The sequence below is a fragment of the Streptomyces sp. NPDC002643 genome (assembly GCF_053592555.1).
In genome coordinates, this window is record NZ_JBSFVY010000038.1 from 1 (window position 1) to 55288 (window position 55288).

Annotated in this window: 64 protein-coding genes and 2 pseudogenes; 27 read left to right on the forward strand and 39 right to left on the reverse strand. The window is 70.9% G+C overall.

The annotated features are described in order from the left end of the window. The 26 genes and pseudogenes from ACWD4G_RS38080 to ACWD4G_RS38205 all read right to left on the reverse strand — a co-directional run. Positions 1 to 269 (reverse strand): annotated as a pseudogene (locus tag ACWD4G_RS38080) (hypothetical protein); the annotation flags it as partial. Positions 270 to 279: 10 nt separating this feature from the next. Next, positions 280 to 1407: pseudogene (locus tag ACWD4G_RS38085) on the reverse strand (AAA family ATPase); the annotation flags it as partial. Between the two features lie 192 nt (positions 1408 to 1599). Further along, on the reverse strand, positions 1600 to 1821 hold the full coding sequence (locus tag ACWD4G_RS38090; protein WP_451302070.1) for a hypothetical protein: 222 nt from the start codon (positions 1819 to 1821) through the stop codon (positions 1600 to 1602). 291 nt (positions 1822 to 2112) lie between these two features. Further along, positions 2113 to 2454 (reverse strand): hypothetical protein, encoded by a 342-nt coding sequence (locus ACWD4G_RS38095; RefSeq protein WP_451301910.1) that lies wholly within the window; start codon positions 2452 to 2454, stop codon positions 2113 to 2115. A gap of 136 nt (positions 2455 to 2590) precedes the next feature. Beyond that, positions 2591 to 2935: a hypothetical protein gene (locus ACWD4G_RS38100; protein ID WP_451301912.1), complete on the reverse strand. Its 345-nt coding sequence runs from the start codon at positions 2933 to 2935 to the stop codon at positions 2591 to 2593. Positions 2936 to 3401: 466 nt separating this feature from the next. After that, positions 3402 to 4589 carry a hypothetical protein gene (locus ACWD4G_RS38105; RefSeq protein ID WP_451301914.1) on the reverse strand — a complete coding sequence of 396 codons (1188 nt, stop codon included), beginning with the start codon at positions 4587 to 4589 and terminating at the stop codon, positions 3402 to 3404. A gap of 23 nt (positions 4590 to 4612) precedes the next feature. Next, positions 4613 to 5128 carry a hypothetical protein gene (locus tag ACWD4G_RS38110; protein ID WP_451301916.1) on the reverse strand — a complete coding sequence of 172 codons (516 nt, stop codon included), beginning with the start codon at positions 5126 to 5128 and terminating at the stop codon, positions 4613 to 4615. Next, on the reverse strand, positions 5128 to 5871 hold the full coding sequence (locus ACWD4G_RS38115; protein WP_451302072.1) for a glycosyltransferase family 2 protein: 744 nt from the start codon (positions 5869 to 5871) through the stop codon (positions 5128 to 5130). The genes ACWD4G_RS38110 and ACWD4G_RS38115 overlap by 1 nt, the downstream gene beginning before the upstream one ends. A 75-nt stretch (positions 5872 to 5946) precedes the next feature. Further along, positions 5947 to 6468 (reverse strand): hypothetical protein, encoded by a 522-nt coding sequence (locus ACWD4G_RS38120; protein WP_451301918.1) that lies wholly within the window; start codon positions 6466 to 6468, stop codon positions 5947 to 5949. A gap of 75 nt (positions 6469 to 6543) precedes the next feature. After that, positions 6544 to 7050 (reverse strand): hypothetical protein, encoded by a 507-nt coding sequence (locus ACWD4G_RS38125; protein WP_451301920.1) that lies wholly within the window; start codon positions 7048 to 7050, stop codon positions 6544 to 6546. 84 nt (positions 7051 to 7134) lie between these two features. Next, positions 7135 to 7674, reverse strand: a complete 540-nt coding sequence (locus ACWD4G_RS38130) for a hypothetical protein (RefSeq protein ID WP_451301922.1) — start codon at positions 7672 to 7674, stop codon at positions 7135 to 7137. Next, positions 7671 to 8366: a hypothetical protein gene (locus ACWD4G_RS38135; protein WP_451301924.1), complete on the reverse strand. Its 696-nt coding sequence runs from the start codon at positions 8364 to 8366 to the stop codon at positions 7671 to 7673. Before ACWD4G_RS38135 ends, ACWD4G_RS38130 begins: the two co-directional genes overlap by 4 nt. Positions 8367 to 8418: 52 nt before the next feature. Beyond that, positions 8419 to 9510, reverse strand: coding sequence for a hypothetical protein (locus ACWD4G_RS38140; protein WP_451302074.1), 1092 nt, complete (start codon positions 9508 to 9510; stop codon positions 8419 to 8421). After that, positions 9479 to 9985, reverse strand: coding sequence for a hypothetical protein (locus ACWD4G_RS38145; protein WP_451301926.1), 507 nt, complete (start codon positions 9983 to 9985; stop codon positions 9479 to 9481). The genes ACWD4G_RS38140 and ACWD4G_RS38145 overlap by 32 nt, the downstream gene beginning before the upstream one ends. A 56-nt stretch (positions 9986 to 10041) precedes the next feature. Beyond that, positions 10042 to 10821: a hypothetical protein gene (locus ACWD4G_RS38150; RefSeq protein ID WP_451301927.1), complete on the reverse strand. Its 780-nt coding sequence runs from the start codon at positions 10819 to 10821 to the stop codon at positions 10042 to 10044. Between the two features lie 42 nt (positions 10822 to 10863). Continuing rightward, positions 10864 to 11247: a hypothetical protein gene (locus tag ACWD4G_RS38155; protein ID WP_451301929.1), complete on the reverse strand. Its 384-nt coding sequence runs from the start codon at positions 11245 to 11247 to the stop codon at positions 10864 to 10866. A gap of 180 nt (positions 11248 to 11427) precedes the next feature. Beyond that, positions 11428 to 12342: a hypothetical protein gene (locus ACWD4G_RS38160; RefSeq protein ID WP_451301931.1), complete on the reverse strand. Its 915-nt coding sequence runs from the start codon at positions 12340 to 12342 to the stop codon at positions 11428 to 11430. A gap of 556 nt (positions 12343 to 12898) precedes the next feature. Then, positions 12899 to 14413 carry an ATP-binding protein gene (locus ACWD4G_RS38165; RefSeq protein WP_451301933.1) on the reverse strand — a complete coding sequence of 505 codons (1515 nt, stop codon included), beginning with the start codon at positions 14411 to 14413 and terminating at the stop codon, positions 12899 to 12901. Positions 14414 to 14461: 48 nt separating this feature from the next. After that, positions 14462 to 15001 carry a hypothetical protein gene (locus ACWD4G_RS38170; RefSeq protein ID WP_451301935.1) on the reverse strand — a complete coding sequence of 180 codons (540 nt, stop codon included), beginning with the start codon at positions 14999 to 15001 and terminating at the stop codon, positions 14462 to 14464. A gap of 26 nt (positions 15002 to 15027) precedes the next feature. Beyond that, positions 15028 to 15498: a DUF6238 family protein gene (locus ACWD4G_RS38175; RefSeq protein ID WP_451301937.1), complete on the reverse strand. Its 471-nt coding sequence runs from the start codon at positions 15496 to 15498 to the stop codon at positions 15028 to 15030. A 58-nt stretch (positions 15499 to 15556) separates the two neighbouring features. Next, positions 15557 to 17029 (reverse strand): SCO6880 family protein, encoded by a 1473-nt coding sequence (locus tag ACWD4G_RS38180; RefSeq protein WP_451301939.1) that lies wholly within the window; start codon positions 17027 to 17029, stop codon positions 15557 to 15559. 90 nt (positions 17030 to 17119) lie between these two features. Further along, entirely contained in the window at positions 17120 to 18469 is a 1350-nt protein-coding gene (locus tag ACWD4G_RS38185; RefSeq protein WP_451301941.1) for an SCO6881 family protein, read from the reverse strand. 36 nt (positions 18470 to 18505) lie between these two features. Further along, on the reverse strand, positions 18506 to 19192 hold the full coding sequence (locus tag ACWD4G_RS38190; RefSeq protein WP_451301943.1) for a hypothetical protein: 687 nt from the start codon (positions 19190 to 19192) through the stop codon (positions 18506 to 18508). Continuing rightward, the gene (locus ACWD4G_RS38195; protein WP_451301945.1) at positions 19192 to 19500 is read right to left on the reverse strand and encodes a DUF6112 family protein; all 309 of its coding nucleotides are present in this window, start codon (positions 19498 to 19500) and stop codon (positions 19192 to 19194) included. Before ACWD4G_RS38195 ends, ACWD4G_RS38190 begins: the two co-directional genes overlap by 1 nt. Positions 19501 to 19722: 222 nt before the next feature. Beyond that, a complete protein-coding gene (locus ACWD4G_RS38200; RefSeq protein ID WP_451301947.1) occupies positions 19723 to 20016 on the reverse strand; it encodes a hypothetical protein in 294 nt (97 codons plus the stop codon). Positions 20017 to 20217: 201 nt separating this feature from the next. Beyond that, a complete protein-coding gene (locus tag ACWD4G_RS38205; protein WP_451301949.1) occupies positions 20218 to 21333 on the reverse strand; it encodes a C40 family peptidase in 1116 nt (371 codons plus the stop codon). A gap of 523 nt (positions 21334 to 21856) precedes the next feature. Here ACWD4G_RS38205 and ACWD4G_RS38210 point away from each other — a divergent pair. The 22 genes from ACWD4G_RS38210 (at position 21857) to ACWD4G_RS38315 (ending at position 38129) form a co-directional block, all read left to right on the forward strand. Next, on the forward strand, positions 21857 to 22612 hold the full coding sequence (locus tag ACWD4G_RS38210; RefSeq protein WP_451301951.1) for a DNA-methyltransferase: 756 nt from the start codon (positions 21857 to 21859) through the stop codon (positions 22610 to 22612). A 169-nt stretch (positions 22613 to 22781) separates the two neighbouring features. Continuing rightward, positions 22782 to 23450, forward strand: a complete 669-nt coding sequence (locus tag ACWD4G_RS38215) for a DUF4913 domain-containing protein (protein WP_451301953.1) — start codon at positions 22782 to 22784, stop codon at positions 23448 to 23450. Beyond that, on the forward strand, positions 23447 to 23932 hold the full coding sequence (locus ACWD4G_RS38220; RefSeq protein WP_451301955.1) for a hypothetical protein: 486 nt from the start codon (positions 23447 to 23449) through the stop codon (positions 23930 to 23932). Before ACWD4G_RS38215 ends, ACWD4G_RS38220 begins: the two co-directional genes overlap by 4 nt. Further along, entirely contained in the window at positions 23929 to 24696 is a 768-nt protein-coding gene (locus ACWD4G_RS38225) for a DUF3631 domain-containing protein (protein ID WP_451301957.1), read from the forward strand. Before ACWD4G_RS38220 ends, ACWD4G_RS38225 begins: the two co-directional genes overlap by 4 nt. A gap of 29 nt (positions 24697 to 24725) precedes the next feature. Then, a complete protein-coding gene (locus ACWD4G_RS38230) occupies positions 24726 to 25199 on the forward strand; it encodes an N-acetyltransferase family protein (protein ID WP_451301959.1) in 474 nt (157 codons plus the stop codon). Continuing rightward, a complete protein-coding gene (locus ACWD4G_RS38235; RefSeq protein ID WP_451301961.1) occupies positions 25196 to 25885 on the forward strand; it encodes a hypothetical protein in 690 nt (229 codons plus the stop codon). The genes ACWD4G_RS38230 and ACWD4G_RS38235 overlap by 4 nt, the downstream gene beginning before the upstream one ends. Positions 25886 to 25941: 56 nt before the next feature. Continuing rightward, positions 25942 to 26661 carry a hypothetical protein gene (locus ACWD4G_RS38240; protein ID WP_451301963.1) on the forward strand — a complete coding sequence of 240 codons (720 nt, stop codon included), beginning with the start codon at positions 25942 to 25944 and terminating at the stop codon, positions 26659 to 26661. Positions 26662 to 26862: 201 nt separating this feature from the next. After that, positions 26863 to 27207, forward strand: coding sequence for an SH3 domain-containing protein (locus ACWD4G_RS38245; protein ID WP_451301965.1), 345 nt, complete (start codon positions 26863 to 26865; stop codon positions 27205 to 27207). A 120-nt stretch (positions 27208 to 27327) separates the two neighbouring features. Further along, positions 27328 to 27783 carry a hypothetical protein gene (locus ACWD4G_RS38250; RefSeq protein ID WP_451301967.1) on the forward strand — a complete coding sequence of 152 codons (456 nt, stop codon included), beginning with the start codon at positions 27328 to 27330 and terminating at the stop codon, positions 27781 to 27783. Then, on the forward strand, positions 27780 to 28214 hold the full coding sequence (locus tag ACWD4G_RS38255; protein WP_451301969.1) for a hypothetical protein: 435 nt from the start codon (positions 27780 to 27782) through the stop codon (positions 28212 to 28214). Before ACWD4G_RS38250 ends, ACWD4G_RS38255 begins: the two co-directional genes overlap by 4 nt. An 11-nt stretch (positions 28215 to 28225) precedes the next feature. Continuing rightward, entirely contained in the window at positions 28226 to 28777 is a 552-nt protein-coding gene (locus tag ACWD4G_RS38260) for a hypothetical protein (RefSeq protein ID WP_451301971.1), read from the forward strand. Next, entirely contained in the window at positions 28678 to 29565 is an 888-nt protein-coding gene (locus ACWD4G_RS38265) for a winged helix-turn-helix transcriptional regulator (RefSeq protein WP_451301973.1), read from the forward strand. The genes ACWD4G_RS38260 and ACWD4G_RS38265 overlap by 100 nt, the downstream gene beginning before the upstream one ends. Next, positions 29562 to 30077 (forward strand): hypothetical protein, encoded by a 516-nt coding sequence (locus ACWD4G_RS38270; RefSeq protein ID WP_451301975.1) that lies wholly within the window; start codon positions 29562 to 29564, stop codon positions 30075 to 30077. Before ACWD4G_RS38265 ends, ACWD4G_RS38270 begins: the two co-directional genes overlap by 4 nt. Then, positions 30074 to 31306 (forward strand): MFS transporter, encoded by a 1233-nt coding sequence (locus ACWD4G_RS38275; RefSeq protein ID WP_451301977.1) that lies wholly within the window; start codon positions 30074 to 30076, stop codon positions 31304 to 31306. The genes ACWD4G_RS38270 and ACWD4G_RS38275 overlap by 4 nt, the downstream gene beginning before the upstream one ends. Before the next feature lie 51 nt (positions 31307 to 31357). Further along, positions 31358 to 31696 (forward strand): hypothetical protein, encoded by a 339-nt coding sequence (locus ACWD4G_RS38280; protein ID WP_451301979.1) that lies wholly within the window; start codon positions 31358 to 31360, stop codon positions 31694 to 31696. Positions 31697 to 31792: 96 nt separating this feature from the next. Continuing rightward, the gene (locus ACWD4G_RS38285; RefSeq protein ID WP_451302076.1) at positions 31793 to 33013 is read left to right on the forward strand and encodes an ATP-grasp domain-containing protein; all 1221 of its coding nucleotides are present in this window, start codon (positions 31793 to 31795) and stop codon (positions 33011 to 33013) included. Positions 33014 to 33087: 74 nt separating this feature from the next. Continuing rightward, positions 33088 to 34173 (forward strand): MFS transporter, encoded by a 1086-nt coding sequence (locus ACWD4G_RS38290; RefSeq protein WP_451302078.1) that lies wholly within the window; start codon positions 33088 to 33090, stop codon positions 34171 to 34173. Further along, complete coding sequence (locus tag ACWD4G_RS38295; RefSeq protein WP_451301981.1) at positions 34170 to 34805, forward strand: HAD family hydrolase; 636 nt, start codon at positions 34170 to 34172, stop codon at positions 34803 to 34805. Before ACWD4G_RS38290 ends, ACWD4G_RS38295 begins: the two co-directional genes overlap by 4 nt. A gap of 43 nt (positions 34806 to 34848) precedes the next feature. Next, positions 34849 to 35709, forward strand: a complete 861-nt coding sequence (locus tag ACWD4G_RS38300; protein WP_451301983.1) for a DUF317 domain-containing protein — start codon at positions 34849 to 34851, stop codon at positions 35707 to 35709. Between the two features lie 29 nt (positions 35710 to 35738). Beyond that, positions 35739 to 36227 carry a hypothetical protein gene (locus ACWD4G_RS38305; protein WP_451301985.1) on the forward strand — a complete coding sequence of 163 codons (489 nt, stop codon included), beginning with the start codon at positions 35739 to 35741 and terminating at the stop codon, positions 36225 to 36227. A gap of 67 nt (positions 36228 to 36294) precedes the next feature. Then, the gene (locus tag ACWD4G_RS38310; RefSeq protein WP_451301986.1) at positions 36295 to 37170 is read left to right on the forward strand and encodes a DUF317 domain-containing protein; all 876 of its coding nucleotides are present in this window, start codon (positions 36295 to 36297) and stop codon (positions 37168 to 37170) included. Next, a complete protein-coding gene (locus ACWD4G_RS38315; protein ID WP_451301988.1) occupies positions 37113 to 38129 on the forward strand; it encodes a SpaA isopeptide-forming pilin-related protein in 1017 nt (338 codons plus the stop codon). Before ACWD4G_RS38310 ends, ACWD4G_RS38315 begins: the two co-directional genes overlap by 58 nt. Positions 38130 to 38510: 381 nt before the next feature. Here ACWD4G_RS38315 and ACWD4G_RS38320 read toward each other — a convergent pair whose 3' ends face one another. Together ACWD4G_RS38320 and ACWD4G_RS38325 are read right to left on the reverse strand one after the other, a co-directional pair. Next, positions 38511 to 39872, reverse strand: a complete 1362-nt coding sequence (locus ACWD4G_RS38320) for a hypothetical protein (protein ID WP_451301990.1) — start codon at positions 39870 to 39872, stop codon at positions 38511 to 38513. A gap of 54 nt (positions 39873 to 39926) precedes the next feature. Next, complete coding sequence (locus ACWD4G_RS38325; RefSeq protein ID WP_451301992.1) at positions 39927 to 40265, reverse strand: hypothetical protein; 339 nt, start codon at positions 40263 to 40265, stop codon at positions 39927 to 39929. Positions 40266 to 40902: 637 nt separating this feature from the next. On the opposite strand from ACWD4G_RS38325, the gene ACWD4G_RS38330 reads away from it, so the two are divergent. The 4 genes from ACWD4G_RS38330 to ACWD4G_RS38345 all read left to right on the forward strand — a co-directional run bounded on the left by ACWD4G_RS38330 (position 40903) and on the right by ACWD4G_RS38345 (position 43364). Continuing rightward, on the forward strand, positions 40903 to 41274 hold the full coding sequence (locus ACWD4G_RS38330; RefSeq protein ID WP_451301994.1) for a DUF317 domain-containing protein: 372 nt from the start codon (positions 40903 to 40905) through the stop codon (positions 41272 to 41274). Between the two features lie 105 nt (positions 41275 to 41379). Further along, positions 41380 to 41661, forward strand: a complete 282-nt coding sequence (locus ACWD4G_RS38335) for a hypothetical protein (RefSeq protein ID WP_451302080.1) — start codon at positions 41380 to 41382, stop codon at positions 41659 to 41661. A 75-nt stretch (positions 41662 to 41736) separates the two neighbouring features. Next, positions 41737 to 42423: a DUF317 domain-containing protein gene (locus ACWD4G_RS38340; protein ID WP_451301996.1), complete on the forward strand. Its 687-nt coding sequence runs from the start codon at positions 41737 to 41739 to the stop codon at positions 42421 to 42423. 29 nt (positions 42424 to 42452) lie between these two features. Then, the gene (locus ACWD4G_RS38345; RefSeq protein WP_451301997.1) at positions 42453 to 43364 is read left to right on the forward strand and encodes a hypothetical protein; all 912 of its coding nucleotides are present in this window, start codon (positions 42453 to 42455) and stop codon (positions 43362 to 43364) included. 165 nt (positions 43365 to 43529) lie between these two features. On the opposite strand, the gene ACWD4G_RS38350 is transcribed toward ACWD4G_RS38345, so the two are convergent. The 5 genes from ACWD4G_RS38350 to ACWD4G_RS38370 form a co-directional block, all read right to left on the reverse strand. Beyond that, complete coding sequence (locus ACWD4G_RS38350) at positions 43530 to 43949, reverse strand: NUDIX domain-containing protein (protein ID WP_451301999.1); 420 nt, start codon at positions 43947 to 43949, stop codon at positions 43530 to 43532. Positions 43950 to 44123: 174 nt separating this feature from the next. Beyond that, positions 44124 to 44819 (reverse strand): hypothetical protein, encoded by a 696-nt coding sequence (locus ACWD4G_RS38355; RefSeq protein ID WP_451302001.1) that lies wholly within the window; start codon positions 44817 to 44819, stop codon positions 44124 to 44126. Between the two features lie 95 nt (positions 44820 to 44914). Further along, positions 44915 to 45337, reverse strand: coding sequence for a hypothetical protein (locus ACWD4G_RS38360; protein WP_451302003.1), 423 nt, complete (start codon positions 45335 to 45337; stop codon positions 44915 to 44917). Positions 45338 to 45419: 82 nt separating this feature from the next. Then, the gene (locus tag ACWD4G_RS38365) at positions 45420 to 47159 is read right to left on the reverse strand and encodes a relaxase/mobilization nuclease domain-containing protein (protein ID WP_451302005.1); all 1740 of its coding nucleotides are present in this window, start codon (positions 47157 to 47159) and stop codon (positions 45420 to 45422) included. Beyond that, complete coding sequence (locus ACWD4G_RS38370; protein WP_451302007.1) at positions 47156 to 47512, reverse strand: plasmid mobilization protein; 357 nt, start codon at positions 47510 to 47512, stop codon at positions 47156 to 47158. The genes ACWD4G_RS38365 and ACWD4G_RS38370 overlap by 4 nt, the downstream gene beginning before the upstream one ends. Before the next feature lie 950 nt (positions 47513 to 48462). Between ACWD4G_RS38370 and ltrA the strand changes: the two genes are divergently transcribed. Beyond that, a complete protein-coding gene (ltrA, locus tag ACWD4G_RS38375; protein WP_451302009.1) occupies positions 48463 to 50259 on the forward strand; it encodes a group II intron reverse transcriptase/maturase in 1797 nt (598 codons plus the stop codon). A gap of 137 nt (positions 50260 to 50396) precedes the next feature. Here ltrA and ACWD4G_RS38380 read toward each other — a convergent pair whose 3' ends face one another. The 6 genes from ACWD4G_RS38380 to ACWD4G_RS38405 form a co-directional block, all read right to left on the reverse strand. Then, entirely contained in the window at positions 50397 to 50669 is a 273-nt protein-coding gene (locus tag ACWD4G_RS38380; RefSeq protein ID WP_451302011.1) for a hypothetical protein, read from the reverse strand. A gap of 62 nt (positions 50670 to 50731) precedes the next feature. Beyond that, positions 50732 to 50905: a hypothetical protein gene (locus tag ACWD4G_RS38385; protein WP_451302013.1), complete on the reverse strand. Its 174-nt coding sequence runs from the start codon at positions 50903 to 50905 to the stop codon at positions 50732 to 50734. A 14-nt stretch (positions 50906 to 50919) separates the two neighbouring features. Next, positions 50920 to 52563, reverse strand: coding sequence for a hypothetical protein (locus ACWD4G_RS38390; protein WP_451302015.1), 1644 nt, complete (start codon positions 52561 to 52563; stop codon positions 50920 to 50922). Further along, positions 52560 to 53186 (reverse strand): WhiB family transcriptional regulator, encoded by a 627-nt coding sequence (locus ACWD4G_RS38395; RefSeq protein WP_451302017.1) that lies wholly within the window; start codon positions 53184 to 53186, stop codon positions 52560 to 52562. The genes ACWD4G_RS38390 and ACWD4G_RS38395 overlap by 4 nt, the downstream gene beginning before the upstream one ends. Positions 53187 to 53308: 122 nt before the next feature. Then, on the reverse strand, positions 53309 to 54064 hold the full coding sequence (locus ACWD4G_RS38400) for an ATP-binding protein (RefSeq protein ID WP_451302019.1): 756 nt from the start codon (positions 54062 to 54064) through the stop codon (positions 53309 to 53311). After that, positions 54061 to 55113: a hypothetical protein gene (locus tag ACWD4G_RS38405; protein ID WP_451302021.1), complete on the reverse strand. Its 1053-nt coding sequence runs from the start codon at positions 55111 to 55113 to the stop codon at positions 54061 to 54063. The genes ACWD4G_RS38400 and ACWD4G_RS38405 overlap by 4 nt, the downstream gene beginning before the upstream one ends. Positions 55114 to 55288 lie beyond the last annotated feature (175 nt).

Below are 55288 nucleotides of genomic sequence, written 5' to 3' on the forward strand. Positions count from 1 at the left end.
AACAGGCGGGCGTCGAACTCGACCTCGCCCAGAGTGGGGAAGAACGCGGCCGGTGCGCCGCTGCGCGTGCCGGGGCGGCAGGTGACGAGGAGGTCTGGGCGGCCGGAGAGGGCGACCAGCCGGTCGCCGAGTTCGGCTCCCACGCGCAGCCACGCGGCCGGGGAGGAACGGGGTTGCGCGGGCGGGGCGCCGTCGTCGTCCCATCGCGCGAGGTCGGCGTCGTCGTCCGGCGTGGTGGTCGGGGACTGGACGTGGTGGTGGGCGCTCATCGCGAGCGGCCCGGTGTGCGGAGCCGGTGCTGCCCGGGGGCTGCCGGGCGGCCGAGGCGGGGAGCTGTTTGCCGAGGGTGAGGGGCGCGATCTTCTTGACGCCGGCAGCCTTGATGACGGCGGCGGCGACGGCGTCGCGATCCTCCACAGGAGCGATGCCGACGAGGTTCGCGAGCGCGGCTTTGGTGCCGAGGACGGCCTCGGTCTTCTGGTAGTTGAGCAGTTCCCGCAGTTGGGGGGCCCAGCCCAGCTCGCCGAGTTCGACTTGGTGGGCGAGGTGTCGGGCGACGCGGACCACCCGGGCATCGATCCTCAAGGCCAGGGCGAGGTCATAGTCCGTGCCGATCTGGATTTGCACGCTGAACCGGCTCGCGAGCGCCTCCGTCAAGACCGCGCCGTGGACGCCGGGATTGTGGCCCGCCACGACGTAGAAGCCCGGCTCGGCCTTGATGGTCTCGCCCTTGTGGGCCTTGACCTGGATCTGCCTGCGCCCGTCCATCGCGGGGTACAGCGCCGCCAGGACCTTCGGTGAGATCAAGGTGGCATCGTCGATCAGCAGGGCGCGGCCCTCGGTCATCGCGGTGACCAGCGGACCGTACTGGAAGACGTAGGCTCCCGCGTCGTCCTGTGTGTACTCGCCGATCAAGTCGCCGACCGTGGTGTCGCCGTCACCGGCGACGGTGAGCAGGTCCTCGAACGCCGCCTCGACCAGACTCGTCTTGCCGGTGCCCGGAGGGCCGTAGAGCAGCACCGGCACGTCGGCGTCGCGCAGGCGATTCAACGCCTCGACGTCGGGCAGATCGGCCAGCTCCCGGGGGCGGTAGAGCTGGCCCCCCGCGCGGAGGATCGGGCCGGTCTGCCTGGGCGTGGCTGCTGCGGGAATGGTCGTGCGGGCCGTGGCCGCCTGGGCGCGGGGAGAGTGGGTGCCCGGTGGGCTGATCACAGCGGTCTGCGCGGCTGCGGCGGTTTTCGCGTTCGCCCGGAACTCCGGCTGTCCGGTTCCGCCTTGGTCGGCCTCGCCGCGTCGCACCAGGGTGAGGGCGGCGTTGCGGACGGCGCTGTGGGAGTGGCCCAGCTGCCTGGCCATGTCCCCGATGGTGAGCGTGTACGCCGGCCGGTCGGCCAGCAGTCGGGCCACTTTGGCCCGTAGTTCGCCGCCCTTGGTGCGCGCTGGACTGGTAGGCGGTCCGGGTGTGGTCAATGAGGGCCCTTCAACAGGTGTGGGTGCGGGTTGGGTTGGCGATGCGCTGGAGAGGCTGTCCGCTCTCGGAGCGCATCACGGACTGTGCCGACATCGGCGACCGGGCAGGCCGGGGCGTACCGTCGGCGCTCACCGGCCGACCGAGGGCTCGGTCCAGGTGCAGGGGATGGCCAGCGACGAGCAGCTCGCCGGCTGCCGAGCAGGCCCGTGCGTCCGCTCCGTACCGGGCTCCGTCGCTCGGCAGGCGCAGCCGGGCGTCTCTTCGAAGCCGTCCTTGAGCAGGATCCGCCGGGCGGCGGCGTTGTAGCCGGTGGTGGTGATCTCGCCGGTGACGGTGTGCCGGATCGTCATGAACGGCTCTGCTGGTGCTTCGGGCAAGGCGGAACTCCTATCGGTGGTGGCGGGAAAGCGGTGGGGTGTTGGGCGAAAGCGAGGCAGGCCCGGAGCTTCCAGCACATCAACGGTGCGTGGCTGGACCACGAACGATGAGCAATGACTGCCGACATGCTCCAGGGCGGGCCTCACCGCCCCGCAGCTACCTGACTCGCCTTTCCGCACGTTCTGATAGCCGGGTGTACCAACAACGGCCATGTACGGGGGAATCTCCTTGTGAGGGGGTGGTGGCGTGGGGTGCCGGTGGATTCAGGCGGCGCGGGGGCGTGTGTGGAGTTCAGTGAACTGCGCGGCGGCGCGGTCGAGGAGGTCGATCTGGCGCCGCGAGGTGCGGCGGGCGGCGGTGGCAAGGACGCGGTCGATGCGCGGGTCGAGGGTGCTGATGGCGTCCAGTCCGGCGGCGCGGGCGACGGTCAGGCGCAGCTCGGCCTCCAGCCAGGACCAGTGCTCGGCGGCGGGCGCAGGGACGTCATCGCCGGCAAAGCCGGTCAGGTAGCCGCTGCTGGCGGAGGACAGGATCTCGCGCAGGGGGATGTTGTCGGAGGCCATCCAGCGGCCGTGTTCCAACAGAGTGAGGATGGCGCAGCGCATCAGGGTCAGCTCGTCGCGCTGCGGCGCAGTGCAGACCGGGCAGGCGTAGTTGTGGCAGTTCCAGGCGGGTGCGGTCGAGCGGGTATGGCGGAAGGTCCGTTCTGGGAAGGTGAGTTGGCTGGAGGGGTATGCCGGGTCAGTGACGTGGCCGCCGCGCGGTGTCGGCGTGCGAAGGATGCGTGGTCATGGCGGTCTTCGCGCGCCGCGGCGGTCCTGATGCGTCGCCCGGGGTGGGGCGCAGGTCGGGGGCGAGGTCGACGCGGTACCGGGCGGCGGTGAGCATCTCGGCCGCCCAGGTGGCGTGTTCGTTCTCCCACCGGTGGCCCCGGTCGAACGGCATGCGGATCCAGACGCCGCGCAGCATGGGGTAGGTGTCGAATCCGGCGCGGGCCAGGACGCTGGCGGCGAACGTGTCGACGGGACCGTCGACTTCGACTTCACCGCCCGGGCCGCGGGTGATGCGGATCGCCGCGGCGCTCATCGGCTCCGCCTTCCTCCGGCTGCCCGGGCTCGGCTGCCCACGGGCAGGGAAGCGGTCCGCGGTACGGAGGCAGGGAGGGATGCTGCCGGGGCGGTGCGGGTCTGCGGGGAGCGGGTGGCCGCGGCCTGCGCGATGCGGGTACGGCGTTCCAACAGGCCGTAGCTCACGCCGGGTTGGGGTCGGCCGGGATCGTCGGCCGGGGTGAGGGTGGCAGCGGTGTGCACCGGGTAGCCGAGGCGGCGCAGATCCTGCACGGCCTGGCGGGCACGGCGCAGGCCGTCGTGTTCAGGATGGGTGAGCCGGTACCGGCCGACGGTGCCAGGGATGGGCTCGAACTGCTCGCGAGTGAGGAGCCAGTCGGCCAGATGGCCGGGGATCTGGGGACCGGCTTCGGCGACGTAGCCGTGTTCGGGGTGGGTGGTGAAGCGGAAGCGGTCGGACAGAGACGAATCCTTGATCTGTACGTTCAGCGGTGCGCTGGGGTGGCTGGGGGCGTGGGCGGCGGCGCCGGGCGGGTGGTGAGCAGCCGCGGGCTGGGCGCGGACAGGGCTGCCGGTCCGCCCGGCACGGCGGCGCGGGCCTGGCGCTCGAACGTTGCGCCGTCGGTGAGCCAGGTCTCGATCGCGGGCAGCACGGAGAGGCCGAGGCGGCCCCGGATCTGGCTCCAATCGTGGGCGGGCAGCATCCGGGGGATCGAGTACAGCTCGTTCCGTGTGTCGTTCCACTCGCCCCAGGCGTCCTGGCTGTCGGCGAGTGCTTCGCGCAGGCCGGTCAGCGCGGCGGCGTCCTGGGGCCACGGAGTGGCCGTGGGGCGGCACCGGGCCAGCAGGCGTGGAGCGTGTTCGAGAACATCAGTGAAGGAGAGCCAGGCCCAGTCGGCGAAGTCCCGTTCCATGCCGGCGACCAGGCGTGTGTCGCTGAGCGGGATCCCGTCGCTGTAGCGGCCGGAATCCTTGATCGCCTTCAGGGCCTGGTGTTCTTCCCGGATCCGCTCCACCGCTCTCAGGACGGTGTTCAGGTCCCGGTGGTGGACAGCGCTGCGGTAGGCGGGCAGGAACGTGTGCGTGACGGCGTGCGCGGCAAGGCCCGGATCGGCGGGCAGCACGATGCTGCGCGGGGTGGTGGGGTCGTCGTGCGGGTCCTCCTTCTCGTGGGCGGTGAGAGCCCCGAGGAGGTAGCCGCTGCGGTGACCGGGACGCTCGATCAGCAGCAGTTCGGTGCCGGCAGTGTTCTTCAGCACGGACGCGAACGGGATGCGGTACTCCACGAGGGCGTGGTGGATGTCGCCGGCGTCCCACAGCCCGTACCAGAGGTCCTCCTGCCACAGCGGGTGGCTGTAGATCTCCAGTGTCGCGCTCCACGCGCCGGGCAGCCGGGAGGCGATCTCGGTTCCGATGTCGCCGAGGTAGGGCCGGGGACTGGGGGTGATGGTGACGCCGTGCTGGTGGGCGTGGTGCACCAGGGCGCTGGCGGTGGACCGGGCGGCCTCGGGGTCGTTCAGCGGGGCGGCGAACACCCCGTTGGGCAGGCGGTTGAATCCGGCGTCTTCGAGGGCGTGGTGGGCTTGTTGGTACTCCTCGCCGGACGCGATGGCGACCAGGCCCAGGGCGCAGCTGGTGGTGAGGGTGATCTGAGCGGGAGGGTTCGGCGGCAACTCGGCTTTCCTTGGAGGGGAGTTCAGGGACGGACACGCTGCGGCGGCTGCGCGACGGCGGGCGGCCGGCTGGCGCGTGGCACGGCCGGACCAGCCGGGGGCGGGGCCGTGCGCAGGGCGGCGGCGGTATTGCGCAGCCGGGCACGGGCCGCGACATACTTCTCGGCCGTCAGCATCCGTAGAACCTGCGGGTCGTTGCGCAGATGAGAGTGGGCGAGGTCCGGCAACGCCTCGCGCTGGAAGCCGGTCGTGGTGTAGGTCAACGCCTCGGCCAGGGTGTCCAGAGCGTGCGCCATGCCCGCGGTGGCCCGGGCGAGCCGGACCAGGACGAGGCGTTCCGGCGCGTGGACCATGGCCGGGGCGGTGAACCGCTCCTGGGCACGTTCAACGGCGTGCTGCAGATGGTGGGACAGCATGGCGATGTCGTCGGCGAGTGTGACCGGGTCGACGGCCTCGGGCCTGGTGGGAAACTCGGCGGCCAGCTCGTCCAGACGCCGGGCCAGGTGATCGAGCGTGCTCTGGGAGACGGAGGAGTCCATCACACCACCCCGGCCGCATCGCTCGTCGCCGGGACCCGGAGGGCGGCTCGCAGGCTGCGCCCGTAGTTCCACGCATGGCGGCGGGCTGCCGGCTCCACGACGTCGTAGTTGTCCTGACGGGTCATCTGGCCTGGGTGCTTGCGGTAGCGGTAGACCGGCACGGGCAGCAGGACGCCGGGTGCGAGGCAGGTGACGCCGATCGCGGCCATGTAGTCCTCGCCCTGGACCAGGCCGCCCATCGGTGCAGCGCGCACCAGATCGGTGCGCGCGAGGATCGTGGTCGGCCCGATCGGGATGGTGTCGTCCGGTTCCTTCCAGTACGTCCACACGTCGCCGGCCGCGTGTCGGCCGGGCGGTGTCGGGCAGCGCCACAGCGTCGTGGTCCCGTCCGCATGGAGATCCTGGCTGTATCCGGCGCACCAGCCCACCCCGGAATCCTCCAGAACGCGCAGTCGCAGCGCCATGGCGTCGTCGGTGAACTCGTCATCGTCGTCAGCCAAGTTGACGTACTCGGTGCGCACCTCGTTGAGCGCCAGATTGCGGGCGCAGGCCGCACCGACCGGGCGCGGAAGGGCGAGCACACGGACGCGCGGGTCGCCGGCAAGGGCGGCGGGAAGCCGGGCCGGATCGGCGCCGTCGAGAGCGACAACGGCCTCCCAGGGAACACCCTGTCGGCACAGGCTGGCATGCATCGACACGAGGAACGCCAGCCGGTCCGGGCGGAGTTGAGTGGCGATGACCACGGTGATCTTCGGGCGGGGGCGCGGGGACAGAGCATTCTCCAGGCAGGCAGCGGATCGGTGCACGGCTGCCGTGGGCTAGCGGCGGGCGGCCCTGTTCGGGGCCGGCGCGGTGACGGGCACGGTGGTGGACAAGTGGGGCATGAACCGCGGCGGGACGACCGGGGCCGGGGAGTCCGGATACCAGGCACCCGGATCGGCACGGATGACGCTGCGCGGGTCGGTGTTCCATGCGACGACGGGACCGCGGTCGTACGCCCCGAGGGCGATCACTTCGATGCCGTGCGGCTGCAGGACGTAGGCCCAGTCCAGGTCGTCGGTGCCGTCCTGCGTGATGAGTTCACGCTCGGCCGGGGCGCCGACGGTGCTGTACACGTTGGCGAGCTGGCGGCTGGGATACTCCTGGCCCCCGGTCAGCGAGCGGCGCACGGGCGCGGGGGTGCCGTCGAGGAGGTCGGTGCCCAGCTCCTCCCAGCCGTGGTGGACCTCGTCGATCAGGTGCCGGGCCATCGCCTCCAGGTCACCGGCGAACCGGTACTGGTAGGCGGCCAGGAGCAGCGGGAGTTTGCTGTCGGGGTAGCCGTCGAAGTGGACGTACACGCCGGCATATCCCTCGGCGGTGGGGCGGGCGATGACCGCACGGGTGGACAGATCAGTCTCCAGGGATGGGGTGGGTCAGTGCGAACGGGTGCGCGGTGCCGGTGCCACGGCGGGGGCCGGTGCGGCGGTCCGCGCGGTGGCCGATGGCGGTGTGCTGGCCGGGATCGGCTGGCCGGGCTTCCACAGGCCCGGGGTGTCGCGGAGCCGGACGCGGGGGTCGGTGCTCCATGCGACGACGGGACCGCGCTCCACGCCGGGCGCGCTGATCACTTCGATGCCGTGCGGGTGCAGCACATATCCCCAGTTCAGACGGGACACCGTCCGCTCCGTGTAGAGCAGCGGCGGCTCGGCGGACCGGGCCGGGTAGCGCATGTCGGGCGCGTCGCGGCTGGCGGCGAGGCGCTCGCGCAGGGCGTCGGGCGCGCTGTCGAGGAGATCGGTGCCGAGGCAGGACCAGCCCTGTGGCGCGTCGTCGATGAGGTAGGCGGCCATCGCCTCGGTGTCGCTGACGAACCGGTGCCGGTGCGCGGCGAGCAGCAGCGGCAGCTGATGGCTGGGATAACCGTCCCAGTGGACGTACACCCCGGCGTAGCCGGTGGCGGTGGGACGGGCGATGAAGGAACGGGTGGCCAGAAGCGCTCCAGGCTCGTGGGGGCGATGCGTCGTTCAGCGGCGGCGCGCCGGCCGGGTGTCGTTGGCGACGGCCCGGCCGTGCTGCTCGGTCACCGTGGACGCCGGTGCGTACGCCGTGGTGGGCGGGGTGTCGGCGACGGGCGTGGTGACGGCGGCGAGCGCACGCTGGAGGCTGCGCAGGGCGGCGGCGTGGCCGAGCGTGACGGCCAGCTGGCTCTCGACGGGGGCGGCGGTGCCTGGGCGGGGTGCGAGCCGGTGGGCGTCGGCGAGGCCGGTCACCGTCGTACTCAGGTGGGTGGCGGCGCGGTTGCTGTGTGCGAGAGCGGCGGCCAGCCGGCCCAGGTACGCGCGTCCCGCGCTGGTTGCCGCGAGGGGGCTGTCGGCGGTCTGGCGCAGATCCGCGACGAGACCGGAGGACAGGTTGTACACGGTGACCAGCTGCTGCAGCACGGGCGCGAGTGCGGCCTGTGCGCTGCCGGTCTGCGGCGGGAGCAGGCTCGCGGAGGCCGTCTCGATGCGGCGCTGCCAGGTGGTCAGGTGGTCGCGGACGAAGTCGTCGTCGGTCGGGTTCATCGCACCTGCCCCCTGCGCGGTGCGGCGGGGCCGTGGGGCGGGTAGGTGCGCGGGCCGTTGGGTGAGGGGATGGTGATGTAGAACCCCTGGAGCCGGAGGCGGTGCACGCTGATGGTCAGCTGGCGCCGGGCCGCCGTGTCGGTGAGGGAGTCCGGCAAGTGGCATTCGCCGGTGGCGGGGTCGAGCAGGAATCCGCCGCGGGCGAGCAGTTCGATGACGGCGCCGAGGTAGCCGGTGCGGATCCGCGGACGGCGGCGTTCGTCGAGGGTGACGTGGACCTGGAGGTGGCCCAGGCTGCTGCGCCGGATCGGGGTGGGGGCGGAGAGGCGGTAGTCGGTCAGCAGCCGCCGGTGCAGGCGGGCCGCGGCGCGGACGGGGTCGGTGGGGACTGCGATCCCGCGCGGGGCGCGAAGGCCCGTCACGTGCTGGTGGCTGGTGTTGGCGGGCAGCATCGGCAGCGCCAGGTACTCGCCCAGGCGGTGGGGGCGGGGCATGACGTACAGCTGCAGGCCCCAGTGGTGGGTGAGCACGCTGCGCTGAATGTTGGCCGTTTCGAACGCGGCGTACGGCAGGGGGCCGCTGTCCCAGATCCTGGCGCTGGCCGGGTCGTTGGCGATGGGCACCGCGGTCGGGTCGTGCCGCCAGCCGGGCAGGCGGTCGGCGAGCGCGCGGGTGAACTCCGTTATGTGCAAGGGCGATTCCTCAACCGGCGAGGCGCCGGGCCGGCCGGTCGCGACGGGGCGGTCATGCATGGGCGTCGGTGCGCCGGCAGGTGTAGCCGATCAGTGTCGACTTGCCCGGTGTGGTCGGGACGGTGGCGGCGTCGGAGCAGGTGAACGTGTAGGTGAAGTAGGGGGAGTTGCTGGTGCCGAGCCATGCGCGGTCGTCCTTGCCGGGGATGATCTCCAGCCCCGGGGCGACGGCGTCGCGCTGGGTGTGCGTGTGGGAGAAGACGACGAGGGCCTGGCCGTCGGTGGTCTTGAGTGCGTAGCTGTCGGGGTACTCCGTGGCGGCCAGGGAGAAGCGGGTGGTGCCGCGGGTGCCGAACTTGGTGCCGGTCTTGTCGTGGACCTTGATCTGACGGGCCGATGCCTTGGAGGAGGTGAAGACCTTCTTGCCGGACATGCCGCCGCCGGTGGCGAAGTTGTCGCCGATGGCGGTGCGCAGTACGTCGACGGGGGCGGCCACGTTCTCGGTGGAGGTGGCGTCCACGGCGGTGGCGTAGCCCTGGGCGTCCAGGGCGATCTTCGGCAGCTTCTTGGGGTCGGTGAGGTCGACGGTGGCGACCATCTCCCACCGCTTCGTCTTCGCCTGCTCAGCCATCACCAGCACGCGGGTGTACTGCTTCTTCTTGCCGCTGAGGCTGACGGCCGCGAACCACTTCTGCTGGCCCGCGGCGATCCGGGGGATGTAGACGTCGGTGGCGTCCAGATCGTACGACCAGGGCTTGTACGTCTCGCGGTCGGCCTTGGGCAGACCCTCGTTCTCCTTGTAGTCCGCGACCGACTGCGCGTACAGCGGGCCGTCCTCGACGGTGTCGAGGACGCTGCGGCTGGAGTGCGCGTTGGCTTCATTGTTGATCTTGGAGTAGCGGGAGATCTGGGCGAGGGCCTCCTTCTTCGTCAGCGCCGGCTCGGCGGTCGGGGCCGGCGAGGCGGTGCGGGTGGCCTTGGCCGGGGTGCTCGTGTCGGAGGAGGTGGAGTTGCACGCGGACGCGGTGAGCGCGACGGACAGAGCGGTGAGCAGGAGTGCGGCCTGGCGGGCGGTGGTGTGCGACGGGATGTGAGTGCTCCGGGGTGCGGGATCAGCGGGAACGGGAAGGGGAAGCGGCTGCAGCGGGAGACGGCGCGGGCACGGTCGCGGCCGGTGGTGTGCGGGTGTCGGCGGCTGTGCGCAGTTGCTTGGCGGCGCGGGCGAGGTGGATGCGGCTGTCGCCGAGGCGGTCCACGAGCCGTTGCTGCTCGATGGCGAGAGCCCGGCTACGGGCGGGGCCGGGGGCCTGGTGGGCGAGGTCGGCGAGCTGGCCGAGGTGGTGGACGGCGGCACCGAGGGCGGCGAGCGCGAGACCGGCGGGGGCAGCGGCACTCGCGAGCGCGAGGGTCGTGCGGCGCACCGTGACCGTGGCCGGGTAGCTGGTGGCCCCCCGGTGACGGAACGCGCTCTCACCGGCCAGGAATGCCAGCAGGCGGGCCAGGTGGCGGACTTCGTCGTCCAGGATCTCGCTCAGTGCCGGATCCGGGCGGATCTGGTCGGGAAGCGGAAGCTGGTCGGAGACGGCGTTGAACTTGTCGGCCATGTCGTGCAGCAGCATCCGCTGGTCGGGATCGGACGCGGACAGCGGTAACTCCTTGATGCCGAGGCGGTGTTCTACCGCCGGGAGGCGGGCTTTGACGCCGCGGCCACCGGCGTCCTGCTCGCGGCTGCCGCTGCGGGAGGAGGAAGGGGTGCGGCACGGCGGAAGTTGACGCCGATGCCCTGGAGCGTGAGCTTCTGGGCGGCGAGCTGGACCAGCAGGGCGCGCTCCTTGGCGCTGTAGGAAGCCGGCAGCACGAAGGCGAACTCGTTCGGCCGGTACTGGAAGCGGCAGCCGAACAGCGTCATGCGCGCTTCCTCGGGCACCGCGTCGTACGGTGCGCCCACCACGCCGTCCGGGTACCAGATGAGGGTGAGGGTCTGGGCGGTCTCGGGCGCGGGCTGGCGGTGCGGCGGCTCGGGCTGGGCGAGGGCGTTGTCGCGGACCGCGGCCAGCGCGGCCCGGTAGCGGGGCAGGAGGCGGCGGGTGACGTGAGCGGCGGCCCGGACTGCGTTGCTGGGGACGGCGATGCCGTTCGGCTCGCGCACCGGGGAGATCTGATGCGTCGTGAAGCCCTCGGGCTCCAGTGGGGCCACCACGAACTGGCGGCGATACCGGGGCCGGTCGGTCACGTAGAGCTGCTGCCCGTCGGGGCCGTCCAGGACGGCGTCATGGCCCAGCGCGTACTGGCTGACGATGTAGTCGACGTGGCCGACGTCCCAGAGCCGTTCAATGGTGGGGAACTGGTCCTCGAAGGTGCGGTATCGGTGATACTCGCTTGTCCACATGCCGGGCAGACGCTCGGCGAGGGCGGTGGCGAAGAGGGACAACGAGGTCGGGCGAGGTGCGGACATCGGTTCCTGAGGTGCTGTGGAGGCCGGTTGGGCCATGGGTGGTCAGCGCCGTGGTGTTCCCGGCCCGGCTTGCGGGCCAGGCGGGGACGGAGGCACACCGGGCGAGGTAGGGGCCTTCTTCAGGAGCGCGTCGAGGTCCGGGGGCGGGTCGTAGTACGCGCGGAGGATCGTGAGATCGGCTTCGGTGGCCATGGCGAGCGCGGACGCGATGCTGCTGGCGGCACCGCGCAGCAGCGAGGATGGTGATCCGGGTTCGGCTCCGCGGTTTTGGCCCTTCCACTTGGCGGTGACGGCCAGCTGATCGATGACCTCGTTCAGGAACGGCCCGACCGCGTCCAGGAGGGTGTCGAGCACGGCGTGGAACTCGGCCGGGGTCTCGGCCGCCTCCAGGGCCGTGCGGTAAGGGCTCAGGTCCGGGGCGGGCAACGGCTCGGGCGGCAGAGGGTGTTGCGTACGGAAGACTTCGGCGTCGCGGTCCGCCCAGCGTCGCAGGTCGTCCCGTGTGGCGGATCGGGTGTGGTGCGCGCGGATCTGCTCGGCGGTGCGTCCGGCGTTGTCGTAGAGCTCGAAGTCGGCGTTGCGCAGGGGGACTTCCGATCGGGTGTGTCAGAGGCGCCGGCGGGCCCCGCGCGGTGGCGGGGGTGGGCTGATGGACGGCGCGGACGGTGGGGTGGGCAGCCGCGGTGCCGGTGCGAGCGGGGTGAGGGCCCGCATCCGGTCCTCGGCCACGTGCAGGACCTCTGCGAGGTTGCGGATCTCGGCCGCGGCGTCGGCGAGGTCGTAGGACAGGTCGAAGCCGTCGTCCTCCTCGGCTTCCTTGGCCTTCTCCCCGGCGGCTTCGAAGAACTCGCCGAGCTGTGCCAGCAGGCCGTGGGTGGGCTCCAGGATCTGGTGCAGCAGGGCAGCGGCATCCGCATACGACGCGGCTCCGTTGATCCGGTCGGTCAACGCGCGCAGCGCATCGCCGTAGACGTAGACGGCGACACGGTCTGGTGTGCCGGGGACGTCTCGCGCCTGGGGAGGGGGCGCTGGCTGGGGTGAACGCACGTGAGGGCTTTCGTGGGGCAAGACGGGGTGTGGTAGCAGCCCGAGCTGGCCAAGACGGTGGTCGATCGCCTCGATCAGCGGGGCGGTGCCGCCGTTTCGGACTTCGGGCCGCTGGGGAGCACCGGGGTCGCCGGAGGGGGCCGAGTCGTAGAGGACCTCGAACAGCGTCTGGTCGTCGGGGTGCTCGCGGGTCGCGATCCAGCCCTCCGGGTCTCCGGGAGGGCGCCCGGAAGGCGGCTCCTGTGGCGGACTGATGATCAGGCAGCTGTCGTCGGGGAGCTGGACGCGCACGATGTAGGCGCTGAGGCCGAACTCGACGTCGCACGGCAGCCCGCGCGCCCGCAACGGCGTGGTGATGTGCGCGTGGCGACGCCACAGCTCCTGCCACCACGCCGTGTTCACGTTGCGATGGTCGGGAAGCGGCGCGAGCGCAGCCGCGCGGGCGTCTGGGGTGTCCGGCCCGTCAGCGGCCACGGCTTCTCCCGTGGGACGCCGGTCGGTGTGGCGGAGGTGTCCGAGGAGGGACGCCAGCTTGCGGCTTCGGGACCGGACCGAAGTCGATTTCGTACTCGTCGTAGGTGGCGATCAGGCCGTGTTCCAGTTGGGCTTCACGGTCGGCGACCTGCGTCATGAGGTCGTCGTGCTCGGCCTGGCACTGCTGGTACTCGGCCCAGCCAGCTTCGCTGAGGTGAACGGGGCGGTTCAGAGCACTCCTTATGCGGGTGGGGGTGAAACGGGAGGCGCCAACCGTGCGTTGACTCGGCCGGGCCCGCGCTTGGACGGCGGGGATCCGTGGATCCTCAGCGGCCTGAGCCCCGTGCGGCGCGCGCTGTTAGCGGTGGAGACCGCCTGGCCGGGACCGGGGAAGTGCCGCCGGCCCTTCCCGCCGGGTGAGTGCGGGGAGGAAGTGTTGGAAGGCGAGGTGGTCGTCGAGTTCCTTGGCCGCGTCGCGAAGGGAATCCGAGGCGCGCCGCAGGAAGGCGCGCGCCGAGGCGTGGTCGATGACCATGCGCGCCGGGAACCCGTTGGATCACCGCAACCGGGCGTCGGTGTCGAAGAGCGACAGCTCGTGCGGATGGAGGAGGTGCTGGACGATGAAAGATCGTCCGGCGACCTTCCACAGGCCGCGCCCTCGGTTGAGATGGGCGAGCGCGTCGCTTTCCACCGAGGTGAGGCCCAGCAGGGCTGCTGCGGCATGGAGTTGGTCGGTCTCTTGCCGGTAGATGATGCGGGTGGAGCAGTCGGCGAGGAGCCCTTCGGCGAGGGCGCGTCCGCGTGATCCGGCGTCGCCTGCGGTGAGCAGGTCGGACAGCCGGTGGATGACCATGAGGTTGGCGATCCCCAGGCCGCGGCTGAGTTTCCACTGGGACTGCATGCGCTGCAGCAGGCCGGGGTGGCGCATCAGGCGCCACGCCTCGTCGTAGACGATCCATCTCCGGCCGCCGTTCGGGTCGGACAGGGCGGATTCCATCCAGGCGGACGCGCAGGTCATGGCGAGGACGAGTGCGGTGTCGTCGCCGGTTCCGCCCAGCCGGGACAGGTCGATGGTCAGCATCGGCGAGTTGGGATCGAACGCCACCGTGCTGGGAGCGTCGAACATCCCGGCGAGGTCTCCGTGGACGAGGCGGCGCATGGCGTGGGCGAGGTCGCGGGAGGCGTCGCCGAGGCGGCCGGACATGATGCCGCCGGCCGCGTCGAGTGCGTCGGGGTTGTTGAGGGTGGCGGCGATGTCACCGAGCAGCGGGGTACGTCCGGCCGAGGCGGCCCGGGTGACGACGGCGTCCAGCGCGACGTCCAGGCCGGTGTGCTCCATCGGCAGCAGCTCCCGCCCGAGCACGGTGCGGGCCAGCGAGCCGAGCAGCAACAGACGGCGCTTGCGGATCTCGCCCGCCCAGTCGGCCTCCGAGACACTGTTCGGCCGGGGAGCTGCGTCCAGCGGGTTCAGCTTTCCGGGCAGTCCCGGCCCGAGCGCGATCGAGGTGCCGCCCAGCGCCTGCGCCACCGGCGTCCATTCCCCCTTGGGATCGCACGGGACATAGACCCGGTAGCCGAAGGCGATCGACCGTAGCGCGAAGGACTTCGCGAGCGCCGACTTGCCCTGTCCGATCACCCCGGCCAGCAGCACATTCGGGTTGGTGAAGCCCTCGATCTTGCCGTACAGGGCGAACGGATCGAAGCAGAACGACGCCTCCGCGTGCACGTCGCGGCCGATGTAGATGCCCTCGGCCCCCAGCCCGCCCTCGGCAAGGAACGGATACGCCCCGGACGCGGTGGCGGTGGTCATCCGGTGGGCGGGCAGCTTGAGCCTGCTGTGGCGGGCGGACGCGGGTCCGGGCCGCCCGGCGGACGGGAAGAAGGCAGGGGGCATCTCCTGCTCCTCCGCGGCGGCGCCACCGGTGCGGGCAGCTGCTTCGGCGCGGGCCTTCACGGTGGCCTCGGCGAGCTGGCGGTGGGCGGTCTTACGGGAGGCGCGGTCGCTGCCGTGCGGGGTGAACAGGGGGCTGGCGCTGGCGCGGCGGGCACGGCGCGCGGGCCGGTGGCTCATGGCGGGGCGGCTTTCACGAAGGCGGCGGGTCTGGACGCGGTCCGGGGGTCAGACGACCGGTGAGGCGGTGAACAGAACCGGGCTGCGGTAGCTCTTGCCGTCGCCGGACCAGTCCAGCTGGATGTAGCCGTCGGCGAGGTAACGGCCCGTTCCCGCCGGGTACGTGAGGGTGCCGGTGGAGTAGGACCCGTTGCCGTTGCCGCTGCTGTGTTCGAGCGCGTGCTCAAGTCCGGTGTAGGCGCCGGACTTCACGATCGGGTCCGTGCCGCTGACACTGCGCTTGGTCTGGAGTTGGAACTTGGCCTTGTTGAAGGTGTAGGTGCTGTGCTGGCTGGCCGCGTAGGGGCCGTCCCAGTACACGGTGGCGGTGGTGTAGATGGTGCCGCCGGAGCGCATGGCGCACAGCGTCACGTCCAGGTCCCAGTTGTCGGAGTCGGGTCCGTTGTACGACGGGTCGTCGACGGAGTGGCTGCTGGTCGTGCAGTGGTAGCTGGCGGCGGACGCCGGAGTGGCGGTGGCCAGGGCTGCAGTGCTGGCGAGCGCGGTGAGAACGACGGCGGCGGAGGTGGAGCGCTTCAGGGCGCGCAATTTCGGGGCCTTTCGGTGGTGCGGGGTTACCGGCTGCACGTGGTGGTGTGGCCGTGCAGCGGGGTGTTGAGGTCGCTGGGGGTGGTTCTGCGGCGGACGATGTGACCGGCGGCGAGGTGGCGTCGGCAGATGGTCAGGACGGGTGGTCCTTCGGGCAGCCGCTCGGGGTGGCAGTCCGTGTCCGTCGGGGGCCCGTCCGCGACGGGCAGGAGGTGGTAGGCGTCGTGCACGGCGGCTGCGGCCTGGAACAGCCGGGTATGCGCGGTGGCCAGATGGCGACCGGCGGCGGGATGTGGCGGCCGGGAGGTCTCGGCGAGCTGGTCGAGCAGCTGGTGCAGTGCGGTCAGATGCGCGTGCAGGACGTCGAGGTGCACGCGGTCCGCAGGTGAGGAGACCGGCTCCGTGCGGGGGGTGAGGGTGCGGGCGTGGTGGCGGATGCCGGCGCTGGCGGCCCGCAGATACGGGTACGCGTCGCCGACCGGGAGGGCAGAGGTCAAAAGGGGAAGAGTTCCTTCCTGCCGTGGCGGCAGGACGTCGGCGGGTGCCGGAGCGGGACTACAGGGCCGTGCGGGCAAGGGGGAGGGCGCCGAGCGTGAAGGCGGCGGGCTGCTGGTAGAGGAGCCGGCGCAGGTCGACCTGGGCGGTGACGGCGGCGGTCTCGATCTGCGCACACGCGGCATCGAGCAGGGTGTCGGTCTCGGCGGACACGGTGAGCAGACCGGTCAGGGCCACATCGGCGTGCCCGGCGATCAGCTGGCGTTCGCGGACCTTCACGTCGGCGTACTCAACGGAATCGGCTTCGGAGTCGACCTGCCCACGGCGGGAACGCTCGGTGGCATCCGCGATGATCGCCGCCTTCGTGCGCTGCACGTCACGCAGCGCGGACTCGATCCCCTGCGGCACGTAGATGAGGGAGAGGGTGCGGCGGACCCCGGCGGTGAACATCACGGGGTGGAGGAACCCGGCGCTGGTTTCGGTGCGGGGCCAGTCCTCGACCCAGTAGGTGGCGTGCCGGGCGGTGTCGGTGGCGAGCCGGTCGTACTCCTCGACCTGGACCACGGGCCCGGCGGCGGCCGGATCGGCCTCGGCCCGACCGGAGGCGGACCACTGCTGCAGCGCGGACAGCGCGCTGGGGTCGTAGGCGGTGCGGATGACGGCGGCGATCTCGCGGGCCGTGAGCCAGCCGGTCACCATCAGTCCGGCACTGCGCGCGGCCTGTGCGACCGATGCCGTGGTCTGCTCCATCACGGTGAACGCGCCAGGCAGCCCGCCGCCGGCCTGGGAGATCAATCGCTTGGCGGCCTTGAGGTCGAGGGAGATCGCCAGGTACGTCTCGTGCGGAGCCGCAGCAGGGCCTGCGGAGGCGACCAGGTCGCCGTAGATCTGTCCGGCGACCGGGGCGTCGGGGCGGCCCCGTCGGGTCCAGTGGCGGGCGAGGGTGTCGCCGGAGTCCGGGACGGTGCGTTCCAGGACCTGCACGGTGGCGACATGCCCGGTCCGGGCGACACTGGCCAGGGCCCGGCCCCAGCTGCTCACGTTGTGGTTCTGGGCGGCTGGGTCAAGGAGCGCGAAGGCGCGTGAGGAGACGCGCGCTATGGCGGTCAGGCTCTGCTGATGCGGGTCATGCACGGCGGCGCCGCCGTTGGCGGAGTCGCCTGGGGTGACGACGCGCAGGGAGGCGGCGGTGCCCGGCAGGTGCAGGATGCCGTCCTGGCGGGGCCGGGTGACCGGCCGGGCCAGCCACAGACTCTGGCCGGTACGCCGCCGCTGGGCGAAGCGCCAGACGATCGGCGCCCAGTCGATCAGAGAGCGGCCGTGCCGGCGGACGGCGACCAGGGCGATGACCGAGGCCCACAGCGGGGCCAGGGCGAGGGCGCCGAGCAGCCCGGTGGACACCACGGTGACCAGGAGCAGCGCCAACGCGCCAGAGGTGAGGACCAGTTGGGGCAGGGACAGGCCGAGCAGGATGCCGCGCCTGGACCGGTGGGGGAATTTGACGGTGAGCGGGGTGACGGTGAGATCAGACAAGGGCCGCTTTCGGTGGTGCGCGGGGGCGGTGGCCAGGGCGGCACGCGGCGAGGACGTACGCGGCGTGTGCCGCCCCGGAGTCGGGCAAGGTCACAGACCGGTGGGCGGCAGCGTTCCGGTTGCGCTGGCGGTGCCGGTCGGGTTCGGCGGGGGCGGGGCACCCTGCGGCGGAGGAGCCGAGGTGCCGACGCCGGGCTGTGACATGAAGCCGCTGCCTCCGGAGGGCGATCCCGAAGGGCCGCCCTGTCCGTGGGCACCGCCGATCTGACCACTGGTGTCGTCACGGGGGCTGGTCGGCGGGGGCTGAACAGCCTTGTCCAGACTGCTCTTGATCCCCTCGTTGCCGGCTGACGGCGCGCTCGGGCTCACGCCTTCACTGCTGGTGTCCGGCGTGGGGTGGGCGGCGATGTCGCCGGGGAAGCCGCCCGGAACCGATTCCGGTCCCTGAGGAGCGGCGCCCGCTCCGGCCGCGGCTCCGCCGGTGGCGACCGCGGCGGCGGCCTTGCGCCCGGCACGCTCGGCATGCTGGCGGGCGATCTGCGCGCCCGCGCCGCCGGAGCGGTGCAGCGTTTCCGCATCGGAGCCTTCGGACGCGGCCCAGTGCACGAATTTGAACGTCGCGTACGGGCACAACAACACCAAGGCCATGATGACGATGCCGGCCATGACGTCGGCGAGAGCGGCGATGCCGTCTTCGGCTTCGGTCTTGCCCATCGCCGAGATGCCGAGAACGAAGATCACGGTCATCAACAGCTTGCTGACCACGAGGGTGGCGGTGGCTTCGATCCAGCCCTTGCGCCAGCGCCGGGCGGCCTCCCAGCCGCCGCCGGCCCCGGCGAACACGGCGAGGGTCACCATGACGAGGATGCCGACCTTGCGGGCCACCATCACGCACCAGTAGAGGATGGCGCCGATCGCGGCGCCGACACCGGCGAAGACAGCGACCAGCCAGCCCAGTGCCTCAAGACCTGGAATCTGGGAGACCTTCACGATGCGCCGCACCGCCGTGGCGATGTCGAGGTTGGCGGCTTTGAAGAGTCCGTCGGACAGGGCGTCGACGACTTCGATGGCGACGGTGGTGAAGGCGATCGCTGTGAAGGCGAAGAGCACGCCGGTGGCGGTGCCGGTGAATGCCTGGTTTAGTGCCTGGCCGTCGCGGCGGATCGCGGCGCGTACGAGCTGGGCGCAGAACGTGGCGACGAGGCAGATCAGGCCGATCGGCAGGATCATCTCGTAGTTGTCGCGGAACCACCCGGCATTGAGGTCGACCTTGGTGGTGGTGTTGACCGCCTCGGCAGCCAAGTCGGCTGCGGCTGCGGCGAGTTCGCCTGCGCTCTTGGCCATCCAGTTTCCGATGGCCCCGCCGGGGTCGGAGGCGAAGTCCACGGCGTCGCCGACGGCACAGAGCTGGGACGCGACGGGAAGGTCGCAGAAGCCCAAAGGGGAGTCCCTCCTTTCTCAGGTGGTCTTGAGACGTCAGGGCACGACGCTCGGGGCGATGGAGACCAGAGAGCAGTTCGCGTTGGGGCGGCACTGCACGGCGAGGGTGATCGAGCGGTCCTCGGCTCCGGCCCCGCCCTTCTTCCAGGCGATCTGCTGCGTGCCGGTGACGGTGACGGCGTAGATGTACGCCTTGGTGATCGCCGATGGATCGTCCGCCAGGGCCTGCTTGAACGCGGCGGGGTAGTGGGCCTCGGTGACGGTGGTGGTGGCGTACTGCTTCTGGTCGGCCATCCGCGACCACAGCACCGGATCCGGCACCTGCGCGGCGATCGAGGACCAGTCCGCGTACTTGGTCTCCGACGTCAGCCACGCCCGCATCCCGGCGAGCTGCTCATCGCGGCTGGTGGTGCGGGTGTCGTACGACCACAGCATTGCGGCGGCGGCCTTGGCGAACGCCACGGGGTCGGCGACCGGCGGCGGCGTCGCCACCGAACCGGCTCCGGCCGACGCTGTCGGGCCGGCGGATGAAGAGGTGCTGCTGCCCGGCCCGGACGACGGGACGGTGGCCCGGCTGTCGCCGGTGCTGGTGCGGCCGGTGAACAGGGCGATGGCGGCAGCGAGGGCCAGCAGGACGGCGAGGCTGGCCGCGATGACCGTGACGCGCTGCCGGGTGGACCAGCCGAGGCCGTAGCGGGACAGGGAGGGGAATAGTTTCTTCATCAGTGGACTTGCGACCCCAGGGCGGAGAAGAAGGCCACGATGCCGTTGGCGGCGCCGAGACCGAGGGCGGCGCCCGCCGCGACGACGGCGCCCTTCTTGCCGTTGGCCTCGGCCTGGTGGCCGCCGGTGTGGTGGCCCCAGGCCCACACGCCCAGGGAGACGGCGAGCGCGCCGACCACCGCGACGATCGCGAACAGGTTGATCGAGTTGACCACGTTCTTCAGTACGGCCAGGCCGGGCAGACCGCCGCCGGAGGGCGTGATGCCGGGGTCGTAGGCCAGGTAATGGACGGTTTCGAGCAGGGGCAAAGAGGCTCCTTGCGCGCGCCGAAGCCCGGCGCGCGGGAATCACAGAAGAAGGGGAGGGAGGCGAGTGCCTGGAAAAGGGCGAAGGTCGACGGCGGGCCGGGAGGCGCGGTGTGCACGAGAACACGGCTGGTACCGCGGTGAGGCTCAGGCGAGGCCGGGACTCGGGCGGTGCCGCTGGCGACAGTGCTCCGGCTCGGAGTCCGAACTGGCGGCCGGGGCACGCTACTTCGGGATCGACGGGGTGGGCGCGCCGTTGGTGCCGTACGGGTTGGCGCACTTGTAGATCACATAGCCGCGCAGCTTCTTGCCGTCGGACTTACGGGTCACGGTGCCCCGGGTCCACCAGGTCTTGGTGGCCTTCCGGTAGACCCACTGGTCGTAGGTGATCTTGTCGCCTCGGTAGGCGACGCCGACGGTGGTGGCTGTCGTCGAGGGCGACTTGCGGACCTTGACCGCGCTGCACGAGATCTTGGTGGTGTCGGTGTCGTACGCCTGCGCGGTGGAGGCGGTGGCCACGCCACCGGCGGCGACGGCCAGACCCAGAGAGGCTGCCGTGAGGGCACGTTGGGCTCGGTGACGGGATATCAAAGAGGTGCTCCGTGGTGTCAGGGGAAAGAAGGCGAGCAGGACGCTGGGTCCTGCGGGCCCCGTCCGCGGGGGGCGGGCGGGGCCCCGGTCAGGAGTGGTGAGCTCGGGCTGCCGGGCCCGGAACGGGGATCAGATGACGCGGCGCGCGGCGAGGATGTCCCAGTCCGCGAGAGGTGTGATTCGAACTGGTTTTCCAGTTCGTGGTGCCTCGATCGCGAGTCCCGAGCCGATGTACATGCCGACGTGTTCGGGGCGGGCGGCGCTGCCGCGGGAGAAGATCAGGTCACCCGGCTGAAGATGTTCGGGAGACGCGGCCTTGCCCTCGTTGACCTGTGTGTAGGTGGTGCGGGTGAGGGTGACGCCGGCGTGCTTGTACGCCTGCTGGGTCAGTGAGCTGCAGTCGCAGCGGCCCATCGGGTCGGGGCCGTGCGGCGCGGTGCAGGTGCCGCCCCACTGGTACATCGTGCCGAGCTGCGCCATTGCCCAGGCGATGGCCTTGCGGGCCTTGGGATCGGCGTCTTTGGGTATCGAGTAGCCCTTCGGAACGGACCCTTCCGGGATGGTGCCGTACCCGGAGCCGTCCTCCGTCGCCGCGCAGGAGGTGGTGCTGGAGGCGGTGTCCATCTCGCTGGTGTCCTGGTCGGTGTCGGGGAACGTCGCGGCTATCGCCTTCTGCAGGGCGGTCGCCAGGTCCTCCCAGTCGGCGTAGGCGTCGGGGTATGCCGAGCGCTGGACCGCCTGGGCGGCCTGGGTGACGGTCAGCTGCTGCCAGCCGTCGACCGCGAGCAGGTGCTTGTAGAACTGGGTGGAGGCGTAGACGGGGTCGCGGATCTGAGTGGCGGTGCCCCAGCCCTGGCTCGGCCGTTGCTGGAAGAGCCCGAGGCTTTCGCGGTCGCCGGAGCTGAGGTTGCGCAGCCGCGATTCCTGCATCGCGGTGGCGAGCGCGATGATCTGCCCCTTCTTCGGCACGTTCAGGCTGATCCCGGTGGCCACGATGGTGCGGGCGTTGGGGATCTGTTCCTCGGGCAGGGACAGGCCCTCGACGTGGACGGTCTTGGCGTCCGCGCCGTTGAGGATCTTGGTGACCTGCTCGACGACCGTGTCGGTGTCGATGTCGTCCACGCATGTGAGGGAGGAGTAGGTGCTCTGGGCGGCCTCGCTGCTGGTGGCCATCAGCATGGCCGTGCCGGCGAGGAGGAGAGGGGAGAGGACGAAGACGCCGATGCCGGCGGCTACGCCCTTCAACCGGGGATGCCTCCGGGCAGGCGGTCACCGGCCGCACGCCGGTGCGCGGGCAGGTGTGAGCGGAGCGGTGTCATGGCGAGGTCCTTGGTGAAGTCCCGGCGGCGCGTGCGGTGTTGAGGAAAGGGCGCGACGGCCGGGTGGTGGGTGAATCGGGGCCCGGGCGCACGGGTGCGAGTTGCCGCTCGCACTGGCACGGGGGCGGGTCAGGTGTGCCAGGACATGGGGGTACCTCCATGAGGGCAGGGGTGGGGATGTGCCATCGGCTGTGTCGGCCGGGCAGTTCCAAAACAGTAAGGGCGGATCCCCGGTTGCCGAAATCGTTGGTGATCAAGGCTTGATTTCGGGGTTTTTGGCGGCGATAGCGCTCAACCGGGGATCGTGCCCTACAGTTTTGGCTCCTCCCCTCGTCCCTCCCGCTGCGCGGACACGCGGCGCCTTCCTGCCCGCATTCGGTCCCGCGGATTATCCGGGAGAGCTGGAGGATCTCTCCCTCATCTCACCCGACCCGAATTGGGGTATCTCTTTGCCTTTTTCCCTGCATCAGGGCGACGCGCTCGGCGTCCTCGCCCAACTGCCGGACGACTGTGTCGACTCCGTCATCACCGACCCGCCGTACAACTCGGGCGGGCGCACGGCCAAGGAGCGCACCTCCCGCAGCGCGAAGCAGAAGTACACCTCCGCCGACGCCGGTCACGAGCTGCCGGACTTCACCGGCGAGAACATGGACCAGCGCTCCTACGGTTTCTGGCTGACCCAGATCATGACCGAGGCGCACCGGCTCACCAAGGTCGGCGGCACGGCGCTGCTGTTCACCGATTGGCGGCAGCTGCCGATCACCACGGACGCCATCCAGGCCGCTGGCTGGCTGTGGCGAGGCGTGCTGGCCTGGCACAAGCCGCAGGCCCGCCCCCAGAAGGGGCGCTTCACCCAGAACTGCGAGTTCATCGTCTGGGCGTCCAACGGACCGATCGACGCCGCCCTCAATCCCGTCTACTTGCCCGGTTTGTACAGCGCCTCGCAGCCGTCGGGCAAGAGCAGGCAGCACATCACGCAGAAGCCGGTCTCGGTCATGCGGGAGCTGGTGCAGATCTCCCCGCCGGACGGCACGGTGCTCGACTTCACCTGCGGCTCGGGCTCGACAGGGGTCGCGGCCCTGCTGGAGGGCCGCTCGTTCATCGGTGTCGAGAAGACCCGGCACTACGCGAAGATCGCAAATGAGCGGCTATTGGAGACGATGCAACAGACCCTCTCCCAGGACGACTTGACCCTCACGTCCTGATCCCCGTCGTGCAATGTGGAACAGCCGGTGGGGTGTGGCCCGCCACGCCCTGGCCGTGCCGCGCTTGGCGTTATAGCAGCCATGTCCCGGTTACCGAAACCGGGGATTCTCTGGATGGTTTGAGTCGCAATTCATGCCCGACGGATGCGGCTCAAGGAGGCCCCTTTTCGTGCCTGAATCCATAAACCCCCTACAGGACGGGGAGACGGAACCGGTCCGGCTTCCGGACTCCGACCTGGAGAGTGTTTCGGCGAGCGTCCGCAAACTGCTGGAGCAGTCCGCGGAACAGGCCCGCCAGCTCGACAGCCTCGCTTCCGCACCGCTGCCCCCGGACACGGCGTTCGGCGCCTTCGGCATGCCGGGTTTCGCGGGCCTGGCGCCGCAGCCCGCGCTGCCGGAGCCCCGCCCGATCCTGGAGCTGGAGGGCGAGGAGTACGAGGATGAACTCGACGCGCTGTCCGACTGGGTGGACGACTTCTTGGTCCGGGTCTACGGGGCGGAGGTCACCACCGCCGCCCCGTGGTGCCAGCAGTGGCAGGAACACGACGACGTCGTCGCCTGGCTCCACGCCCTGTGGTTGGCCTACCAGCAGCACAAGGACCCCGAGGCGGGCCTGTCCGGCCTGTTCGTGTGGCACCGCGATTTCCTCACCCACGCCATGGCCGCCGTCCGGGCGGCCGGCGGGCCGCTGTCGGCGTGCATGACCGATCCGGACCGGCCCGCCCACCGCCTGCTGCCCGGCCCGCGGTCCTCCAGCCGGACCACCGCCGCCACCGAACAGCCCGAGGACTCGGAGGGGCTGGCGGGGAACGGCGAGTCCGGCCGGGTGGCCGGATGAGCGGTCAGGACCGGCCGGCCTTCGGGCTTTCCTTCGACCCGCGCGCCCTGACCGACCTGCTCCAGGCCCCCGGCGACATCCGCGACCTGGCACTCGCCCAGCTCCAGGACGTCGTCACCGCCCGCCTGTTCGGCGCCAAGCTCACCCGTGATCTCGCCGGATGCCGCAAGGTCTACGTTGATCACCGCAACGCGTGGCGCATCGTCTACGCCCAGCGGCCTGCGCCCGCCACCTCCACGTACACCACCGAGATCCATGTCGTGGCCGTCCGTCCGCGGGAGGCGCACGACGTGTACGACACTGCCCGCGCCCGCCTCGGCATCACGAGGCGACCCCTGGGCGAGCGTACCCACGCGGCCCGCACCCGCTCCCCGCAGCTGGGCGTCCGCCCGCCCGTTCCCAAGCCCGGACCGCCGCCCTACGCGCTGCCCGGCCTTCCCCGCCCCGCACTGTCCCCGACCCTGAAGGGCCCCGTTCGTTGACGCAGTTCCCCAGCCTGATCGACCAGGTCGCCGCCGCCGTACTGGCGTCGGCCCAGGTCACCGAGAACCCGCACCACCGCGCCATCGTCGATGTGTTCGCCGAGATCCAGGACCTCGACCGGCAGCTCGCCGACCTGGCCGGCACCGAACGTCCCGCCGACGTCACCGCGACCGAGCGGCTCGATGCGCTCACCGACCTGCTGGTCGAACGCATGGCGGCCGGAGCCGAGTTGAGCGCGCTGCTGTCCGCCACCTGCTGCTGCGCGGCCACGTACGAGCCCGGACCACAGGGCGAGTACGAGCCGGCGGACGGCGAAGAGCTTGACGGTGAACCGGACCTCGATCCTGACGTCGAGGGCTTCGACGACTTTGGCTTCGAGGAGCCGGAGGCTCCCGACGACCTCGACGATCTGGACGGCCTCGACGGCTACGACGATGTCGATGACCGCCACGAAGACACGTGTGAGGAGTTCCTGACCTGCCCGAGCCGGCCGTGGACGATCGTCCACGCCTGCCTCGACATCTTCGATGCCCTGGGCGCGGCCCAGTACATCAGCACCACAGAGCTCCTCGCGCGCCTGCGTGACCTGCCCGGCGAGGCCGAGGGACGCTGGCGCTACGCCGACCTCACCCCGGTCCGTCTCGCCTTGCTCCTGCGCTCCTACGGCGTTCAGGCCCGCAAACCGCGCAACGCCGACGGCAGCCGCTACCGGGCCTACCGGCGCGACGACCTGCTGGCCGCCCGCCCGGACTGCTCCTGCTGACCCACCCCGCCATCGCGCACACCCGCGAGGTGACGGCGGCGGACGGGGACCTGGTTGCCGCCTTCCACGCACAGTGCTCCTCGGAGAATCTGCTGCGCCGTTGGGGCCGCATGCGCCTCACGCCCCGTGACCTGGCCCGGCTGCTCGCCCAGGCGCGGTGCTGGATCGGACTCGACGCGGACGAGCGGCCCCTGGCCCTCGTCTGCGTCGGACCCGTCAGCCGTCAGCCGGGCGTCTTCGACCTCGGGCTGCAGGTCGCCGACGATCACCGGCGCCGCGGCATCGGAACGGCGATGGCCCGGCACGCGGCCCGGATGGCCCGCACGCGCGGGGCGCACACCCTCACCGCGTTCACGCACGCGTCCAACACGCCGATGCTCCGGCTGCTGGAGCGCCTTGGGCCCACCCGGCACACCCACGACGGCCTTTACGTCGAGGTCCGCGTCGCCCTGGACGCCTACGCCCCGCACACCCGCGAGCCCACACGGACCGCTCCGACGTGACCACACCTCCCGCGTCCTTGCCCGACCGCCGCCCGCGCACCGTGTTCGACCGCCGGATCGAGACAGTCGCAGGGTGCAGCGTCGAGGCGCTGTGGAGGCACCGCATCGCCGGTCTCCTCGACACCCCGCACGCGGCCTTGGCGGACGCCCACCGCGAACTCGTCCGGGCCGAGCGGGACGTCACCTTCCACCGCGCCCGTCTCGCCCGCCTGGCCTCCGGGGAATTCCCGGTCGAACAGGCCCTGTTCGCGCGGATCGAGCGCACCGTCGACCAGCTCGCGCACGCCATCGACGCGCGCGACGCCCGGCAGGCCACGGTTGTCGCCGCGCTTGAGCCGATCGAAGCTGCCGCCCCGCCGCGTACGCCACAGCACGTGGCGGCAAAGGATGTCGCGGCCCTGCTCGCCATCGCCCAGGGCGCCAAGCTGCACGAGAACCTGATCACCCACCGGCTCGCCGTGGCGACGCCCTCGCGCACCCGCATCTCCTACGCCCAGTTGCAGCACCTGGAGGCGAGCGGCCTCGTGGAGCGGGACACCTCCCACCCGGTGCACGCCGGCCAGCCCGTCACCCTCACCGACGTCGGCCGGGCCGCTCTCACTGTCCCGCGTCCCGCGGGCCCGCCCGGTACCACGGCGCCGCCCCGGCCGACGGCCTCTCCGTCTCCCGTGCACCCGCGGCGCTGAACCGGTCAACCCTCCCCGACTGCGGCGCTGTTGGTGCCGCCGAACCGAAAGCACCGATGCCCACCCACCCACCGGATTTCCGCCTCGACGGCTACAGCGCCCTCAACGACCATGTCGACGACCAGTTCTGGCAGCACATCGGCATCGAGGAGGACCAGCTCACCGTCCTGGCCGAGCACCACACCAGCGACGACCGGAACAGCTTCTACGTGCTGCACAACGGCGCCGTCACCTGGGGCATCCCGGGTGAGCCCCAACTCGTCGCCCTCCACCTGAAGCGCGACACCAACACGCGGACCTTCCAGTTCGACCACGCCGCCTTCGCTCTGCCCGTGATGGCCCAGTCCTGGCTGATCGCCCGCGGCTGCCCCGAGGAGCAGATCCTCCTCCCCGACGGTACAGGCAGCACGCCTGCCGACCAGGCCACCCGCGCCCTGGAGCAGCGACTGCGCCGCGACGGCGACCATTTCGCCCTGCTGACCAGCTACACGCACGACACCGAGCCGATGGAGATCACCGTGCTGCTGCGCGCCCTCGACGAGAAGGCGCCGCTGCCGTTCCGGATCCTGCTCGAAGAGGTCAACACCCAGTCGTGGACGCACACCCTGCGCGAGGGCGGCTTCGCCACCTTCGAGGCCGCCACCCGCTGGTGCGAGGCGCACTGGAGCGGCGAGGCGATCCCGCTGCCGACCGCCTCCCCGGCAGCACGCCACACCACTGCCCCAGGCGTCCCCGCTCCGCCCGCGCGCCCCGCTCCGCGCCGTCCGGGCCGCTGAATTCAGGGCTCGCTGGCCCAGCTCCCGCCATACCTGCGCGGTGAAAATCCGGCGGCCTTCGGGGAGGCGGCGCGGAATGTAGCACGCAATCCCCGGTTACCGAAACCGGGAATTCTCCGGACTCTTGTTCTCGGCCGCACGGCATCCGCCCACGGTCATTCCTCCCGTATGCCCTCTCATCGATATGGAGTTCAATTCCTCATGCGCTCAACCCGCATAGCCGTCTCCGCGGCCCTGCTCGGTGCCCTCGCACTGCCGCTGGCCTCCGCCGCCACCGCGAGCGCCGCACCCGCCCTGGCTCCCGTCTCCGTGACCGACCCGACCTGCAGCGCGTCGGGGCCGTGGACGCTCACGACCAAGGCCGTCAACATCCGTGCCAAGGCATCCGCCAACTCCAAGGTGCTCGGGATTCTGTACCGGGGCCACAAGTTCACCGTGCACAAGACCAGCGGCAAGTGGCGCTACATCACCGACAAGACCACCGGCGTCACGGGCTGGGTTTCCGCCAAGTACGTCTATCGTCCGGTCGGCATGTGCCTGGACTAACAGGCCGACACTCAATTCCCCCGCGCGGCATGCGAGTTCGAGGATTCACCTTCGTACGGACCGAATTCGCGGCGCGCGATTTCCCGCCCCCGAGAACGCGAATGATAGGAGCCAATTTTCGTGCCTGAGTTCAGCCAGGACGTGCTGGGCGTCGTCGCCGAGCGGATCGAAGACCGCTTTCAGATGCCGCTCGCCGATCTGCGCCGGGCAGTCGCGGCGACACCCCAGGCCAACCCCGATGCCACCAGCGTCGTGCACTGGTACGACCTGCTCGCCGAATCCCAGGACGCACTCGACACCGCGGAGGACGCGCTCGTCGCGGCGCTCGGCACCCAGCCGGGCGAACTCGACGACGCCGCCATGGAGTTGGCCCACCGGGTCAACGCCGCGGTCGCCGCCCGGGACGGGCGCGCCATGGTCGTGGACTACCTCCTCGACCCCCTCGCCCCCGGCAAGCGCGGACCCGGCGCCTGGCGTGGCGCCACCCCTGCCGCGCGCCGCGCTCCCGCCTTGCCCACCTCCGCGCCCACACCGCCCGGCACGCGGGGCATCCCCGCGCGAGGGGTGACGCGATGAGCGTCATCGACAAGTCCACCAGCCGCGACGCCGCGCTTGAGGAGGCATTCGGCGCATCCGTCGCCGACCTGTATGCGCAGGCGGCCCGCTTCGAGACGGATGCCGCACTGCAGCGCGCGCTGGAACTGCGCAGCTTCCTCGCCGTCGCCGAGGAACAGGTCGTCCGCGTACGGGACCGTGTCCGCGCCGCGATGTCCGCCGATCGCAACCTGGGCGAGCTGTCCGCCGAGGACCTGCGCTGGGACGCCCAGTGGCTGGAAGCGGCGCTGGCCGGCCGCAACGGGTACGTCGCCGCCCTCGACGACCTCCTGCGGACCATGCCCGCTCCCGGCCAGCGCCCGCGCCGGCCCGTGCAGTTCGCCCAGCCGAAGATCACCGTCACTGCCCCGCCCGCCGCCGGTGCCGGGGCGGTGCGGACCAGCCGCCTCTGAAAGTCCGCCGATTGTCCCAGCCTGACACGGCTCACCCGGTCTCCGAGATCATCGCCCAGCGCATCGAGGCGCTGTTCGGGCAGCCGATCACCGAACTCGAAGCCCTCGCCGACCACGCTCCCGATGCCACCCTGCTCGCCGCGCTCACCGGCGGCCACAGCGACCTGGTCCTCGCCGAACGCACCATCGCCTTCCAGCTGGCGAGGCTGCGCGAACTCACCGCCCCCGACCGGGAGATCGGCCGCTTCGCCGCCGGTCACATCCTCGACTGCGCCCGCCGCATCGCCGAGGCCGTCGCCACCCGCGACGCCTGCGCCAAGAACACCGGCGCGGTCCTGGCAGGACTGCGCCGCGCACCGGCCCCGGACCCCGAAACCTGCGATGCCACCCGCACCTGCCGCCCCGGCGCCCGCCCCGTCCCGCACCCGCTGATCTGCCCCGCACCGCTTGAGGAGCACCATCCTTGGCCACCACCGTTCAGCCCTCCGTCCCCCCGAACGACCTCGCCAGTGTCACCAAGACGTTGGATCTGCTCGCCCCTCGCTGGAGCGTGTGGGTGCTGATGACCCTCTCCTCCCAGCCGCTGCGCTACGCCGAGATCAAGCCCAAGCTGCCGTGGCTCGCCGACGGCCAGCTCCACCCCCGGCTGCGCCACCTCACCAGCGCCGGCGTCGTCGAACGCACCGAGTACGCCCCGCGCCACGTCACCTACGGCCTGACCCGCCGTGGCACGGAGCTGCTGCCCGTCCTGGCCCAGGTCGCTTCCTGGGGCGACACCCATCTGGAGAAGCAGCTCGTCACCGGCAAGGCCACCGGCGCGCTGGAGCCCGAGCGGATCCCCCCGGCCCAGAACATCGACGACACCATCGTCCTGGTCTCTCCGCGCCACGCCACCCCGATCCTGATGACCCTCATGTCCCGGGGCCGTGCGAGCGCCAAGACCCTGGCCGCCGAGGCCATGCCCGGCTACGGACTGAACACCGTCTACAAGCCGCTGGACCGCTTGGTCGCCGACGGCCTCGTCACAGCCGTCGGCAGGGGCGACTTTCAGCTGTCCGCCAGCGGCCAGGCACTCGCCCCCGTCTTCAAGGCCATCACCGCCTGGGCAGCTCGCCCACCCGCCGAGACCGACCCGCTTCGCCGGCGAGAAAGTGTCCCATCCCGGATCCGCTCCGGCCCGTGGGCGACCACCCCGGCCCGCCTTCCGACACCCGCCGTTCCGGCCGCACCGTCTCCCGCCCCGGCCATGGCCACCACGCCCCCGGCTGGCCCGGCGTGGAAACCCGGCGACCTCTTCTCCCACCAGATACCCGCCCGCCCCGTCACCCCGGCAGGAGGCCCCCGCCGATGACCGCCTCCCCGCCCGCCCGCATCCTGTGCGAACGCCGCGCGATCCAGACCCTGACCCTGCCGGCCCTGATCCGCCTGGTCACCGAGATCGACGACAACGGCCCCATCAGCCAGAAGCGCGGCAGCCTGCAGGGCGCCCTCGGCGATCTCGCCACCGGACAACTGCGCCACGCCATCGACACCGCACGTGCCCTCGGCCTCATCCACGCCCGCGGACACGCCACGGTCCGCTACCAGCTCACCGCGAGCGGCCAGGACCTCGCCGAGGTGTACGACACCGCCGCCCGCTGGGCCCGCGCCCATCAACTGCCGGGCCCGGCCAGTGACTTCGTCACGCGTATCCAGTACGCCTTCCAGACTCAGGACGACAGCCCGGAGCGCACCGGCGCGGCATTGGACCCGGAGGCCCCGTGGGCGGCACTGTCCGCCTGGCTCACGGCGCACCCGCGCGTCCTGCGCCAGGACACCGCCCGCTCCCTGAACTCGGCGCAGGAATCGGGGCGCGCTGCGTGAGGTCCTGTGTCGGACCCCGGCATGCCCGTCGGCCGGTTCCCACGCTGCTGCGCGGCATCTACCTGCCGCGCAGCACGGATGCCGCCGCGTTCGCCATGGCCACCTACGGCATCCCGTTGCTGGTGCTGGCCACCACCCGCTCCGCTGCCCTGACTGGTCTCGCGTTCGTACTGGAATGGGTGCCGCGCCTGGGCGCGTTCGCCTTCGCCGGGGCGCTGGTCGACCGCCACGGCGCGACCGCTGTGCTCCGTACCGCCTCCGCCGGCCGGGCCTTGGTCGTCCTGGCCGCCGCGGTCATCCTGCCGACGCATGCCGCGGGTTACGGCGCGACGGTCACTGTCATGCTGCTCGCCGCGCTGACCGGAATCCTCAGCGAATGCTCCTACATCGCGGCCGAGACTGCGGGCGGGGCAGCCGGCCGTGCAGCCGGCGCCCGCGCGCACCGCGTGCAGTCGGCGCTGCTGGGCATCGACCAGGTTGCCACCCTGTTGGGCCCGGCACTGGCCGGGCTGCTGTTGGAATGGGCCGACGCCGCCGCGCTGCTGGGCGTGATCGCCGTTTTCTCGCTGCTCACCAGCGTGCTGGCACCTCGCGAGAGCCACCGGGCCAAGCCCGCCGCGCCGCTGCCTGTCGTCCAGGGGCTGCGCACCGGATGGTCGGTCCTGCGGGCGCTGCCGGCCCTTGGCTGGCTGGTGGCCGGGCTGACCGTGTCCAACTTGGCCGTCGGTCTGCTGCAGGCCGCCACTCCGGTGATCATCGTCCAACAGCTCGGACGCTCCACGGCCGATGTGGGGCTGATCTGGTCGGCCGCCGCTGTCGCCACCCTCATCGCGGTCGTCGTCTGCCGCCGCGCCATTGACCGCTTCGGCCTGTGGCCGGTCGGCGCCGTGTCCGCCACAATCGCCGCCGCGGCGTGCCTGGCCGTCTCCTTCGCCGGCACCTACCACGCCTATCTCGCCCTGATCGCCGTCCTCATGGCCGGCGAGGGCGGCATGACGGTCGTGCTGCGCACCGTGCGCTCCCGCCTCATCCCCGCCGACGTGTTCGGCGCCGCCCTGTCGCTGACCATCCTGCTGCTCCTTGTGCCCTTCCCCCTTGCCGGTGTTCTGGTCGCCACCGTGCCGCCCGCCCAGCTCGGCCACCTGATCACCCTGTGCGCCGCACTGCAGGCCCTGGGTCTTACCGCTGCATTCGCCCGGCTGCGCACCGCCCCCGCCCTGCGCACCTGATGCGTCTGACCCGCCCGGTCACATCCAAATCACCCCTCGGAGACCGCCGCCATGCCCACGTCCCGCACCCTTGCCACCCCCTACGCCCGGCCGGTGGACCGGCCGTCGTTGCGGGCGGGTGCGCGCCCGACGCTGACCGACCGCTTCCTGGCCTTCGACGCCGAGCACCCCTACGTCTACCGCGTGCTGGAGCGCCTGACGGCCGACGGGATCGCCGCCGGCGCCACCCGGGTCGGGCTGAAGGCGCTGTTCGAGGACCTGCGCTGGCAGCTGCCGGTGGGCGTGCGCGGACTCAACAACTTCCTCACCGCCCTGTACGCCCGCAAGTTGATCGAGGACCACCCCCAGTGGGCGTCCGCCTTCGAGCTGCGCCGACGCCGCACCCCCTGACCCACACGCCGTGCCTCAACTCGCCGTCCCCACCGCACTGTTTGGAGCCCTTGCTTGTCTTCTCGCCCCGTCGTCCTGGTCGTGGCCGCCGCCGACATGGAAGCCCAGGCGTATCGCGGCACCTGCCTTGAGAGCGTCGCCGCCCACTACGACATCGTCCTTGTCTCCGGCGCCGCACCGACCTGGGAGAAGGAGTTCCTCCTCGACCACGAGGTCGCCGATCTTGCCGACCAGACCGCGCTGAACGAGGCCGGGCGCGCGCTCGCCGAGCGGCACACACTGGCCGGGGTGATGACGTGGACCGAGTGGCACCTCGTCCCCGTCGCCCGGCTCGCCCGCCAGCTGGGCCTGCCCACCACGGCCCCCGAGGCACTTCAGGGCTGCCGCAACAAGCACACCAGCCGCAGCCTGTTCGCCCGCCACGGGGTGCCCTCCGCCACCTCGGCGGGCGTGCGCACCGAGCACGAGGCACAGGCTGCGGCCCTGCGTATCGGCTTCCCCGTCGTCCTCAAGCCCGCCGCGCACGCCGCGAGCATGGGCGTCGTCCGCGTCGACACCGCCGACCAGTTGCCGGCCGCGTACGCCGTCGCCGCCCAGACCGCCGGCCACGGTGTGGAGAGCACCCAGGTGCTGGTCGAGGAGTACCTCGACGGCCCGGAGCTGAGCGTCGAGTGCGTCACCCATCAGGGGCAGAGCACCGTCGTCGCCGTCACCCGCAAGACCGTCGGCTGCGCGCCCCACTTCGAGGAACTGGCGCACGTGGTCGACGCCGGCGACCCGCTCCGTGCCGTCGTGGCCCCGGCCGCCGTCGCCGCGCTCGACGCCCTCGGCGTCACCGACGGCGTCAGCCACGTCGAACTCCGGCTGGTCGACGGCCGCCCCCGGCTCATCGAGGTCAACGCTCGGATCGCCGGCGACATGATCAGCCACCTCGTCCACCTGGCCACCGGCGTCGACCTCGCCCGTGTGGCCGCCGACATCGCCTGCGGACGCACCCCTGACCTCACCCCCACCCGCCACCAGGCCGCGGCGATCCGCTTCCTCTACCCCGCCTACTCCGGCACCCTCACCACCTGCCGCATGAGGGAACCCGTCGCGGGCGTGGAGCGCGTGCGCTTCCAACGACAGGCCGGCGACCAGCTCGTGCTCCCGCAGGACGGCGGCGACCTGTTCACCGCCCGCATCGGCTACCTGATCACCACCGGGCCGACCGCCACCATCGCCCAGGCCCGCGCCCAGGAGGCGTATCGCCACCTTGACGTCCGAGTGATGCCGGACGCGCAGACCGCCCCGGCCACCGGGGAGCCCGCGGCGTGAAAGAGACCGTGGCGCCCGAACTGGCGCGCAGCCGCCGGCTGCTGACCGGGTACTTCGCCGGCCTGGGCGTGGTGATGGCCGTCTGGGGCGCACGCATGCCCGCCGTCCAGACCAGCGCCGAGGTGAGCACCGCCGGGCTCGCCCTGGTCCTGCTGGCCGCCGCCCTCGGCATGGTCGCCGGACTGAAGGCGGGCGGACGCCTCGCCCACCCGGCACGCCTCCCCACGCTGCTGACCGGCGGCGCCATCGCGCTCGCCGCCTGCCTCGCCGTCCTGGGCGCCTGCCGCAGCCTGGAAAGCCTCCTGACGGCGGCGTTCGTCTTCGGCGCCGCGCACGGCGTCCTCGACGTCGCCGCCAATGCCGGCGCGGTCCGCTGCCAAGACGCTCACGGACGTCCGGTCATGGCCGGGCTGCACGCGGCGTACAGCCTCGGAGCACTCGCCGGCGCCGCGCTGGCCGCGGCCAGCGCCCACACCTCGCACACCGTCCTGTTCGCCGCCGTCGGGGCCGGCGCCGCCGCGGCGGCAGGGGTAACGGCCCGGCTCACCCGCTCGCTCGCCAGCCCGGAACTCGAGCCCGTCCACCACCGCGCGGCACCGGTCTCGGACCGGCGTGAGGATCTGTTGCGGTCCCGGTTGTGGCTGCTGGGCGCGCTCGCGGCGGCCACCCTGCTTGGTGAAGGTGCCGCCGCCGACTGGGCCTCCGTCCACCTGCACGACCTCGGCGCGACCGCCGCGACCAGCGCGGCAGCTTACGCCGCCTACAGCGGCGCCATGGCCGCAGGCCGTCTCATCGGAGACCGCCTCACCGCCCGCTTCGGGGCTTCCGCCGTCGTGCGCACCGGCGCCACCGTGGCCGCGCTCGGCCTTGCTGCCGGCCTTGCCGGTTCCACCATCACCTTCGCCCTGCTCGGCTGGGCGGCCTTCGGCCTGGGCCTGTCCGTCACCATCCCCAGCCTGATCACCGCCGCCGGCGCCGGAGGCCCGCGCGCGGTCGCCACCGTCGCGGTCACCGGCTATGTCGGCCTGCTCGCCGGCCCCGCCCTCATCGGCGCCCTCGCCACCCTCACCGCCCTGCCGCACGCGCTGCTGCTGCCCGCCCTCCTCGCCGCGGCCGTCGCTGTCCTCGCCCCCAAAGCCCTGGAGAAACACGCCCCTTGACCCGCACCTCCACCTCCCCGACCGGCGTGGACGCCGTGATCCTCGACTACAACGGTGTGATCGGCGTCCAGCCCACCCTCGCCCAGTGGCAGCACCTCGCCCGGCTGGCCGGCTGGCCCGACACCGACCTCGCCTCCCTCCAGGACGCCTTCTGGAACGCCCGCGAACCCTACGACGCCGGACAACTCAGCGACCTCGCGTACTGGGCCAAGGTGCTCGGCTACCACCCCGGCCCGCGACTGCTGCGCGAACTGCGCACGGCCGACACCGCCATGTGGACCCGCACCGACCCCCACGTCCTCGACCTCCTGTACCGCGCCCGGACCGCAGGGCTGCCCATGGTGCTGCTCTCCAACGCCCCGGCCCACCTCAGCAACGTCCTGGACGCCACCGACTGGCGGCGCCACCTGATGGACGACGCCCTGTACTCCGCCCGCCTGGGCCTGTGCAAGCCCGATCCGGCCGCGTACGGACACGCCCTGGCCGCCACCGGCATCGCGGACCCGGGACGCGTCCTGTTCGTGGACGACCGGGCCGACAACTGCCGCGCCGCCCGCCGCCTGGGGCTGCGCACGCTGCACTACACCGGCCGCCCTACCGACCTGCGAACGGCCTTCGCCCTCGCCGTCTGATCCCACGTCCCCTGACCCGCATCCCTCCCTTTCCCAGGATCCTGTGCCACTTCACGACGACACCATCGACGGAGACGTCTACGTCTCCCCACGCCATCTCGCCCGTACCACCGCTGTCGGTGATCCCGGTCTCGACCCGCTGCGCAACCTCGGCTGGGAACTGCACCACGACGACCTCGGCAACGCCTACCTGAACGCCCCGGACCGCAGGGTGCGACTGGGCTATCTTCCCGAAGGTGAGGACGACGGCCTGTGGCGCATCAACGCCTACAAGGACCCCTTCGGCCCGCCCGTGTGGGGCGTCTGCTTCAACGACTCCGTGCCCACGGAGTTCGTGACCGCCTTCACCACCGCGCTCGCCGCCGCGTACGAGCAGGGCCCGGACCGCTACCTCGCCCGGCCGGTCTCCGGGAGCAAGGACCATGACCCGTTCCTCGCCATCGATCCGCTCGTCCACCGCGGCTGGCTGTTCGACCGCCCCCGGCAGGGTGTCTTCGCCGTCCAGTCACCCGACGGGCTCGCCGCCCTGGAGTACACCACCGGCGATCTCGATGCGGGAACCGAGCTGACCACCCGCGACGCCCGCTGGCAGCTGTGGGCCGGCACCTCCCTCAACCGCCCCTTCTGGTACGCCACCTTCAGCACCGACACCCCCGTCACCCTGCTCAAGGCCGTCACCGAGTCCGTCTGCGATCCCGCACCGCTGCCGCGCTGGCGGGAGGACACCTACAGCTACTTCAAGGACCTGGCCCAGCTCACCCCCATCCTCCCGCCGCGCCCGCCGGGTCCGACCCCGCTCGACGTGCAGCGCCTCGCCTCCCGCCGCCCGGCCGCGCTGCCCACGGCCAGCGTCCCGCGCTGGAGCACCACCAGCCGACCGGCCCTGCCCGGCCCCCGCCGCTAACACCGGCCCCGATCCCGACCGGAGACTCCTTGTCCCTGCAGGCACCCGAGTTCTTCGCCGAACTGTGCCTCCCCTTCCACGACCACACCGTCGTGGGCAACACCTACTACGCTGCCCCGGTTCCGGGCACGCCCCTGCGGCTGCGGATCGACTTCAGCCGCACCATCCACGCCGACACCTACGGCGGGCTGCGCCTGGCGGTCGTCCACCCGGACCGCGGCGAGATCGACGTTGTGACCCTCGGCTTCGTGGACCACGGCACCTTCCACCGCCGCGACGAAGCCCACAACACCAGCCCCAACACCAGCGGGTACGGCACGTTCAGCAAGTACCACCGTCCCGGCAGGCCACCGTGGGACGGCGCCGTCACCACCGGGCTGCGCGATGCCATCGAGCAGTACAGCGCCGTCTGGTTCCCCGGTGCCTGGACCGCATCCGCGCCCAGCCGCACCGCGGGCCAGCCCCCGCGCCCCTCTTCCGCCGTGCCCGTCACCCGTGCCAGCGCCCGCGCCCGCTGAGCCGCGCCCCCACCCACCGGCCACGGTGCTCGGCGTTCCGTACTTTCCCGCAGGAGCCCTGCCCGTGATGGCCCACCCCTTGGAGAACCTCGACCCGGCCCAGACCGTGCAGGTGCTTCCCCGCCACCTCGCCGGACCCGGCGCCCTTGACCCCCGCACGGCATGGGCCTTCCCCTTCGACGAGGGCTGGCTGTTCGCCCAGACCGACGAAGGCACGGCCGCCGCCTTCAGCCCCTGCCTGCGACTGCAGACCACCTACGACCCCCAGCCCGACAAGCCCGGCAAGGGCACGTGGACCATCACCGCACACCAGGCCCCGTTCACCCCGCCGGCCTGGTGGATCACCTTTGACGCCGCCACCCCCGTCGAACTGCTCCACGACGTCCACACCGAACTGCTCGACCTCTACCTCGAAGACCGGCACAGCGACCAAGACCCCTTGTTCCAGGACGAGGTGGCGCCGCACGAGGCATACGCACCGCTGCTCGCCAGCGGCTGGAGCCACGACGTCAAGATCGACGGCACACAGACTTTCCTCACCCCGGAAGGGCTCGGCGGCGTACGCCACCAGTACGCCAACGGCGCCGGCAGACCGGCCTGGCGGGCCTGGGGCGGATTCCCCAGCGAGCCCCACTGGACGGCACGCTTCTCCTTCGGGACACCCACCACGCTTGTCGCAGCCCTCACCGCCTCGATGATCTCCACCGAGCCGCTGCACCGCACCGTCCAGGACATCCCCGTCCACACCCGCAGCGCGCTCTACGTCACCACCACCACGACAGCCAGGCGCCCGGTAACACGCTTGCGGCCCCGCCGCCTCCCGCCCCTGCCGCCGGCCGGACCCGATGACCCTCCCCGCCCCCTGATCAAGGAGCCCCTCTTCTCGTGCATCCTCGTTTCGTCCGCCGCGCCGTCCGAACCGCTGCCGTCGCCGCCGCGGTGACCGGCACCCTCAGCTGGGCGCCAGCCGCGACGGCGCAGCCGTCCGATCCGGCCTCCTCGGCCTCCGCCGCTCCTGCAGAAACACCGGCCCCAGACGCGGGCGGCGTCGAGATCACAGTGAAGGACACGGCCGGGGATGTGCTCCCCGACGCCGCGTTCCTGCTGCTCGACTCCGCCGGCCAGGAAGCCGGACGAGGCAAGACCGACACACAGGGGAAGTTGACCTTCCCCGACCTCGCGCCGGGCATCTACCGGCTCAAGCAGACGGCTTCCGGCAGCCCGCTGCACGACCTCGTGGACGACCAGGACGTTGTCGTCACTCCCGGTGCCGACACCCCGCTGACGATCATCGACCCGTTCAAGTCCGCCTCACTTCTACTGAAGGCCAAGGACGACAAAACCGGCAAGCTGCTGGCCGGATCCACGGTCAACATCGGCAGCGGCGACACGACCATCCTGACGCTGACGACCGGCTCCGACGGAACGGCCAGCGGCACACTGCCCATCACCTCCCGCACCGGCAGCACCTTCTGGGTCAAGCAGGTGAAGGCGCCCACCGGCTACGCGGTCTACACGTCCGCGAAGAAGTTCAAGGCCAAGCCGGGCGACCCGGTGACCGTGACCATCACCAATGCCACGAAGACCAGCGGCACGACCCCCGCCCCCACGTCCTCCGAGAAGCCGACCAACACGGCGACCGCGCCGGGCGACACGGCGAGCGGCGACACGGCGGCCATCGCGGCGGATTCCCCGACGACGGGCACCGACTCTTCGCCGACGGCCGACGCGTCCGGCGGCGCCACCTCGAAGGCCGCGGTCGGCTCCCTCGCTCACACCGGAGCCGATGCCACCCCGTGGCTGCTCGGCGGCGCCGGTGCTCTCCTCGCCGTAGGCAGTGGAACTGTCGTTGCGGCGCGGCGCCGCCGTACCGAAGATGAGAGCGGTAGCGCCCAGGACTGATCAAGCCCGGCGGATCTTCTCACCAGCCCCCGAATTCCCCATACGGATTTCGGGGGTTTTCGTCTGCCCCGCCGACGGACGGACAAGGTGCTCAGCTCGCTCGTCCAGGTGCCAGGTGCCAGGTGCGACGCTCAATCACCGCTGTGATTGAGCACGCGAAAGGGCGGATGGACATCAGAGGCAGCAGACATCGTGTTCAGCTGGCGCATTCATCGCTGCGACTGGTTCAGCATCTGCGCCAGCTTCTTCAGTGCGTGCCACTCGTTGTCTTGGTCGGAAGCAGTTCCCTCGGCCCACCAGCATGGTGCCGCGCGGTCTCCCTGGGCCCGGGGAGCTGAACCGGGAATATCTCTAAGCTCCAGCAGGCCACGCGGTGCGTCGTCACAACCAGGTGTGGCCTTCGTCCCGGAAGACCGGCCACGGCCGTTCGGAGGTGTCCGGGGACAGCAACAGGTGCTGGATCCCTGCTGCCCAGCAGTCCTGGTCCATCAGTTCGATCAAGTAGCGGTCCATCTCCGAGCGCTTCAGCTGCAGCGTCCGGGAAATCTGGGCGGTGAGTCCGTTGGGGGCTCGCCATTCGGTCTGGCGGTGGATCTCCATGAGGACATCACCGACCATCAGTTCGCCGGTTCCCGGTGGGCGCACCCATTGCGCCGAGATCCCCCGGGCGGTCAGGTCTGCGGCTAGGGACGGGCCGGAGGTCTCCACCGTGAGGGTCATGACGTCGCCGATCAGACGCGCTGCGGCAACGGGGTGGATGGGGTAGACGCCCCATGGAACACGCAGCGGGTCGCGCGAGACGGTGTCCAGACTCGTGGCGTGCATGTTCAGGTCGGGCTGGTCCCCGATGCGTGCGCGGCGCCGGGCAGCGTTCCATTGGCGGGCCACCCGTTGCCTGAACTCCTCCCGCGTCCACTCCTGGCTGGTCACGCCGTGCAGGTCGACGGCGATCAGGGCACGGCTGCCGGGCACGTTGGCAGCGAAGACCCCGTCCGTGGCGGCACGTTGGGTCGCGGTCTGCAGCAGCTCCATGTGCGTCTGCAGCGGGGTGTCGATGTTGTGGAGCCACTCGTCGGGGTTGTCCCCAGGCAACGCGGATCCGGTGCGGACGGCCTCGTACGCGGCCTCGATCCGCTGCTCCTGGGTGCGACTGCGGTACCTGTCGTTGGTCTTGATCTCGTAGGTGTGCGGTCCGTCGTCCTGCCATACGGTGATGTCGCCGATCCGGAGGCAGTTGGTCAGGTCGTGCATGAGTGCGAACTGGCCGTCGTACCAGTGCCTCTTCACGGTCTCCAGTTCTGTCTCCAGGCCGGCTTTGCCCGCCATGATTCCGGGCGGTGCGTTTCGGCACAGGGCCAGGACGTATCTGCGGTTGTGGTTGAAGGCCCGCCAGGCCAGCGCGTCGCCGATCGAGCGGAACTGCCGCGCCACGCGCTCGCACAGCTCGCGCTCAAGGATCCACGTCTCGATGTCGCACCGGTCCAGCCCCGACTGCGGTTCGGGTACACCGGCTTGGGGCGCCTTGCCGGCGCGCATGCGCTTGACCGCCTGGCTGAAGGCGTTGCGGCGTTCCTCCACTGCGAGGATCTGCCGAAGCAGGTCGTGTTGTAGTTCGTAGCCGTCCTGCGGGCTGCGGCAGGACCGTACGCGCTCGATCAACGGCACCAGGTCCACCTGTGCGGCCTGGTGCCGGGGATGCGAGATCACTTCTTCGGGCTCAAAGCCTAGATCGAACAGCTTCACCCGCACAGTGTCGTCCGATCAAATCCCATAACGAGACAGCTTTTCCCACGCTCGCTACAGCGAACTGCCGTGAGAGAGCGTGGCCCCACTGGTTCCTCTGAGGCGAAGCCAGGCATTGGCGCCGAGGTCTTTGCGCATGGCATCCCGAAGGGCCTGGTACGCCCGGTCGTATCGATGCCGCCCAGCAACGTACTCGTCGCTGTCCCTGCTCAAACCGGCAGCAACCACGTCACGCAGGTCACGTAGCCGTCGGAACGAATCGTCAGACTCCACGACCACGTAGAGCGGCGCGCAGATCGACAGCTCGTATCGCAGGCTTGTGCAGGCTTCGAATGGTTCCCACACCGCACGCCTGCGCTCCTCCGGTTCGAGCTCGGGCTCGCGAACGGCCATGCGGCAAGCGTGTCGAGCCGAGGCGAGAGCAGAGAGGTAGGAGACGTAGAGCGAACGTCGGCTTTCGGTGTACTGATCGCCTAGTTCTCGTCTCTATCGGCGATGATCCAGGATTCCGGCCGATGCTGTTGCAATTCCTCCCCCGACGATAGTGCTTGCTAATGAGACCCATTCCATCGACACCCCCGGGAGCTGATTTGTTGGCGCTCCAGCGTGCCCCTGCTGCCATGCGACGTCGAGGTGTCCGAGCTGATGCTGCCCTGGCCTGTGCGTTTCACCGATGCGTAGGCGAGTGCAAAGAACGCTGAGGCTGTGCAGCAGCGATAGCGGAGATCGCGCGGAAGGCCCGCTGACGGCAGTTGTCCGCCGTCATTGAACCCAGCCTCACGGTGATCCTTGCCATCCAATCCAGTCGCCCCAGGTCAGCGCGCCGGCCACAGAGCGGACACCATTCTGCTGTCTCGACGACCAAGTTAGTCGCCGCAGGTCAAGGACTTCCGGTGGACTGGGTTCGATGTCAGCGGACGGCAGTTCGCCTGTGGCAGACGGGAAAGATCCGGCAAGGACTGGTGAACGTCGCGACACCATGTCAACCTAAACGACCCTCCTTAAAACCCCAGGTCAGAGAGGTGATGCTGTGGCATTGGATGCGGCGAAACCAGGATTTTCCACGACGGTCGCGGCCTTGCGGCTCCATTCCTGGAAGCTCGGTGCCGGCCAGCCGATGCAGGTGATCGACCAGTTCGCGGAGGCCGACTTCACCCACATTGTGGACGACCGGGCCGATGTCCATATCGGCTCGCGCGACGGCCGGTTCTACCTCGGCTACTTCCCCAACGGCCGGCCCGGCGGCGTGGACGGGGATTGGGTAACGGATGAGGGCTGGGTGATCGCCGTTACCGGCACCGCGAGCGTCCCGGGCTACCGGATGTCCTTCGGGACGCAGACCCCGGCGGAGATCATTGCCGCTGTCGTGGCCCAGATCCTGGCCACCTCCCGCCCTCTGTGACTGACGCGTCCCTTCCCCTTTTGTACGCCCCGCGTACCCTGCTTCCGCTCTTGCGGCCTCGCCTGCTACTGCTTGGAGAACACCTTGGAATCGCACCAGCGCGAGATGACCGTCGGTGACCTGCTCGACCTGCTGTCCGCGTACGACCGGGACACGCCCGTCCGCCTCGCCGTCAATCCCTTCTTCCCTATGGCCCACCTCCTGGGCGGTGTGGAGTCGGCGGTGGACGAGCAGGGCCGACCGGTGGTCTACATCGCCGAGTCCAAGGAGGCGGTGCAGTTCGGCCCCCTGCCGCCTGCGGTGGCGGTCGCTCTGGTCTGGCAGCCCCCGGCTGAGGGACCCTCGCGTCGTCGGCGCGGCGCGACCGGGCCGCACACCGGACAGTGATCCATCGAACCCACGGAGGCGCCCCTGCACCCGTACAACCCCATCGATCCCTCCGACCCCCGTTCGCCGGAGCCGGTGTACTGGGTCACCCCGCGCCATCTGGCCGGCGATGACGACGCCCTCGCCGAGCGGATCGGCGACACCCTCAGCGGGCTCGGCTGGCGCATGTGGCCGACCTCCCGCAACACCCTGCTCTACGTGAGCCCCGACGGTCTGCGCGGCGCGGAATGGATCCTCGCCGCCTACCCGTTCGAGCTGGGCGGGCTCCCCGTGGCCTGGCAGCTGTCGGCCCGCCCGCACACCGCCTCGGCCATGACCGAGTGGAACGCGTACTTCACCGCGGGCGTCCCACACGAGGCGCTCGCCGAACTCCTGCTCGCGCTCGACGCCCGCGAAGCGCCCGATGCCGGGTTCGAGGACGCGGAGACGGTGCTCACCGCGCTCAGCGCGCGCGGCTGGCTGCGCGACCTGGACTGCCCGCGTACGACCGCCACCGACCCCGGCTTCTCCGCCAGCATCTCGCTGGAGACGCTGCCGCCGCTCATCCAGGACGCCGACCCCAGGGACGACCTTCTGGGATGGCAGGCATGGGCGGAACCCGTGCTGGGAGCGCCGTACCTGTGGTGCGCCAGCTTCAGCGCCAGCGTCCCCCACGACCTGGTCGCGGCCTTCGCCGCCTCGCTTGCCTCCCCGGTCCCCGTTGCCCGGCGCACCCTGCCCGACGGCGCGCAGGAACGGCTCACCGTCGTACGCCGCGACTGACGGCACGGCACACCCTCACCATCTCGACCTTGGCCTTGGAGGTCTGCTTGCCCCTGCCCTTGATCTGGCTGTCCATCTCGCCCACCACCGGGACCGCGCACCACGGCGTGATGCTCGGCACCGAGCCGTTGACGGTGTGCGCCACTCATTCGACGGACCTCGCGCCGATCGGAGAGAACACGGCGCATTCCCTGTGCCAGAGCTGCACGCGCGCCTTCCTGATCCTGACTACGCCGCCGCACCCTGGTGGCGAACCGGATCTCCGGCCCGCTGTCGGGACGGGTAAAGGGGCCACCGCGCACCGGCCGATCCCGGGCCATCTGATGGGCTATTGCGGCAAGCCGCTCGATCCCCGCCCGGCGTCCGCGCGGCGGAAGTGCGCGAACTGCACCGCGCTGGTTGCCGCGCTGACCCGCTTTGATCGCCTTGCGGGCGAGGTGAGCGTGCCCGCCGACGAGGTGTGCCCGCGAGAGGACGACGTGCTGTGGGCGCCCAGCGGCCGGGGCAACCTCGTCACCGGACACCGCCGCAACGCCGCCACCGGCAGCGCCCTGTGCGGCCTGCTGCTCTCCGCCCCGAACCCCGACGCCACCGTGGAGTGCACTCCCTGCTGTCGCGCCTGGAAGACCGAGCGCGACCGACGGGCGACGGCGCTTGCCCGGATGCGGGCGAGGGCCCGCTGGTGGACCCAGCGCCGGGAACTGAAGACCGTTCAGGGACGTGCCGCGGACCTCAACTCCAGTGACGCGTATACCGTGTCCGGTTGCCTGGACCGGCACCACGTCCTGACCGTGACCCACCCCGCCCGGGGCCGACGGCTCACGATCCTCGCCTACGTGCCCGCTGACGACGAGATCGTGGAGCTGGGCCTCCACCACGACCGGCTGCTCGCCATCGAACGGCCTGGCGTGCCGGAGGCGGGTATGCCCGCGCTGTCATGACCTCGTGCACGGGCCTGCTTCGACCGTGCCACGCCGTCCGCTGAGTTTCCCACTGCTTCGGGCCCGCTCTCTCACCGTTGTCATGGTGAGAGAGCGGGCCCGTTTCCGTTGCGTCGGGGGTGGTGTGCCTTTCCGCACGGCAGGTGCCCGGACAGCGCGGGCGTGTCAGCGGCACGGGGGCGGCAGGCGTGGTGCGAGTTGTTCGATGTAGTGCCGGACGTGGGGCGGCATCGGCTCGGGCAGTGCGTCGAGGGGGAACAGGCGCAGGGCTTGGCCTTCGCCGAGAACGAGTTCGCTCTCGGTGCCGTCCCAGGACACGGCGAACAGGTGGGGCGGCGTCTTGCCCTTCTCGTAGGCGGTGACCCGTACTTCCTCGATTGTCTCCGGGACGATGCCGGTCTCCTCCAGTAACTCCCGCAGGATCGTCTCGAGCGGTGTTTCGTCCGCCTCGGTCCCGCCGCCGGGAAGCGACCAGTGTCCTGGCCAGGCGATGCCGGCCTTCTCGTCCCGCAGTTGCAGGACGATCTCACGGCGCGGTGTGGTGACGAATGCGAAACACCCACGGGTCGTGGGACGCTTTACCACCCCGGTGACCTCCCCTCGTACGGCGATGTGCCGATGACCCACGACAGAAGCCCGGTCCGCATCATGGCGCCGACGGGGCGTTCGTCGTGCGCCGACACGGTAGTGCCGGACGACGAACGCCCCGTCCTGCCCCCGAACAGCAGGGGAGGACGGGGCGTGACGGAGTGCCGTGCGTCAGCGGGCCTGCGCCGCCCGGACGGCGTCGGCGAGGTGGGCGTCGACGAGAGCCGGAGACCCGGAGACGATCACCATGACGTTGCCGGTGCGGATCGCCGTCTGCTTGACGACGCTGCTCTGCCCGCCGGCGGAGTAGGTGAGCAGCTGGCTCCACCGCTCGTCGCCCAGCTGAGGGGCGCTCGTCTTCGTGGTGCCCATGTCGATGACGGTGCTGCCCGACACCACCTGGTAGGTGGGGCAGGAGAGCATCGCGTCGAAGACCGTCCCGATGCTCTGGGACAGCTTCGCCGCGCTGTCGCTGTAGAGCTCCTCGGACAGCTCGGAGCTGCTGCTGCCGGCGTAGGTGAAGGACGCCTTGGCCTTGCGGGGGAAGCTGAGGCTGGTGCCGGTGGCCGTGTCGCCGCCGAGTTCGGCCAGTGCCGGGCAGCCGATCACGGTGACGTCGTCGTGCCGGACCGTGGGCTGCGGCGTGCGGGTGTAGCCCTCGCCCAGGTCGCTCTCGCTCAGCAGCCGCGTCTTCAGCTCGGCCGAGGACAGCGGCGCGGATGCCTCCGCCGTGCCGTCCTGGTGCGCGGGCGTAGAAGACGAGGTGGAGGTTGCGGTGGTGGCGGGCTCGGTGCGGGTGGAGCAGCCGGCCAGGGCAAGGATGGTGAGGGCGCTCAGGCCGAGGGCGGTCGTGGTGGACAGGCGCATGCGGAAACCCCTAGTGGTGCGGGACGGACGGTCTGACCGGGCCGGCTCTCCGGGCGCCGACGAACGCAGGGGCAGGGGGAGGGGTTTCGCGGGTTTCAGTGGCCGAGGTGGCGCAGGCCCTCTTCGAGGGTGGGGTGGAAGCGGTCGACCGGACCGGAGTTGCGGTTGTACCAGGCGGTGTCCAGACGCGGCTCCGCTGTTTCGTGGCCGGCCTGGCAGCGCAGCCACACCGAGTCGTCGCGCATGTTGAAGACGATCCAGTTCCGGTACGCACCGCAGTGGCACTGGTGGACGTCCCCGTCGATGACGAGCGGCCGGTCCCAGCGCATCATGAAGCCCGAGACGTCCTGGCGGACCGGTGCCCGGAAGCCCGGCGGCAGGAAGTCCGGCACCATGGTCTCCGGGCCAGCCGGGCCGGGTGCGTCGGGCAGCGGCCACTCGGTGTGCATCGCCAGCAGCGCCTGGCCGGCACGCTGGGCTTCACGGAAGTCTCGGTCCGTACGGGTGCATCGGAACACGCGGTCTCCATCTCTGTCGTCTCACCTGCACGAGGAGAGTGCCGCAAGTCCCTGACCTGCTGCAACTCTAGAATTGTTGAATTCAGCGGGTCTTGCCGGAACGGTCCTTGCCCTTCGCCGCGCGCGGCGCGGTTTCGCGGGTGGCGGGGTGTGCGGTCGTGGTGTGCGGCGGCATGGAGGCGGCGTCCGCGGGCAGATCGGCCATACGCCGCAGCCGCCACACCAGGACGTCGCTGATCGAGTCGGCGGTGTCCAGCTCCCGCCGCTTGGCGGCTTGGGCCAGGAGCGCGGCCGGGTCGTGACCGGCGCTCTCGACGTCGGCGAGGGTTGCGGCCAGCGCGTACCAGCCCGGCTCGGCCAGGACCTCCTCGGCCAGCTCCGGCACCGCCTGGTGCAGGGAGGCGGCCTGCTTGCGTTGCAGGGGCTGGGACAGGCGACGGCCGCGCTGGTGCAGGACGCCCAGGAACACGGGGGCGGTGGCTTGGTAGGCGGCGCGCAGGTGTTCGGCGGCCTCGTGGGCAGCGGCGGCCTGCTGGGCGTGCTCCTTCATCCCGTGCCAGTGGGCGGCGGCGGTGACCAGGAAGAACACCATGTCGATCAGCATGGCGGTGGTGGCGCCGTCCTCCCCGCGGCCGAGCGCCGGCCCACCGTGGACGAGGTCACGGGCGGCCTGCCGCAGACCGCGGGCGTGGCCTCGCTGGGCCCGGATGTGGGAGCGCGTGGCCCGCTCGAACACGAAAGCGGCATCGCGCAGTTCGCGCCGGGTGTGCGCGGCCGAGGTCTTGGCGAGTGCGTCGAGGATCTCGCCGGCCGCGGCGAGCTGCGCGGCGATCTGTCCGTCGTCGCCCTGGTCGAGGATGAGCATGGCCTGCCAGACCGCTCGTGTCGCCTGGCGGCGCGCGGTCGACGGGCTGATGCGGGCGGAGCCGGAGGAGGGCTCGGTGGCGGCGTCGCGGTCGAGTTCGGAGGTGTTCGCGGCCCACCGTTCGCGGATCTTGGGGAGGGAGAGGTCCGGGGCGAGGGTGGAGCCCGAATAGTAGATCGGCTCCCCATCCTCGTTGCGGTCGTCGGGCAGCGCGACCTTGTAGCCGAGCAGGTCGCCGGAGGGTGCGACGCGCTGGTGGATCAGGAGGCCCGCGGCGGCCAGACGGTCGAAGAACTCCTGCTCGCCGACGACGCCGGCGGCGGCGCGGCGTACCGTCTCGCGCAGTTCCTCGCGGGGGGTTCGTTCTCTGCCCCGGCGGTTCGCCTTGTGGCGTTCGGCGCTGGTGGGGCGCTTGGCGGCGGTGCCGTCGCCGGTGTTCAACCGGCGGAGCCCGTAGTCGACTTCGATCTTCCGGGCTTCCGCCTGGGAGCGGGCGCCATCGTGGCGGATGCGTGCTCGGCGGCCGTCCTGGCGGACGACGGTGGCGATGATGTGGATGTGGTCGTCGGCGTGGCGGACGGCCGCCCAGCGGCAGGCGGCGTCGTCGCCTTCGGGGGCGATGCCGGTGGCGGCGACCATGCGGCGGGCGATGTCCGCCCACTGCTCGTCGGTGAGGACCGGGTCTTCGGGGGCGGCGCGTACGGACAGGTGCCATACGTGCTCGGCGGGCCTGGAGCCTTCGGGCAGGGCCATGACGGGCTGGTCCAGCAGGCGCTGCAGGTCGCGCTTGGTCGCCTTGGGGTCGCGGCGGCCGGGGTCGCGGCCGGGGTCGGGGGCCAGGCGGTCCCACGCGGCGACGAGGTGGGGGTCGACGTGCTCCTCGGCCTTGCCGAGGCCGTACAGGTATTCCAGCAGACCGTAGGTGTCATTGCCCATGTCGTGGACTCTGGGGATCATGCGGCAGGACGCTCGCCGTCCAGGTAGCGCTGGACGAAGGCGTCCACACGCAGGGAGACCCGGTCGACACCAGCGAGGACCGCCTTGGCCTGCGGTGCGGGCTCGTCCGAATTCAGTGCTGCCGCAACCTGGTTGAGGTTGTTTCCGATCCGGTTGAGTGCCGTTCTCAGGGCGAACAACTCGTGCAGCAGCTCGCGTTCGCCGGCGATTTCTGCGGCGGTGAGGTCGAGGTTGCGGGCGGCTTTGAGCGCGGCGCGGGCGAGGTAGTTGGCGACGCTCATGTTGCAGGCGGCTGCGGCGCGGACGAGGAGCTGGTACTCGGCGTCGTTCATGCGGCAGCTCGGCTGGTGCATGCGCTTCTTCTTATCGCGCAGGCGCTCACGCTGCTGAACGCGAGGCTTTGGCGGTACGGCGTGGGCGCAGTCGCTGCTGTGGCAGGAGTGGCTGTCCCCCTCTGCAGGATGCGGTCCGCCCTCGGCCGCATCCTGACGGATCGGCGCCTCCCGGTGCCGATCCGCTCCCGCCACCCCCGGGGCGGGAGACGCAAGAGCATTGCTCCCAACGGGAGCAATGCTCTTGCACCAACTTGCTGTGCGACGTGAGGCCGCATTTTCGGAAGTGAGGTGATTCTCGTGGAGAGGTTCAGACAAGGGATTTCCTCCGGAATAGTGTCTTGATTCTGTCCCCGCGCTCACATGCGTCGCCGGTGACGGCGGGGTGTGAAGCTGAGCGTTCACGCCCAAGGGCGCCTCGGCCATCGAGGGGCGACAGGCAAGGGGAAGGCTGGACGGGCGAACACGTGTGAACCCCTGGTTGATGCCTCGGTAAATGGAAACCCTGTGATGGTTTGGTCTCGGCAGGGCAGGGCCCGGCGCTGCAAGGCGCCAGCGGCTTCCGGTGCAAGCAACATCGGAAGTAGGGACACCGCCGGCCACGGGGTATAGGGGGCGCCCACCCCAGCCGCATCTTCGAAATGCGGAACACGGAAACCCTGTTGGGGTCCCGAAGCGACCGGTGTTCCGGAAGTCCCTTCCGGTACACCGGAAGTGAACGGTAAACCGACCGTAAGGGAGGTCCAACTCCCCAGCAGGAACAGGATGGTCCAAGAAGCGAAGGCCGGTAGGCCGAAAGGCCGGGGGAAAACCATGCGGTGGCTCTCTTCACCCACCGGATGGGCATAACCCGCCGGATACGGGCCCTGGTGGCCTGGCCCGAAAGGGCGCCCACGTGGACCAGGTGAGCCTTTGAAGCACCAACGCAAGGCAACCGGAACCGAAGGACAAGTTAGATACCGGAGGCGGACATGAACACTGTGAGAGTCGCGGCCGCGACTCGTCCGCCCGAGGGGAACGGACCCGAGGACAGCACCTCCGACTGGCACAAAATCCATTGGGCCAGATGCGAGCGTGACGTACGGCGGCTGAGGCAGCGGATCTTCAAGGCATCGCAGGACGGGGACCTGAAGAAGGTCCGCAACTTGCAGAAGCTCATGCTGAGGAGCCACAGCAACACGCTGATGAGCGTGAAGCGGGTGACCCAGCAGAGCCAGGGCCGCAAGACGGCGGGCATCGACGGAGAAACAGCCCTTACCCCGGCGGCGAGGGCTCGGCTGGTGGCCGAGTGCCACCGGTCGGTTGCTCCGTGGAGGGCCCAGCCGGTCAAGCGGGTCTACATCCCCAAGGCCAATGGCAAGCAGCGCCCGCTCGGGATCCCGGTCATCCGGGATCGGGTGCTCCAGGCACGCGTGAAGAACGCGCTGGAGCCGGAGTGGGAGGCGCGGTTCGAGTCGCGATCCTTCGGGTTCCGGCCCGGCCGCAGCTGCCAGGATGCCATCGCCTCCATCCGTCTCACGGCGCGTGGCCCGCGGGCAAGACGCCGCTGGGCGCTGGATGCGGATCTGGAAGGGGCCTTCGACCGCATCAGCCACGACCATCTGACCGCCATGCTCGGACAGTTCCCCGCCAGGGACCTGATCCGTGCGTGGCTGCGGGCGGGCGTGATGGATGGCGGGAGATGGGCGCCCAGCGTGGAGGGCACTCCACAAGGCGGCGTCATCAGCCCCTTGCTGCTGAACATTGCGCTGCACGGGATGGAACAGGCAGCGGGATTCCACGCCGACGGATATCGCACACGCACGAATCACGCGACCGCCGGGGTGCCCGTATTGGTCCGCTATGCCGACGACTTCGTGGTGCTCTGTCACAGCGAAGAGGAGGCACACCGGGTCAAGGAGGATCTGAGTGCTTGGCTTACGCCGCGCGGTCTGCGCTTCAACGAGGCAAAGACGAAAGTCGTGCACCTCGATGAGGGGTTCGACTTCCTGGGTTTCACGATCCAGCGACACGGCGACAGGCTGAACATCAGGCCGAGTAAGGCAGCTTGTAACACGCTGCGGAAACGGCTGCGGACGGACATGCGGGCCCTGCGGGGCGCACCTGCCCGCGCGGTCATCGCGAAGTTCAACCCGATTGCGCGGGGTTGGACGGCGTACTACCGGAGCGTGTCGTCCTACCGGGTGTTCTCCTCGATGGACAGCTATATGTTCAAGCTGCTCTACAAGTGGGTGAAAAGCGGCCATCCGAATCGCTCGGGGCTGTGGATCAAACGCCACTATTTCGGCAGGTTCAACAAGACCAGACGGGACAACTGGGTGTTCGGCGACCAGGCAACTGGCGCCTATATCCAGAAGTTCGGCTGGACGCGCTGTTCCATGCACATCCCCGTCAAGGGCGCGGCATCCCCAGATGACCCAGCCCTGACGGAATACTGGAGCGCGCGCCGCCGCAGCACAGCGCCACCGCCGATGGACAAGACGAGTCTTATCCTCGCGGCCCGGCAGAAGGGCGTATGCCCTATCTGTCAACGGGCGCTGATCGACGGAGCCGAATACGAGCCGGACAATCTGCGGGAATGGATTGAATGGTTCGAGGCAACGAGGAAGATGCTCAACAAGCACCACCTCGTCTACCGAAGCAGCGGCGGTACGGATAGACGGACCAACCTCCGCCTTGTTCATGCCGATTGTCACCGTTCGTATCATGCAAACGACGGAGATCGGAACGTAAGTTACCGTCCAGCGGAGCCCTCGCGGCTTGCTTGAGCCGGATGCGTTGAAAGGCGCACGTCCGGTTCTGAGGGGGCCGGGGCCCAGAGATGGGCTCCGGCTACCCGACCGCTCAGCAAGCGAGTTGGGGACCGGCTCATCCGGTGTGGGAGTGGGGCTCGTAGTCGAGTTCGTCATCGGGTGCGGTTCCTGGTGGCGCGGAGTCGGTGCTGGATTTCGGCGGCGAGGTCCACCATGGCGGCCGGTCCGTCGAGGACACGGACGCACGTTTCGGGGGTGTCCTGGACGAGCCACTGGCCGTTCGGTGCCAGCACTGCCGCGTGCAGGAGCTGTTGGTGAATCAGGACGTCCGCCCAGGCGGCGGCCTCGGCGGCGGTGGGGGTGTACGTCCGTGGGTGTGGGGGTCGGATGGCGTTTTCCTTCCGGAGGGGGCTGTGGCCCGGCATGAAGCCGGGCCACCGCAGCGATTGAGTGCAGTGGAGTCGCCTGACCTGCGTCTAAGCAGGTGTCAGCCGCACTCGGGGCAGCGGGCGAAGTGCTGGCTCATCGCCCTGGCCATATTGCCTTTGAGCGTGATCGCCTGCTTCGCGCTGGTCTTGGCCGATGGGGTGCCGGCTTTGCGCTCCGCATAGGCGGTCAGGAAGCGGATGTCCTTCTCGAAGTCGGACTTGATGTGCGACATGCGCGGGCACGTCCTCACCGTGCACTCCTCTTCTTCATGGTGGACGTGGCCGTTTCGTGGCGCAGACGCTCCAGGACCGGCGTAAGGCGGTCATTGCGGATGCCGATGTCGTGGGCGCGCATGATCTCCCTGAGCTGGCTGCGCGTGACCTCGGCGTTCCCGTCCCGTTCCAGCAGCTTGGGCACGTGGGGACGGAGCTGGGTGACGAGCTGGTCCACACTCACCTTCCCCTGCCTTCGGGACGGCTTGCCCTGACCACCTCGGGACCGGTTCCGGGACGCCTTCGGCCTCCTGCGCGCGGGGACCGAGTGGGGACGGTCCCCGCCCGACCCGGTCCCCGTTCCGATGTCGGGGTCACCGTGGTCCCCCTCGTTGGGGACCGGTTGAGGACGGTCCCCGTTGGACTCGGTCCCCGTTTCGGAGTCGCGGGCATCGTGGTCCCCATTGGGGACCGGCGTCGGGGACGGAAGATCTGGGCTTTGAGCTGCGGTTTTGTCCCCGTGTTCCGGGCTCGCGCCCGTGCGGTCCCGTGTGGTGTCGGTCCCGAGGAGCGCGTTGTCCCGGTCCCCAGTCGGCGTGCGGTCCCCGGTTTCCAGGGCCGCGGGGGGACGGTCCCCGCTTTCGGCGGGTGCCATCTCGGGGACCGGATCTGCATGGTCTTCTTCGGGACCGTCCCCGATCGGTGTGGTGTTCGCATTGGGGACCGTGAGCAGGCGGATCGGCCGGTCCCCGGATGCCGTCCCGTCGGCGAGGGACGGGCGGACGGGATCGTGGGCCGTGTGGTCCGCGTCCTGTGACGGGTGAGTCCAGGGCGAGGGCAGGTCGACCGTCGCGAGCGCGGTGGCATGGCGGCGGGCGGCGAGCTGGTCCAGGAGAGCGCGCCTCTGCTGGAGGTCGCTGCCGACGTCGGCCTTGGCGAGGGCCTTGGACAGCCGCCGGGTGATCAGCTGTCCCCGCCAGCTCTGGCGGCTCTTGGCGGAACGTTCCGCCAGGCGGGCGGCCAGGGCGACTGCCTTGGCGGTGGCGCGGTCGCGGGTGATCTGGGCGGCGTCCCGGTCGCGTTCGGCGATGCCGAGGCGGGAGAGCAGACGCTCGCGTGCTTCCCGTCCGAGGGTGGCCAGGATGCCGTGCGAGGCGGCGCCGGGTTTGCGTAGTCGCAGCTCGATACCCATGGCCTGGTGCCACAGCATCGCCGCCATGATGGGGCCGACGAAGGCCCTCACGGTCCCGCCTACCGGGCCGGACTCGGCGTAGGCGGGGATCACCTGCACGCCGGTGATCATCCAGACCAGGACTCCTGGCAGGCCCGGTGCGCCCTGGGAGGTGAGGTTCTGGCGGGCCATCAGCGCGGTGGCGAACAGCGCCAGTTCGGCGGCGCCGAACATGGCGGCACGCTCGGTGGTGCCGGCCATGTCGAGGTAGTCGGCGGCGAACCGCCAGCTGGTGTCGGCGCTGTAAGCGGTGCAGCCGATCGCGGCGAGTGCTGCGACCCACACCGCCAGCGCAGACGACCGTTCCGTTCTGGCGCGGTCGCGGCGGCGCAGGGTAAGCCACCCGCCCACGAGTACGGCGAGGACCGGCAGCGCAACGGCGGCGGTGATCACGGGCGACAGCCCGAAGGGGACGGCAGCCAGGGGTATGGCGGTGGGGTGGGTCATGCTGCCCTTCCGTGCGCGGTGATCAGAGCGTGGGTGTGCACCTGCCGGGGCACGGGCGAGGAGGTGACCTCGTCGCCCTCGTCGCCCTCGTCGTCGGGCGTGGGCTCGGCCTCGTCGTACAGGCCCCAGTAGCGGTCGCGGTCGGCGACGGCATGGGCCGCTCGACGCATCAGGTCCCGGGCCCAGTCGAGTTCGAGCTGGAGGGTGTAGGCGAGGCGCTCGGGGGACCATCCGCGGGCGTAGGCGTGGCGGACGACGGCCTCACGTTCGGCGTCGCTGAGGTGCACGTCGCGGCCCTGGAAGGCCGCCTTGACCCGCGCGTAGTCGAGGCGCTTGCTGACCCGGGCGTGCCAGGGGCGGCGCTCGATCTCGGTCAGCCCGCCCCACATCCCGTGCCGGATGTCGTTGTCCAGGGCGTAGTTGAAGCAGTCCTTCTTGACCGGGCATCGGCCGCAAATGGACTTGGCCTCCGAGGCGGCCTCGTGGTCGCGTGGGGCGTGGAAAAACAGCTCGTCGGCGTCCTCGGCTGGCATGCCGTAGCACAAGCCCCGGGCGTTCCAGCTGTGGTCGGCGATCCCGCGCAGTGTCGGGCGCGCGGTGTCGTTCGTGGTGATGGTGCGCAAGTCAGTCTCCGGGTACGCCTCAGCGGTCGCGCGGCACCAGCGTGGCTGGGCGCGGTGATGAGGCGGGGCAGGGGCGCGGCGATGCCGCACCGGAGGTGAAGTCGGTTGCGAGAGCGGCCGGTTCAGCGGCGCTGGAAGCGCCGGTCCGGGCCGCTGAAGTGGACCGGTGCGCACATGCCGGACAGGCGGGACAGGACGCGGTCGCCGATCACGTCGCGCAGGACCGGCTGCTGCGGGGGCACGCCCCGGTCGCGGACCGGCGGCAGGTTCGTGGTGAAGATCGTCGGCAGGCGGTTCTGGCAGCGCCAGTTCACCAGCCGGAAGGTGATCTCCTCCGTCCACTGCGAGCCCTTCGCGGCGCCGAGGTCGTCGAGCAGCAGCAGCGGCACCCGCACGATCCGGCGCAGCATGTGCTCCGGGTCCACCCCGGACTGCGGGCGCATGTCGGCGTACAGGTCGGCGGCAGTCGTCGCCTGCCAGGACACACCGCACCCGGCGGCGGTCAGGGCCCGGATCGCGCCGTACGCCTGATGCGTCTTGCCCGCCCCGGTGCTGCCCCACAGCAGCAGCGACGGGCCGTGCGCGATCCGTCGGCGCCCGGCTGCGCCGAAGTGCGGGTTGAGCCCGCCGGCGTTCGGCTCGACCGCGGCCTCGGTGATGGAACGGACCCAGGCGGCGACGTCGGGGTGCTCGACCACGGCGTCGCGGTAGTCGACCGGGATACGCGCCTGCGCGGCCTCCAGCGCCGGGATCGGCTCCGGGGTGTCCGGCAGCGGCGCAGTCGGGTCGATGCCGCGCTCGGTCAGCCTGGCCTCCAACCGGGCGCGCAGCCGCTCGCCGATGGCGGGCTGAGGGTCGGCGAGGTGTGCGCGGGTCACAGGCGGCCTCCGAACGTCGTCGGCTCGGTCGGGTTGAGGTAGGGCGTGTATCCGGAGGTGCTGGCCCAGGGCCCCGCGCCGGAGGCGGATGACGGCGCCGAGGCAGCCTGCTGCGAGGCGTTGACGACCTCGTTCACCAGGCTCGGCAGGACGCTCGGGTGCAGGCCCTTGGCCCGCAGCCGCTCCAGGGCCGTGCGGATGTCCTGCGGGTCGAAGCGCTCGTCCAGCAGGACCCGGATCTTGCGTCCCAGGAGCCCGAGGACGTCCGCCGGCGGTCGGCGCTGGCAGTCCCGGACGTACTCGGCGACCAGCTCCTTCGCGGAGACCGATCCGGGGACGGCGTCGGGTGCGGGCGCCTCGCGCCCCCTAGGTACAGATCCAGGATCCAAGATCCTAGATCCAGAGCGGGAGTCCTCCGGGAGTCCTCCCGTAGTCCTCCGGGAGGACTCCGGGACTGCCGTCTGACCTGCACTTTTCCCCGGCGGTGCCGCAGCGGATGCAGCTGGGCCGGTCTGCGGCACGGACAACGTCTCTCCGGGGCCCGTGGTGGTCTCTGCGGGCTGAGTGGCGTCCGCGACCGGGCGGTGCACCCCTCCCCGCGGGCTCGCGGAGTGCTCCGGGAGGGTTCCGTGAGACGTCACAGACGGTGCCGTGCGCGTGGTGGGGCAGGCGCCGGTCTGGCACTTTCCGCACGGCTGGTGGCCCTGGTGGCGGGTGCAGCGCGGCACCCGGGACGCCGTGGCCTTGTTGATCTTCTGATGCTGCTCCCACGTCACGACGTGCAGCCAGGTACGTCCGTCGCATCCGGTGTAGCGGCATATCAACCCGGCGGTGGCCAGCTCCTCCAGGTCCTGGGCTACGTGGGCGGCGGTGTGCTCCGGGCGTAGTGCCCACAGCCGTCCGGCGATGATCGCCGGATGGTCGCGGTGACGGCCGGAGTCGTCAGCCTGCGTCAGCAGCCCGATGAAGGTGAGCATGGCGGTCACCGAGCACTCCGCCAGCGACTCCGACTCGAACATCTCCGGCTTGACGGTGCGGATACGTGCCATCAGGCATCACCGCCACTCCGCCGCACTGGCGGGGTGGCGGGGGCACAGGCTGCCGCGCAGGCTGGGGTCTTCGGCCTTTCACGCAGGGCAGTCGGCATGCGAAACTCTCCCTTGAAGCAGATCCGTTCCGGTGCTGGTGGAAAGGGACCAGAGCGGATTCGTTGGGTGATCTCCG

Excerpts from the sequence above, each read along its gene's own strand:
- ACWD4G_RS38405 (WP_451302021.1), bottom strand. The coding sequence starts at position 55,113 with ATGGCACGTATCCGCACCGTCAAGCCGGAGATGTTCGAGTCGGAGTCG.
- ACWD4G_RS38370 (WP_451302007.1), bottom strand. The coding sequence starts at position 47,512 with ATGCACCAGCCGAGCTGCCGCATGAACGACGCCGAGTACCAGCTCCTC.
- ACWD4G_RS38325 (WP_451301992.1), bottom strand. The coding sequence starts at position 40,265 with ATGGCCGTTCGCGAGCCCGAGCTCGAACCGGAGGAGCGCAGGCGTGCG.
- ACWD4G_RS38090 (WP_451302070.1), bottom strand. The coding sequence starts at position 1,821 with ATGACGATCCGGCACACCGTCACCGGCGAGATCACCACCACCGGCTAC.
- ACWD4G_RS38355 (WP_451302001.1), bottom strand. The coding sequence starts at position 44,819 with ATGCGCCTGTCCACCACGACCGCCCTCGGCCTGAGCGCCCTCACCATC.
- ACWD4G_RS38240 (WP_451301963.1), top strand. The coding sequence starts at position 25,942 with ATGCCCACCCACCCACCGGATTTCCGCCTCGACGGCTACAGCGCCCTC.
- ACWD4G_RS38110 (WP_451301916.1), bottom strand. The coding sequence starts at position 5,128 with ATGGACTCCTCCGTCTCCCAGAGCACGCTCGATCACCTGGCCCGGCGT.
- ltrA (WP_451302009.1), top strand. The coding sequence starts at position 48,463 with ATGAACACTGTGAGAGTCGCGGCCGCGACTCGTCCGCCCGAGGGGAAC.
- ACWD4G_RS38365 (WP_451302005.1), bottom strand. The coding sequence starts at position 47,159 with ATGATCCCCAGAGTCCACGACATGGGCAATGACACCTACGGTCTGCTG.
- ACWD4G_RS38220 (WP_451301955.1), top strand. The coding sequence starts at position 23,447 with ATGAGCGGTCAGGACCGGCCGGCCTTCGGGCTTTCCTTCGACCCGCGC.
- ACWD4G_RS38280 (WP_451301979.1), top strand. The coding sequence starts at position 31,358 with ATGCCCACGTCCCGCACCCTTGCCACCCCCTACGCCCGGCCGGTGGAC.
- ACWD4G_RS38100 (WP_451301912.1), bottom strand. The coding sequence starts at position 2,935 with ATGAGCGCCGCGGCGATCCGCATCACCCGCGGCCCGGGCGGTGAAGTC.
- ACWD4G_RS38245 (WP_451301965.1), top strand. The coding sequence starts at position 26,863 with ATGCGCTCAACCCGCATAGCCGTCTCCGCGGCCCTGCTCGGTGCCCTC.
- ACWD4G_RS38255 (WP_451301969.1), top strand. The coding sequence starts at position 27,780 with ATGAGCGTCATCGACAAGTCCACCAGCCGCGACGCCGCGCTTGAGGAG.
- ACWD4G_RS38270 (WP_451301975.1), top strand. The coding sequence starts at position 29,562 with ATGACCGCCTCCCCGCCCGCCCGCATCCTGTGCGAACGCCGCGCGATC.
- ACWD4G_RS38130 (WP_451301922.1), bottom strand. The coding sequence starts at position 7,674 with ATGAACCCGACCGACGACGACTTCGTCCGCGACCACCTGACCACCTGG.
- ACWD4G_RS38380 (WP_451302011.1), bottom strand. The coding sequence starts at position 50,669 with ATGCCGGGCCACAGCCCCCTCCGGAAGGAAAACGCCATCCGACCCCCA.
- ACWD4G_RS38310 (WP_451301986.1), top strand. The coding sequence starts at position 36,295 with ATGGCCCACCCCTTGGAGAACCTCGACCCGGCCCAGACCGTGCAGGTG.
- ACWD4G_RS38095 (WP_451301910.1), bottom strand. The coding sequence starts at position 2,454 with ATGCGCTGCGCCATCCTCACTCTGTTGGAACACGGCCGCTGGATGGCC.
- ACWD4G_RS38290 (WP_451302078.1), top strand. The coding sequence starts at position 33,088 with ATGGCCGTCTGGGGCGCACGCATGCCCGCCGTCCAGACCAGCGCCGAG.
- ACWD4G_RS38385 (WP_451302013.1), bottom strand. The coding sequence starts at position 50,905 with ATGTCGCACATCAAGTCCGACTTCGAGAAGGACATCCGCTTCCTGACC.
- ACWD4G_RS38165 (WP_451301933.1), bottom strand. The coding sequence starts at position 14,413 with ATGAGCCACCGGCCCGCGCGCCGTGCCCGCCGCGCCAGCGCCAGCCCC.
- ACWD4G_RS38390 (WP_451302015.1), bottom strand. The coding sequence starts at position 52,563 with ATGACCCACCCCACCGCCATACCCCTGGCTGCCGTCCCCTTCGGGCTG.
- ACWD4G_RS38150 (WP_451301927.1), bottom strand. The coding sequence starts at position 10,821 with ATGTCCGCACCTCGCCCGACCTCGTTGTCCCTCTTCGCCACCGCCCTC.
- ACWD4G_RS38335 (WP_451302080.1), top strand. The coding sequence starts at position 41,380 with ATGACCGTCGGTGACCTGCTCGACCTGCTGTCCGCGTACGACCGGGAC.
- ACWD4G_RS38285 (WP_451302076.1), top strand. The coding sequence starts at position 31,793 with ATGGAAGCCCAGGCGTATCGCGGCACCTGCCTTGAGAGCGTCGCCGCC.
- ACWD4G_RS38145 (WP_451301926.1), bottom strand. The coding sequence starts at position 9,985 with ATGCTGCTGCACGACATGGCCGACAAGTTCAACGCCGTCTCCGACCAG.
- ACWD4G_RS38190 (WP_451301943.1), bottom strand. The coding sequence starts at position 19,192 with ATGAAGAAACTATTCCCCTCCCTGTCCCGCTACGGCCTCGGCTGGTCC.